This is a genomic window from Caldiplasma sukawensis, from assembly GCF_052315375.1.
In the GTDB taxonomy this organism is placed as follows: Archaea; Thermoplasmatota; Thermoplasmata; order Thermoplasmatales; family Thermoplasmataceae; genus Cuniculiplasma.
On sequence record NZ_JBLSDG010000007.1, the window covers coordinates 1 to 57,480 of the forward strand.

Annotated in this window: 62 protein-coding genes and 1 tRNA gene (1 of these 63 only partly in view); 34 read left to right on the top strand and 29 right to left on the bottom strand. The window is 36.2% G+C overall.

Annotation, left to right across the window (positions count from 1 at the left end; genetic code table 11):
- Positions 1–574 precede the first annotated feature (574 nt).
- On the top strand, positions 575–760 hold the full coding sequence (locus tag ACNF4Z_RS04805; protein ID WP_458328109.1) for a hypothetical protein: 186 nt from the start codon (positions 575–577) through the stop codon (positions 758–760).
- Between the two features lie 11 nt (positions 761–771).
- A complete protein-coding gene (locus ACNF4Z_RS04810) occupies positions 772–1,182 on the top strand; it encodes a hypothetical protein (protein WP_458328110.1) in 411 nt (136 codons plus the stop codon).
- 128 nt (positions 1,183–1,310) lie between these two features.
- Here the strand turns inward: ACNF4Z_RS04810 and ACNF4Z_RS04815 are convergent.
- Positions 1,311–1,384 (bottom strand) — tRNA-Arg (locus ACNF4Z_RS04815).
- Between the two features lie 31 nt (positions 1,385–1,415).
- Positions 1,416–1,754: a hypothetical protein gene (locus ACNF4Z_RS04820; protein ID WP_458328111.1), complete on the bottom strand. Its 339-nt coding sequence runs from the start codon at positions 1,752–1,754 to the stop codon at positions 1,416–1,418.
- 79 nt (positions 1,755–1,833) lie between these two features.
- On the opposite strand from ACNF4Z_RS04820, the gene ACNF4Z_RS04825 reads away from it, so the two are divergent.
- Positions 1,834–2,094, top strand: coding sequence for a hypothetical protein (locus ACNF4Z_RS04825; RefSeq protein WP_458328112.1), 261 nt, complete (start codon positions 1,834–1,836; stop codon positions 2,092–2,094).
- 75 nt (positions 2,095–2,169) lie between these two features.
- A complete protein-coding gene (locus tag ACNF4Z_RS04830) occupies positions 2,170–3,579 on the top strand; it encodes a prolyl oligopeptidase family serine peptidase (protein ID WP_458328113.1) in 1,410 nt (469 codons plus the stop codon).
- 4 nt (positions 3,580–3,583) lie between these two features.
- On the opposite strand, the gene ACNF4Z_RS04835 is transcribed toward ACNF4Z_RS04830, so the two are convergent.
- Both ACNF4Z_RS04835 and ACNF4Z_RS04840 read right to left on the bottom strand, forming a co-directional pair.
- Positions 3,584–4,906 carry a hypothetical protein gene (locus ACNF4Z_RS04835; protein ID WP_458328114.1) on the bottom strand — a complete coding sequence of 441 codons (1,323 nt, stop codon included), beginning with the start codon at positions 4,904–4,906 and terminating at the stop codon, positions 3,584–3,586.
- 165 nt (positions 4,907–5,071) lie between these two features.
- Entirely contained in the window at positions 5,072–5,494 is a 423-nt protein-coding gene (locus ACNF4Z_RS04840) for a hypothetical protein (RefSeq protein ID WP_458328115.1), read from the bottom strand.
- Positions 5,495–5,658: 164 nt separating this feature from the next.
- Here ACNF4Z_RS04840 and ACNF4Z_RS04845 point away from each other — a divergent pair, with 164 nt between their 5' ends.
- Positions 5,659–6,024, top strand: a complete 366-nt coding sequence (locus ACNF4Z_RS04845) for a hypothetical protein (RefSeq protein ID WP_458328116.1) — start codon at positions 5,659–5,661, stop codon at positions 6,022–6,024.
- Positions 6,025–6,037: 13 nt separating this feature from the next.
- Here ACNF4Z_RS04845 and ACNF4Z_RS04850 read toward each other — a convergent pair whose 3' ends face one another.
- The 4 genes from ACNF4Z_RS04850 to ACNF4Z_RS04865 are packed head-to-tail and all read right to left on the bottom strand — an operon-like array spanning position 6,038 to position 8,762.
- The gene (locus ACNF4Z_RS04850) at positions 6,038–7,108 is read right to left on the bottom strand and encodes a hypothetical protein (protein ID WP_458328117.1); all 1,071 of its coding nucleotides are present in this window, start codon (positions 7,106–7,108) and stop codon (positions 6,038–6,040) included.
- Complete coding sequence (locus ACNF4Z_RS04855) at positions 7,105–7,701, bottom strand: AAA family ATPase (protein ID WP_458328118.1); 597 nt, start codon at positions 7,699–7,701, stop codon at positions 7,105–7,107. Before ACNF4Z_RS04855 ends, ACNF4Z_RS04850 begins: the two co-directional genes overlap by 4 nt.
- A 12-nt stretch (positions 7,702–7,713) precedes the next feature.
- Positions 7,714–8,310, bottom strand: coding sequence for an isochorismatase family protein (locus ACNF4Z_RS04860; protein ID WP_458328119.1), 597 nt, complete (start codon positions 8,308–8,310; stop codon positions 7,714–7,716).
- A 5-nt stretch (positions 8,311–8,315) separates the two neighbouring features.
- Positions 8,316–8,762 carry a hypothetical protein gene (locus tag ACNF4Z_RS04865; protein WP_458328120.1) on the bottom strand — a complete coding sequence of 149 codons (447 nt, stop codon included), beginning with the start codon at positions 8,760–8,762 and terminating at the stop codon, positions 8,316–8,318.
- A gap of 212 nt (positions 8,763–8,974) precedes the next feature.
- Here ACNF4Z_RS04865 and ACNF4Z_RS04870 point away from each other — a divergent pair, with 212 nt between their 5' ends.
- Complete coding sequence (locus tag ACNF4Z_RS04870; protein WP_458328121.1) at positions 8,975–10,666, top strand: APC family permease; 1,692 nt, start codon at positions 8,975–8,977, stop codon at positions 10,664–10,666.
- A 37-nt stretch (positions 10,667–10,703) separates the two neighbouring features.
- Positions 10,704–11,477, top strand: a complete 774-nt coding sequence (locus ACNF4Z_RS04875) for an NAD-dependent epimerase/dehydratase family protein (protein WP_458328122.1) — start codon at positions 10,704–10,706, stop codon at positions 11,475–11,477.
- 5 nt (positions 11,478–11,482) lie between these two features.
- On the opposite strand, the gene ACNF4Z_RS04880 is transcribed toward ACNF4Z_RS04875, so the two are convergent.
- Complete coding sequence (locus tag ACNF4Z_RS04880; RefSeq protein ID WP_458328123.1) at positions 11,483–12,349, bottom strand: DUF929 family protein; 867 nt, start codon at positions 12,347–12,349, stop codon at positions 11,483–11,485.
- 61 nt (positions 12,350–12,410) lie between these two features.
- Between ACNF4Z_RS04880 and ACNF4Z_RS04885 the strand changes: the two genes are divergently transcribed.
- Positions 12,411–13,766: a glycerol-3-phosphate dehydrogenase/oxidase gene (locus ACNF4Z_RS04885; RefSeq protein WP_458328124.1), complete on the top strand. Its 1,356-nt coding sequence runs from the start codon at positions 12,411–12,413 to the stop codon at positions 13,764–13,766.
- 15 nt (positions 13,767–13,781) lie between these two features.
- Positions 13,782–14,711 (top strand): ribonuclease Z, encoded by a 930-nt coding sequence (rnz, locus tag ACNF4Z_RS04890; protein ID WP_458328125.1) that lies wholly within the window; start codon positions 13,782–13,784, stop codon positions 14,709–14,711.
- Here rnz and ACNF4Z_RS04895 read toward each other — a convergent pair.
- Together ACNF4Z_RS04895 and ACNF4Z_RS04900 are read right to left on the bottom strand one after the other, a co-directional pair.
- Positions 14,695–15,147 carry a dCTP deaminase gene (locus ACNF4Z_RS04895; protein WP_458328181.1) on the bottom strand — a complete coding sequence of 151 codons (453 nt, stop codon included), beginning with the start codon at positions 15,145–15,147 and terminating at the stop codon, positions 14,695–14,697. The two genes, rnz and ACNF4Z_RS04895, sit on opposite strands and share 17 nt — an antisense overlap.
- Positions 15,148–15,149: 2 nt before the next feature.
- On the bottom strand, positions 15,150–16,535 hold the full coding sequence (locus ACNF4Z_RS04900; protein ID WP_458328126.1) for a purine-cytosine permease family protein: 1,386 nt from the start codon (positions 16,533–16,535) through the stop codon (positions 15,150–15,152).
- 96 nt (positions 16,536–16,631) lie between these two features.
- Between ACNF4Z_RS04900 and ACNF4Z_RS04905 the strand changes: the two genes are divergently transcribed.
- Together ACNF4Z_RS04905 and purD are read left to right on the top strand one after the other, a co-directional pair.
- Positions 16,632–17,123 carry an SMC-Scp complex subunit ScpB gene (locus ACNF4Z_RS04905; RefSeq protein ID WP_458328127.1) on the top strand — a complete coding sequence of 164 codons (492 nt, stop codon included), beginning with the start codon at positions 16,632–16,634 and terminating at the stop codon, positions 17,121–17,123.
- Positions 17,113–18,426, top strand: a complete 1,314-nt coding sequence (gene purD / locus ACNF4Z_RS04910; RefSeq protein ID WP_458328128.1) for a phosphoribosylamine--glycine ligase — start codon at positions 17,113–17,115, stop codon at positions 18,424–18,426. Before ACNF4Z_RS04905 ends, purD begins: the two co-directional genes overlap by 11 nt.
- Here purD and ACNF4Z_RS04915 read toward each other — a convergent pair whose 3' ends face one another.
- Both ACNF4Z_RS04915 and ACNF4Z_RS04920 read right to left on the bottom strand, forming a co-directional pair.
- Complete coding sequence (locus ACNF4Z_RS04915) at positions 18,427–19,092, bottom strand: 16S rRNA methyltransferase (protein ID WP_458328129.1); 666 nt, start codon at positions 19,090–19,092, stop codon at positions 18,427–18,429.
- A 14-nt stretch (positions 19,093–19,106) separates the two neighbouring features.
- On the bottom strand, positions 19,107–21,482 hold the full coding sequence (locus tag ACNF4Z_RS04920; RefSeq protein WP_458328130.1) for a M1 family metallopeptidase: 2,376 nt from the start codon (positions 21,480–21,482) through the stop codon (positions 19,107–19,109).
- A 45-nt stretch (positions 21,483–21,527) separates the two neighbouring features.
- Here ACNF4Z_RS04920 and ACNF4Z_RS04925 point away from each other — a divergent pair, with 45 nt between their 5' ends.
- The 3 genes from ACNF4Z_RS04925 to ACNF4Z_RS04935 are packed head-to-tail and all read left to right on the top strand — an operon-like array spanning position 21,528 to position 24,108.
- Complete coding sequence (locus tag ACNF4Z_RS04925) at positions 21,528–22,526, top strand: L-threonylcarbamoyladenylate synthase (protein ID WP_458328131.1); 999 nt, start codon at positions 21,528–21,530, stop codon at positions 22,524–22,526.
- A 21-nt stretch (positions 22,527–22,547) separates the two neighbouring features.
- Entirely contained in the window at positions 22,548–23,021 is a 474-nt protein-coding gene (gene purE, locus ACNF4Z_RS04930; RefSeq protein WP_458328132.1) for a 5-(carboxyamino)imidazole ribonucleotide mutase, read from the top strand.
- Complete coding sequence (locus tag ACNF4Z_RS04935) at positions 22,999–24,108, top strand: 5-(carboxyamino)imidazole ribonucleotide synthase (RefSeq protein WP_458328133.1); 1,110 nt, start codon at positions 22,999–23,001, stop codon at positions 24,106–24,108. Before purE ends, ACNF4Z_RS04935 begins: the two co-directional genes overlap by 23 nt.
- On the opposite strand, the gene ACNF4Z_RS04940 is transcribed toward ACNF4Z_RS04935, so the two are convergent.
- From ACNF4Z_RS04940 to ACNF4Z_RS04975, 8 genes are all read right to left on the bottom strand, one after another.
- On the bottom strand, positions 24,099–25,424 hold the full coding sequence (locus ACNF4Z_RS04940; protein ID WP_458328134.1) for an MFS transporter: 1,326 nt from the start codon (positions 25,422–25,424) through the stop codon (positions 24,099–24,101). The genes ACNF4Z_RS04935 and ACNF4Z_RS04940 overlap by 10 nt on opposite strands.
- 61 nt (positions 25,425–25,485) lie before the next feature.
- Positions 25,486–26,535 (bottom strand): NAD(P)-dependent alcohol dehydrogenase, encoded by a 1,050-nt coding sequence (locus ACNF4Z_RS04945; RefSeq protein ID WP_458328135.1) that lies wholly within the window; start codon positions 26,533–26,535, stop codon positions 25,486–25,488.
- Positions 26,536–26,633: 98 nt separating this feature from the next.
- Positions 26,634–28,439, bottom strand: a complete 1,806-nt coding sequence (locus tag ACNF4Z_RS04950; RefSeq protein ID WP_458328136.1) for a hypothetical protein — start codon at positions 28,437–28,439, stop codon at positions 26,634–26,636.
- Entirely contained in the window at positions 28,436–29,071 is a 636-nt protein-coding gene (locus ACNF4Z_RS04955) for an NADH-quinone oxidoreductase subunit B family protein (RefSeq protein ID WP_458328137.1), read from the bottom strand. Before ACNF4Z_RS04955 ends, ACNF4Z_RS04950 begins: the two co-directional genes overlap by 4 nt.
- On the bottom strand, positions 29,068–30,228 hold the full coding sequence (locus ACNF4Z_RS04960; protein WP_458328138.1) for an NADH-quinone oxidoreductase subunit D-related protein: 1,161 nt from the start codon (positions 30,226–30,228) through the stop codon (positions 29,068–29,070). The genes ACNF4Z_RS04955 and ACNF4Z_RS04960 overlap by 4 nt, the downstream gene beginning before the upstream one ends.
- A complete protein-coding gene (locus ACNF4Z_RS04965) occupies positions 30,229–31,548 on the bottom strand; it encodes a proton-conducting transporter transmembrane domain-containing protein (RefSeq protein WP_458328139.1) in 1,320 nt (439 codons plus the stop codon). It abuts the gene before it with no gap.
- Positions 31,545–32,192 carry a hypothetical protein gene (locus tag ACNF4Z_RS04970; protein WP_458328140.1) on the bottom strand — a complete coding sequence of 216 codons (648 nt, stop codon included), beginning with the start codon at positions 32,190–32,192 and terminating at the stop codon, positions 31,545–31,547. Before ACNF4Z_RS04970 ends, ACNF4Z_RS04965 begins: the two co-directional genes overlap by 4 nt.
- The gene (locus ACNF4Z_RS04975) at positions 32,189–33,133 is read right to left on the bottom strand and encodes a respiratory chain complex I subunit 1 family protein (RefSeq protein ID WP_458328141.1); all 945 of its coding nucleotides are present in this window, start codon (positions 33,131–33,133) and stop codon (positions 32,189–32,191) included. The genes ACNF4Z_RS04970 and ACNF4Z_RS04975 overlap by 4 nt, the downstream gene beginning before the upstream one ends.
- A gap of 173 nt (positions 33,134–33,306) precedes the next feature.
- Between ACNF4Z_RS04975 and ACNF4Z_RS04980 the strand changes: the two genes are divergently transcribed.
- The 5 genes from ACNF4Z_RS04980 to ACNF4Z_RS05000 all read left to right on the top strand — a co-directional run bounded on the left by ACNF4Z_RS04980 (position 33,307) and on the right by ACNF4Z_RS05000 (position 39,177).
- Positions 33,307–34,506 carry an MFS transporter gene (locus tag ACNF4Z_RS04980; protein WP_458328142.1) on the top strand — a complete coding sequence of 400 codons (1,200 nt, stop codon included), beginning with the start codon at positions 33,307–33,309 and terminating at the stop codon, positions 34,504–34,506.
- A 44-nt stretch (positions 34,507–34,550) separates the two neighbouring features.
- Positions 34,551–35,306 carry a D-aminoacyl-tRNA deacylase gene (locus ACNF4Z_RS04985; protein ID WP_458328143.1) on the top strand — a complete coding sequence of 252 codons (756 nt, stop codon included), beginning with the start codon at positions 34,551–34,553 and terminating at the stop codon, positions 35,304–35,306.
- A gap of 478 nt (positions 35,307–35,784) precedes the next feature.
- Positions 35,785–36,738 (top strand): pyridoxal-phosphate dependent enzyme, encoded by a 954-nt coding sequence (locus ACNF4Z_RS04990; RefSeq protein WP_458328144.1) that lies wholly within the window; start codon positions 35,785–35,787, stop codon positions 36,736–36,738.
- On the top strand, positions 36,735–37,766 hold the full coding sequence (locus tag ACNF4Z_RS04995) for a DUF1611 domain-containing protein (RefSeq protein WP_458328145.1): 1,032 nt from the start codon (positions 36,735–36,737) through the stop codon (positions 37,764–37,766). The genes ACNF4Z_RS04990 and ACNF4Z_RS04995 overlap by 4 nt, the downstream gene beginning before the upstream one ends.
- The gene (locus ACNF4Z_RS05000) at positions 37,750–39,177 is read left to right on the top strand and encodes a metal-binding protein (protein ID WP_458328146.1); all 1,428 of its coding nucleotides are present in this window, start codon (positions 37,750–37,752) and stop codon (positions 39,175–39,177) included. The genes ACNF4Z_RS04995 and ACNF4Z_RS05000 overlap by 17 nt, the downstream gene beginning before the upstream one ends.
- Here ACNF4Z_RS05000 and ACNF4Z_RS05005 read toward each other — a convergent pair.
- Positions 39,143–39,652, bottom strand: a complete 510-nt coding sequence (locus tag ACNF4Z_RS05005) for a DUF367 family protein (RefSeq protein WP_458328147.1) — start codon at positions 39,650–39,652, stop codon at positions 39,143–39,145. The two genes, ACNF4Z_RS05000 and ACNF4Z_RS05005, sit on opposite strands and share 35 nt — an antisense overlap.
- Positions 39,653–39,770: 118 nt before the next feature.
- Between ACNF4Z_RS05005 and ACNF4Z_RS05010 the strand changes: the two genes are divergently transcribed.
- From ACNF4Z_RS05010 to ACNF4Z_RS05020, 3 genes are read left to right on the top strand one after another with little or no spacing between them, the layout of a single operon-like run.
- Complete coding sequence (locus ACNF4Z_RS05010) at positions 39,771–40,220, top strand: hypothetical protein (protein WP_458328148.1); 450 nt, start codon at positions 39,771–39,773, stop codon at positions 40,218–40,220.
- Positions 40,196–40,444 (top strand): hypothetical protein, encoded by a 249-nt coding sequence (locus ACNF4Z_RS05015; RefSeq protein WP_458328149.1) that lies wholly within the window; start codon positions 40,196–40,198, stop codon positions 40,442–40,444. Before ACNF4Z_RS05010 ends, ACNF4Z_RS05015 begins: the two co-directional genes overlap by 25 nt.
- Complete coding sequence (locus ACNF4Z_RS05020; RefSeq protein ID WP_458328150.1) at positions 40,413–42,422, top strand: type B DNA-directed DNA polymerase; 2,010 nt, start codon at positions 40,413–40,415, stop codon at positions 42,420–42,422. Before ACNF4Z_RS05015 ends, ACNF4Z_RS05020 begins: the two co-directional genes overlap by 32 nt.
- Here the strand turns inward: ACNF4Z_RS05020 and ACNF4Z_RS05025 are convergent.
- Complete coding sequence (locus ACNF4Z_RS05025) at positions 42,419–43,528, bottom strand: Cdc6/Cdc18 family protein (protein ID WP_458328151.1); 1,110 nt, start codon at positions 43,526–43,528, stop codon at positions 42,419–42,421. The two genes, ACNF4Z_RS05020 and ACNF4Z_RS05025, sit on opposite strands and share 4 nt — an antisense overlap.
- Positions 43,528–44,481: a hypothetical protein gene (locus ACNF4Z_RS05030; RefSeq protein WP_458328152.1), complete on the bottom strand. Its 954-nt coding sequence runs from the start codon at positions 44,479–44,481 to the stop codon at positions 43,528–43,530. The genes ACNF4Z_RS05025 and ACNF4Z_RS05030 overlap by 1 nt, the downstream gene beginning before the upstream one ends.
- Positions 44,482–44,619: 138 nt before the next feature.
- Here ACNF4Z_RS05030 and ACNF4Z_RS05035 point away from each other — a divergent pair, with 138 nt between their 5' ends.
- Positions 44,620–45,465, top strand: coding sequence for an NAD-dependent epimerase/dehydratase family protein (locus tag ACNF4Z_RS05035; protein ID WP_458328153.1), 846 nt, complete (start codon positions 44,620–44,622; stop codon positions 45,463–45,465).
- On the opposite strand, the gene ACNF4Z_RS05040 is transcribed toward ACNF4Z_RS05035, so the two are convergent.
- Positions 45,462–45,914 carry a hypothetical protein gene (locus ACNF4Z_RS05040; RefSeq protein WP_458328154.1) on the bottom strand — a complete coding sequence of 151 codons (453 nt, stop codon included), beginning with the start codon at positions 45,912–45,914 and terminating at the stop codon, positions 45,462–45,464. The genes ACNF4Z_RS05035 and ACNF4Z_RS05040 overlap by 4 nt on opposite strands.
- Before the next feature lie 100 nt (positions 45,915–46,014).
- On the opposite strand from ACNF4Z_RS05040, the gene ACNF4Z_RS05045 reads away from it, so the two are divergent.
- The 3 genes from ACNF4Z_RS05045 to ACNF4Z_RS05055 all read left to right on the top strand — a co-directional run bounded on the left by ACNF4Z_RS05045 (position 46,015) and on the right by ACNF4Z_RS05055 (position 48,225).
- Positions 46,015–47,031: a zinc-binding dehydrogenase gene (locus tag ACNF4Z_RS05045; RefSeq protein ID WP_458328155.1), complete on the top strand. Its 1,017-nt coding sequence runs from the start codon at positions 46,015–46,017 to the stop codon at positions 47,029–47,031.
- Positions 47,032–47,093: 62 nt separating this feature from the next.
- Entirely contained in the window at positions 47,094–47,255 is a 162-nt protein-coding gene (locus ACNF4Z_RS05050) for a hypothetical protein (RefSeq protein ID WP_458328156.1), read from the top strand.
- 46 nt (positions 47,256–47,301) lie between these two features.
- Positions 47,302–48,225: a hypothetical protein gene (locus tag ACNF4Z_RS05055; protein ID WP_458328157.1), complete on the top strand. Its 924-nt coding sequence runs from the start codon at positions 47,302–47,304 to the stop codon at positions 48,223–48,225.
- Here the strand turns inward: ACNF4Z_RS05055 and ACNF4Z_RS05060 are convergent.
- Together ACNF4Z_RS05060 and ACNF4Z_RS05065 are read right to left on the bottom strand one after the other, a co-directional pair.
- Positions 48,222–48,716, bottom strand: coding sequence for a winged helix-turn-helix transcriptional regulator (locus ACNF4Z_RS05060; RefSeq protein WP_458328158.1), 495 nt, complete (start codon positions 48,714–48,716; stop codon positions 48,222–48,224). The genes ACNF4Z_RS05055 and ACNF4Z_RS05060 overlap by 4 nt on opposite strands.
- Positions 48,713–48,988 carry a hypothetical protein gene (locus ACNF4Z_RS05065; protein ID WP_458328159.1) on the bottom strand — a complete coding sequence of 92 codons (276 nt, stop codon included), beginning with the start codon at positions 48,986–48,988 and terminating at the stop codon, positions 48,713–48,715. The genes ACNF4Z_RS05060 and ACNF4Z_RS05065 overlap by 4 nt, the downstream gene beginning before the upstream one ends.
- Before the next feature lie 262 nt (positions 48,989–49,250).
- On the opposite strand from ACNF4Z_RS05065, the gene ACNF4Z_RS05070 reads away from it, so the two are divergent.
- The 8 genes from ACNF4Z_RS05070 (at position 49,251) to ACNF4Z_RS05105 (ending at position 54,580) form a co-directional block, all read left to right on the top strand.
- Positions 49,251–49,460 carry a hypothetical protein gene (locus ACNF4Z_RS05070; protein WP_458328160.1) on the top strand — a complete coding sequence of 70 codons (210 nt, stop codon included), beginning with the start codon at positions 49,251–49,253 and terminating at the stop codon, positions 49,458–49,460.
- Between the two features lie 405 nt (positions 49,461–49,865).
- Positions 49,866–50,018 carry a hypothetical protein gene (locus ACNF4Z_RS05075; protein ID WP_458328161.1) on the top strand — a complete coding sequence of 51 codons (153 nt, stop codon included), beginning with the start codon at positions 49,866–49,868 and terminating at the stop codon, positions 50,016–50,018.
- A gap of 612 nt (positions 50,019–50,630) precedes the next feature.
- Positions 50,631–51,371 (top strand): hypothetical protein, encoded by a 741-nt coding sequence (locus ACNF4Z_RS05080; protein ID WP_458328162.1) that lies wholly within the window; start codon positions 50,631–50,633, stop codon positions 51,369–51,371.
- Between the two features lie 3 nt (positions 51,372–51,374).
- Positions 51,375–52,235 (top strand): hypothetical protein, encoded by an 861-nt coding sequence (locus ACNF4Z_RS05085; protein ID WP_458328163.1) that lies wholly within the window; start codon positions 51,375–51,377, stop codon positions 52,233–52,235.
- 42 nt (positions 52,236–52,277) lie between these two features.
- Positions 52,278–52,505: a hypothetical protein gene (locus tag ACNF4Z_RS05090; RefSeq protein WP_458328164.1), complete on the top strand. Its 228-nt coding sequence runs from the start codon at positions 52,278–52,280 to the stop codon at positions 52,503–52,505.
- 120 nt (positions 52,506–52,625) lie between these two features.
- Complete coding sequence (locus ACNF4Z_RS05095; protein WP_458328165.1) at positions 52,626–52,730, top strand: DNA adenine methylase; 105 nt, start codon at positions 52,626–52,628, stop codon at positions 52,728–52,730.
- A gap of 251 nt (positions 52,731–52,981) precedes the next feature.
- Positions 52,982–53,902, top strand: coding sequence for a DNA cytosine methyltransferase (locus ACNF4Z_RS05100; RefSeq protein WP_458328166.1), 921 nt, complete (start codon positions 52,982–52,984; stop codon positions 53,900–53,902).
- A 48-nt stretch (positions 53,903–53,950) separates the two neighbouring features.
- Positions 53,951–54,580: a DNA-binding protein gene (locus ACNF4Z_RS05105; RefSeq protein WP_458328167.1), complete on the top strand. Its 630-nt coding sequence runs from the start codon at positions 53,951–53,953 to the stop codon at positions 54,578–54,580.
- Here the strand turns inward: ACNF4Z_RS05105 and ACNF4Z_RS05110 are convergent.
- Together ACNF4Z_RS05110 and ACNF4Z_RS05115 are read right to left on the bottom strand one after the other, a co-directional pair.
- Positions 54,558–55,589, bottom strand: coding sequence for a PD-(D/E)XK motif protein (locus tag ACNF4Z_RS05110; RefSeq protein ID WP_458328168.1), 1,032 nt, complete (start codon positions 55,587–55,589; stop codon positions 54,558–54,560). The two genes, ACNF4Z_RS05105 and ACNF4Z_RS05110, sit on opposite strands and share 23 nt — an antisense overlap.
- Positions 55,573–57,480, bottom strand: partial view of a Z1 domain-containing protein gene (locus tag ACNF4Z_RS05115; RefSeq protein ID WP_458328169.1) — the 3' portion only. 759 nt of this gene lie beyond the right edge of the window; only the last 1,908 of its 2,667 coding nucleotides appear in the window; the start codon falls outside the window, past its right edge; it ends in the stop codon at positions 55,573–55,575. The genes ACNF4Z_RS05110 and ACNF4Z_RS05115 overlap by 17 nt, the downstream gene beginning before the upstream one ends.

The following is a 57,480-nucleotide window of genomic DNA, read 5'->3' on the forward strand; positions in this document are numbered from 1 at the left end:
ATTTATCTGAGAGCAGCAGAGATAAATGACAAATGGTCAATGAGATCATTGAGGGGATATTATAAATGCATTGATGAGATTAAGGAAATGTTCCAAAGGAGGTATCCTTTATAAATACACAACATTTGGGACACTATGAGATTATCCCTTCACAAACTTTGAGAATAATCATATTAGTACATAACAATATAATTTCAGTGTAACAAAGTATAATAATTAAATGAACACATCAATTTGAATATTCTTAGAAATTCGTATCCCTAAAAATCGTATAACTATTATTATACGGCATTTTTGTAAACAGCTTAACCCTATAGAATATAACATGCTCTATGTTAATATGATTCCTAACTAATGTTTATTATAGATGACTAATTTATAAATCGCTCATCAAACGAAAAAATATTTTTAATGATTCTGTCCCTCATTTTGTATACTTTAGTATTATTTCAATGATTGAATTGTATTACTAGTTGTTTTACAATTTATATTATCTTATTGTTTTTCTATAGGTTTTATTATTTGTATTATTAAAAATAAAAATATTTATAATATAATTTGTTATACTATTAGTATGACAAAAATGATATGCATAAGAGTAGATGATGAATTATATGAATCCCTTATAAAATCAACAGATTCCATTTCAGAATTCTGCAGAAATGCTATCCAGGATCAAATTAAAAAATTGAGCCGGGAAAAGAAGGTTGAGGCTGTTCTGGAGGATGCATCTTCTGTTAAAAATATTATAAAAATTTAGGGGAAATATACATGAGATATTTATTTGATCCCTGGACGCTTCTTAAAGTTCTAATGAACAAAAGTGAAATGATCGAAAGTTACACAGAAGATTTTGTTATTCCAGAAAATTACTCTGTTGAAATTTCATCAATTATCTCAAATCTTTCGGCAGGAGTTGAAGATATAAGGGATAAAGAGAAACTTCTATCATTCTATGTAAAGCTTTTATCTTTCCTGGAAGAATACGATGAAATTAAATTGAACAAAGAACTTAAAGAAACTGCTCTGAATTTAGCCGTAACCTATTCAGCAAAATTTTATGATGCAGTATTGTGTGTTTTCTGTAGAGAAAACGGATGCACACTAATCACCATCAGAGAAGATCTTGAAAAACTTGCAAAAATTATATCTGTAAAAGTTTCAAGAATAACAATGGAATGAGAAAAATTTCTGAGATATACATCAATTTTTTATCACACTGTAATTTTGAGCCACAAAAAATAATTTGCATATTCAGATAATGTAAACACATTTTATATACAATTTAAATGCAATGTTCTGACGCCCCACGCCCAAGCCGGGATTTGAACCCGGATCTAAGGCTCCGCAGGCCTTCAGGATATCCAAATTACCCCACTTGGGCATTTCAGTATAGATGATCATTATAAAATCTATTACTGTTTATGAAACATTAATCTGTTTAGCAATCTAAATAAATTTTCAATTAAGAAATTTCTCCTTTTCAATGCAATGATGGAGTACAATCTATCTCCCAATCCAATTTTTTTCAGGTATAACATGTATGGCATTAGAAATTTTGTAAACTCATAACTGGAAATTAGACTGAGAACAGCATCATATCCAGATAAAATTGAATCATCTTGCTGAATATATATTGAATCTTTTGGAATATGAGGATTAACTGACATGGGCAGATACTCATGGGATGATTTTGAATCCAAATTTTTTATAAATTTACACATTTCACAGTGATCATCATAGTATACTTTCATATTTCCATTCTTTGTACTAAATATTAAAATGACTATTTCAATTTAATAGTATTTAAATAAAAAAACTCACTCAAGTTAAGTGGAGAATTTAGATTTTCAAAAAATTGATGAAAACATAATCAAATATATGAGAGAAAATAGGGAAAAGACAATTGAATTTTTCAACCCCGAACAAATTGAAAATTACAGGATCAGATACAGAAAATTTTTTGAAGCAAGAAATTGCAAAAACATTTTTCTTGGAAAGAAAGAGGAACTGTACATCATGACAGAGAAGGGAATGAACTTTGTTTTGAAAGGTAAAAAGCTGATATATAAAACGGAGAATGTAATAATTTGAGCAAAGATTGATGATGATTCCGGTTTAACTCTGATATTTGAATCCTCAGGGTCAGATTATGGAACCCTGAGGGTAATGAATGAAGATAAAATCATTATGATAAAAAATGGATGGATAACAGATGCATTTTTAAAAGATAATGATCTCATTTATGTTGAAATAATCGCTCCTGAAAACACCAAGGATGTGAAAGCTGGATCATATATTTTTCTAAATAACGAGATAATATTTGGAAAAACCCTCAGTCCTGAGTGGGGAATTGAAGTGAGAAAGAATGAGGGGGATCTTTACATTTTATGCAGTAATGGTGTTAGGTCTTCCCTGTACCTTGCGAAAATGGATAAACCTACTGAAGTTTTTCATGTAAAGGATTTCGAAAAACAGAGGACAATGATCGGTTTCAGGAACAACACTCCAGTATTTCTAATTGAGGAGGGAAACGGAATAATAGAATGGGAATCAACCAGAATAGTGTTGGATTTTCCAGTAACTGATGCTGTGAAGGTGAATGGAGGATTTCTCATATCATATCTGTCTGATGCAAAGTCAATTATTGAGGTGATTGATGAAACAGGGAAATCTATCTGTAAAATGGAAAACGATGAAAAATTCGGACTTTTGAAATTGAGTTCAAACGGCATTGAATCACTGATACTTATCTCATCCTTTGACACACCATTTTCCATTTTAAAATATTCTGATTGCAAATTCATCAGTATTGATAAACAGAAGTACGGGAATGTTAGGTGTGATGAAGGATTTTTTGATTATGAAAATATGAAAATACACTATTTTCATATGAATGCAGGATCAAAAAATGCACTTGTTTATGGATATGGAGGATTTAACATATCCATCGAACCATTTTTCAGCCCATTTTTCTATTCACTTTACAATGAGGGTGTAGACATATTCATAGTGAACCTTCCAGGTGGAGGGGAATATGGTGAAAAATGGCATGAGCTTGAAATGAGGGAAAATAAGAAGAACGTTTATGGGGCGTTCCGTGAGATCCTCAGAATACTGAAAAATAGAATTTACAAAACAATCTGCTATGGAGTTAGCAATGGAGGTCTTCTCTCTTCATATACACTTGTAACAAGCCCTGAATTATTGAGCGGTGCCATAATTGGAAATCCTGTTACAGACCTTTTAAATTTTCATCAGTTCTTAGCGGGAAATTTCTGGAAGTATGAATATGGTGATCCAGAAAATCCAGAGGATGCAAAATTTTTAAAAAAATATTCCACAATCCACAATATTGAGGATAAAAAATACCATCCATCCCTTACTTATACGGGAGAAAATGACGATAGGGTGCATCCATATCATGCTCTGCAATTTTTCCAAAATATGAAAAAGTTCAAACCTGAAACATTTCTTTACGTTACAAAGGGAGGGCATATTGGACCTGATAATTATGAAACAGAGTTACTTTATTCAGTGCTTATTTGTTTCTGTGAATACATATTTAAAAAATCTTAATTTTTTAATAATCAGAAAGACTTTTCACATTTACCCTCAATATTATACTTGAATCAATTGTATTAGATTTTAAAACTAGAAATCCTGTACTGAAAAACCTCTTTAACCCTATTATGAGAGTGAAATTATTTGAATTTTTTTGAAATTCAGTATCATTAGTGATATTGTAACAAAAGCTTGAGGTTCTGTAAAACACCTGTGAAAATGTTATATTTTCTTTACTGTTTTGTGGATTGCCAACCACAACTGAATAATTTCCTGGAATAAGTATGCTGAATGGTATGCTTGTCTCATATGAACCTGACAATTTATATGTGGAGGAGAATATTGAAAGGTTTGTTTCCTGGAAATAAACTGGTTTGCCAGAATAATTCCTTGCCAGTAAAATAAAATCATCGTAAAATGCTTCTATACCGTATTTTCCAGTTAGATATAATCTGTTCATTGCACTACATATTGACAGTTCTCCATTTCTGTCAAAACACTCATAATAACCCAGAGCATAGTCAACCCTGTTTGTTGTACTTAAATTTTGAAGAACATACGAAAAATTAAGAGGATATCCAAATAAGGTATCAAAAGCTTCAAGGCAGGACAAAGCATAATCATGTACGTCAACGTAAGGAAGATTGTTTTGATATATAACATATGGATTGTTTGATGGTATTAGATCAACTATGTTAACATAGGCCTCATATGTAGAAATATCGGGATGATAGATATCATTTCTGAATGGGTCATTTGTGTATCTGTTCAATGGTCCCCATGGCTGAAATACAAGAGCCATAAGCAAAAATACAGAAAACATGGCAATCAGTCCTTTTTTTAACTTTAATTTGTTGAAAAAACTGTCTATTTTTTTATTTTTCTTTTTTTCTGAAACATTTATTACACCAGGATCTTCCCTGTATTTCAATTCCAGAGACTCTATTATTGCCAGAAAAACAAATGGAGCGATGGTTACCGTGTACTGAAAATGAAGAAAGAGGGGATAATCGTATACATTGCCGTTGCTCAAAAAAGAAAATGAGATAAAGGGCAGGAGAAAAATTAACCAGCTGAATTTCTTCAGAGTAATAAAAGTAAATGGTAAAAATATTAACAGTAGAGTTATTATCTTGTTACTTAAATCGGAAAAAACAGTGCTGTAAAAATTTGACAAGCTAACATGAAAATAGCCAGACAATTTTCCAGATTGATAGAGATAGTATTTAGAAGTGAATAGGACAAAATAGGAATATACTAAATATATAATGAATATTGAAATATTCAAAATTATGTACTTTTCCTCTTTACTGAGATTCTTCAGATGGAATTTTTTCTGCATAACATTTTTTATCAAAATGATTGAAAAAAATAAAAGAGGGAATATGAGATATGGAAACCTTACAATTCCGGAAAGAAAAAATAATAATGTGGCAGTTTTCCAGTTATTCCTTAAGTAGAATAAATAACCGAGAAGGAATAATAAAATAAAAAATGCCTGAAAGTGTTAATCATAATGATTTACACCTGCTAGAATAAAGTATATCAGATAAGAGAGTGAAATCAGCAATGAATCAGATCCATCGAGCCCTTTTAAGCGAGATATTTTAAATAAAACCCAGGCGGGCAATCCCAGAAATATTTCCTGGATAACAAGCATTCCCGGTATGCCATCTATGAGAATCAGTGGACTGAAAATAATTCTTAAAAGGGAAAATCCAGACATATAGAGAATGTATGCTGGGTAATGTTCATGAATAATTGAGTTAAGTGTCAGTGAAATTATACCTGCGTCAAAGACGGAATCCATTAAACTGAGCATCCTCAAAATATCCAAGAGTGACCAGAAAAAAATATACAGTATTACACCTAAAATAACTGTAAATTCATAATAATCCAGATTGAATTTAAAATTCTTATTTACATTCATATTCAAATCAAGTCATTATGAAAAAAGCTGATAAATTTTTTTTTAAAAATGAAAACTTTACGAAAAAAAAGATAAAAATTAATTTGTGTAATATATTTGGAATATTTGCCAGCCATTTACAATGTTTTTAAAAATATATTTATATTAGGATAAAATATATCTCGATGTCAAACAGAGAAGTTTCCAGAATTTTAATCCTGCTGGGTGCAATAATTTCAGCTCTGTCAGGACTGTTTCTCATTTTAGTCGCCTTTGTAAGTGGAGTTGGTGCAGCCTTTTCATTTTCAAAGGGATTCACTCAGGCAGGGGTTGTTCTTGCTGCCGGTACAATTGTTACCGTTATTGTTGGAATTGTCATAATTCTGCTTTCAGTAGCAATGGAGAGAATTTCCAAAGGGAGAGGAAAAAACATTCATGTCAGAAATGGCATAATAGTTCTGATACTGAGTGTGGTTCTTTTTGTCCTTGGAGCAGGATTTGTAATAGGCCCAATAATTTCAGGAATTGGCGGAATTCTTCTCATGTTATAATTAGAAGAATATTTTATTTTACAGTTGCTTGAAAATATTCTTCACACTCTTTAACAAATGAAATATCAATATCTGGTTTTTCATATGTTATTTTTCCTTTCAATATTTTCAGGTTAAATTTATCCTGCATTTCTTCAATGTCATCCAGGTTTGTGTAGAAAATGATTATGGATGGCCCTGTGTCCTCTGTGAAGAACATGTTCATATTTTCTGAATCCCTGTGTTCCATAATTTTGAATATTTTTTCATTCATCAAATTCTTTCCTTTTGAAATAAGAAGTGAATGCATGAGCAGCATATCTTGCTCCGCTGCTCTCACAAGTTGCTCTTCGTTAATAGAATTCAAAAGATCAAAAATCTTTAAGAATTTATTTTTACCCCATTCTCTGTAGAATGGAGAGGATGATGCAAGACCGTGAACACCCTCAGTTTTTACACTGTGTGGAAATGGGATCATTCCTATTTCATATTTACTGAAAATGAATGGAATTTTAACTCCATGGGATTTTTTCTGTTCGATTCCCGGATAAGAGTTCCACAAGCTTAGACCTCCAGTTGCAGCCCTGGTCCCAGAACCAGAAGCCAGTCTTGCAATTGCTGATATAAGTGATTTATCAGGATTTTCAAAACATAGGTTTGCAAGAGCTTCCGCTGCTGATGCTGCCACCATTGATGACTCACCCACACCCTTTGCATTGCCATATCTTCTGTATCTTTTAATGTAAAAGTTAAAATGTTCTTTTATCCCGTATATTTTCCTGAAACTTTCAATTGCCTTTTTCCATCTTTTTGAATTTTCAAGATCGGGTTTTCCGTCAATATACACCATATCTTTTTCCGATTTTATTGCGGCCGAATAACATCTTGCAAAGTCTGTTGTTATTGAGAGTGATGGAAAATTTGCGATATTAATATCATTTCTGTAATAACCAAGAAACTTCTCTATTCCCGTTATTGGAAATGAAGAGCCGAATCCAATACCTTCAGTCTTTTTTCTTTCATAATCGTATTCACCGAAAACAATATTTATCTTATTCATGTTTTCACTGAATTTTCTGGCTTCACCACTATATATATGTGTCATCTCATCATCTCTCCAACGTATTCCATAATTTTTATTTTTGTATTTTCATAATTCATATTGTCAAAAACCATTATGCCTGATTTAATGCATTCAGACACTGAATAATCCATCATATATCTGTATGTATCAAGCTGTGCTGAAAGCCTCTCACCCGGAGAGTTAAAATGCGTGTAATTCTGCCTATTATTCAGCCTATTCACATGCTCTTCCCTGTCGGATATTTTTATATAAAAAGGAATCACATTTTCATTTTTTAATATCAGCTGTTCAGGTATGAAATAAAGAGTTTCGATTATCATTGGTTCCCCATTATTAATAGCCCGCTTAATTATTCTGTTTGTTGCTCTGTTTACAAGTTCACCCTGTGAAACAAAACCTCTGACTATGTTCTCTGCATTCTTTTCCCCGTAAACTTTCCAAGCTTCGTAGACACTTAATGAGATTATTTCTTCAGTAACAAATTCCCTTATTGATTCCCGGATATAATCTCCAGACATCATAATATTGAAGCCATATCTTCTTGCAAGTTCTCCAGAAAGACTTGTTTTTCCAACCCCTGGAATCCCACCAATAAGAATTATTTTGAAATTCATTATATACACACCCTATTTCAATTGGTTTTCAATTGACTGCATATCTCTAGTATCAAAAACATATGCAAATTTTGACATTATTTCAAGAGAGTTAAAATGCAGCCTCTCAGATCTGCTGCTGACACAATCTGAAATAATACCAACATTTGCTCCCTCATCAACTGAAAAGATAGCGTTCATAAGAACCTCTCTCTCAGTATTTATACCAATTATAATTATATTGTATTCACTCAGATCACCAAGTTTTTCCTTTATAATTTTTGTACCATTGACACCATCTGTTAAAAAATGCTTACCATTCAATTCAATTTCATGGAATTTCCCAATATATTCCATTTCATAACTGCTCTTAAATTTGTATTTAACTTCATTATCAAATTGTCTCAAAACACCTTCATCATTCTCTACGATTCTATTCTTTTTCAGATTGGTCGTTTCCACATTGTAGCATTCAATATTTTTCCCTGAACAAAAATCTTTAAAATATTCCATTGCGGTAAAATATTCCATTTTACCATAAATTGTCTCAAAGTTTCTCAAATTGTTATTAAGAGCGATAGTCACAATATTATTAACATTCAGAAAATCCAATATATAATTTGAATCCATTATTATCACAGTTCAATTTTTATACTGAAATTGTTTTTATCATTAACCACCTGACATTCAAACCCAAGATTTCTAATTGACTCTGCATCTTTCTCTGCTTCTGACTCACTTCCATAATTCAGGTATATTGAATTGAAACCTATAATCGGTACATTGCTTTGCTTTAATATATAGGATCTGAGCCTGCTTAGGTCGTCCATGAATTCCTCTTCTGAAACCTTCAGTTCTCCCTTTTTTATTTTTTCTATACCCTTCTCTTCCAGTCCCTTATAAATTACATTACCGACCTTCCTGTGAAGCTGGGACTGTGTTTGTATCCTGATGCCTTCAAAAGTCAGATATATACCTATTATCAGTGAGATTAGAAAAAGTATCAAAGAAATATTTCTGATATAAATTAAAATTGAAACAATTATTAGAACAATCCCTCCTGTAAGTTCCAGAGGTTTCATTGATTGCCTTATTTATTCATTGAATTAAAACTTAATCTTAAAATTTTTAAATATTATTAATAGGTTGCTTGATATTCATATTCAGAGTGCTATTTTTAATTTGCCAAAGTAACGTTAATGGAATAAGCGTGATTTTAATATTCGTATAAAAAAAAGTAAGTTTAACTTTTATTTTTTAGTAACATTTATAAGATATCCTGTGTTTATAAAATATGAATCCTACGGAAGATGTTGACGTCGAACAGGGCTCAACCCTAAGAAGAGCTTTCTCGTTACAGGATGCAGCGCTTTTTGGTATAGGGGGGGCAGTGGGTTCAGGTATTTTATTTGCCGCTGCAGGTGGGACTGCCTTTGCAGGGCCTGCGGTTATATTATCCTGGATCATTGCTGCCATCATGATAGTTGTGGTGACCATACCTTATGCAGAATTCTCTTCCATGGCACCAAGAGGAGGTATAAGTGCAAGAGTTGGATATTACTCCTATGGAAATTTTGGAGGTTTCATGTCTGGATGGTCACTGTTTCTGTGGGCAGTGCTTATACCTCCAATCGAGGCTGTGGCTGTTTCACAATATGCTTCTTTTTACATACCGCAACTTTATGACAGTTCCACAGGTTTTCTCACACCTTATGGTATCTTGCTGTCCATAGGTCTTACAGTTCTTTTTGTTATTCTGAACGTCCTTGGAATTAAGTCCTTTGGTCGGTTTAACACCGGTCTCACCTGGTTAAAGGTGGCATCTGTCATAGCAATAATAGTGATCGTTCCCCTGATAGTATTTCATCCATCCAATTTTAACACACCCAGCTTCATTCCATCTGTGACAAATTACACCCCTTACGGAGCCGCAGGAATAGTTATAGCCATACCTGCATCTGGAATTCTTTTTTCATTTGGTGGATACAGACAGGTTGCAGATATGGCTGGAGAAATCAAAAATCCAAAGAAAAATCTTCCACTTGCAATAGGCATAACACTTGCAGTGCAAAGCATTTTTTACATTTTGATGTCAGTGATAACAGTAGCAGCTATAAACTGGGCTGGACTTGGCCAACCTGTAGGTGACTGGTCATACGTATCAGGTCTTTCATCACCTCTGGCAAAGATACTGGACGGATCACTTCCATATGTAACTGGAAGTTCCCACGTTATATTGGAAGCCATAATCCTACTCATATTGCTTTTTGCAATTTTCGCTCCACTTGGAACTTTTGGAGTTTATTTGACAGGAAGTTCAAGAATCATTTTCGGTTTCACAAGGGAAAAATCACTGCCAAATAAACTTGGGGAAACAAACAGTAAAGGAGTACCTCTCTATGCAATTATACTGGTAGCTGTTATTGGAGATCTGTTTCTTATTCCAATTCCTAATTGGTATTCACTTGCAGATTTTGTGGTTTCAGCAGCTACAGTTAACTTCGCAATAGTCGCGGCTTCAGTTCCGGTTATGCGTAAACTTTACTCTGATCTTGAGAGACCTTACAAGACACCGGCACATATTCCATGGTCAATTCTTGCATTCATTTTCGCAACACTTCTTATTTACTGGTCAGAGTGGCCAACAGTCCTGTATGCAATGGGTGCAGAACTTGTGGGCATAATAGTGTTTCTGATTTTCAATGTGGGTCTCAATAAGGAAAGAGAAGGTTTGAAATTCCACTTTAAAAACGGAATATGGATTCCATTCTATGTAATAGGCCTTATTATTCTTTCATATCTTGGATCTTCAGACACAGGCGGTATAAACGTGATTCCATATCCATATGACTTCATTTTAGTAATAGTGTATGCAGCAATTTTCTTCGTTATTTCACAGTTGGTTGCACCAAAGACAGAAGTCAATGATTTCAAAGGACTCATAGAAAGGGCACCAAAGGAATTAAAGGAAGGAGAGGAGGCCTGAATATAAAAATTTTTAACTACTTTTTTTATTCTATGATGTGAAAATACTTGTTACTGGACACAAGGGTTTTATTGGTGGGAATATTTTCAATTACCTGAAAAATACTCAAAATGAAGTGTACGGTTATGATCTGGAGGATACGATCCCAGACGTTAAATTTGATTTTATAATACATATGGCCGCAAGGGGTCTAATTCGTAAGTCAGTTGAGCACCCATATGAATATTTTGATGATGGCCTCAATCTGACGGTTAAAATGCTTGAACTTGCCAGAAAAAGCAAGGCATCTTTTATTTTTCCTTCATCTGGATCAACTGCAAAACCCACAAATCCATATTCACTTGCGAAAAAAAATGCCGTAGAATGGATAGATCTTTACGGAGAACTCTATGGCATTGAATCATATATACTGAAATTTTTTAACATTTATGGAGAAAATGCAAGAAAAGGTGCAGTTTATCTTTTTACCAGAGCTGCCATTACAGGGGAAACCGCAACTGTTTATGGAGATGGTAAACATGTTAGGGATTTTGTGTATGTGGGTGACGTGGTAAAATTCATTGATGACATTTTGAAAGGAAGAGTTAGACCTGGGGATTATGAAATTGGTACTGGAAAAGGAACATCGGTAATTGAACTTATTGATAAAATTGAAAAAATAACAGGTAATAAAATAAAATACAAAAATGAAGATTACATTGTGAATGAAGCAGACAATCTTGTGGCTAGAAATCCCGCCATAAAAAATATCACTCCACTTGAAGATGGGATTAAAAGAGTTTTGAATTTCATAAAAAATGATAAAATATAGTTTTTTTACATATATGACTGAATTGTTGATATTTCATAAGATATTTCAGACACACTTGCATAATGATGATCAAGGTAGTAAAGGGTATAAGATTGCAGATCTGTCGGATTTATGAGTGGCCCATTAAGTATGAATGTGCCAGATGGTCCTGTAATTATGAGCATTGTGGTCAAATGCTGTGTACCGGTCATATTTGCAGATGTTTTGGTCCCGTTATCAAGATTTACTATCTTATACTTCAATTCATAATTTTTGAAAATTGTGAATATGGGTGTTGGTACCTGACTCTGTACCACTGAAAGTCCGTAACTAACCACCTGATCAGGAGCAAGGGCGATGCCATTTCCATTTTGCAATGAATAATCACTCCCTTCCTCCCCAAAAAGTGTCTCATTGTACATGTAAATAGGCTTGAATGAAGCATGCATTCCGTTAATATTCATTGTTGCAGAGCTTGTGAATATGACACCTGGTATGTTTGCAAGAGATCCTTCGTTTGGATCTGATAAGTGTGAATATACTATATTGCTTATTGAACTGTTATAATCGGCCATTGCACCATAGAGACCCCATGATAATGATGCTCCTATAGGGCATCCTATCCAGGATATGAAATATATGTTCATCTGTCCACTGGGAGAATAGTTATTGTCACTTACCTTTAAGAATGTTCCCCATTCAGCATAATCTGGAGGTGTAAAACTTTCACTTCCAGAAAATATTGGAATGTTAATTATTCCGCTGAATGAAATCACAGCAACTATAAGAATAATGCCTACAATTACGATTAATATTTTTCCCATCATCTTGTTTTGAGGTCCCTTAAAATTCCCATGTTTTTTATTGTTATTTTTATTATTTTTGGAAGCCATTAAAACTATATGCTAAATTTTTAATTTAAAGTTTATCTATGCCCTCTTAATCTTCAAACAGATGCCTTTAAAGTTCAATGAAAAAGTGAGAGATGACTGGATTAAAAAAGAGAAAAAATTTGACGTTGCCATAATCGGAGGAGGGATAATGGGTGCAGGCATGGCAAACCTTCTGTCTCAAAATGGCATCTCTACGGTATTGTTCGAGAAAAATGATTTTGCTTCGGGAACAAGTTCAGGTTCAACCAAGCTTGTTCATGGTGGCATAAGATATCTTGAAAATTTTCAATTTCTGGAAGTTCTGGATCTGATCAGGGAAAGGGATTATCTTACAGAAAATACAGAAATTGTAAAAAAAATGGAATTTGAAATTTTGCTTGACAAATATTCTTGGAAAAAATCTACAATTCGTATTGCCATATTTTTGTACAATCTTTTCTCAGGAAAATTTTCAATTCCAAAATTTCAAAAAAACGGAGGAAATTATTCAAAAGAAGTTAAGGGATATTTTACATATCCTGATTCATACACTGATGATTCAAAACTTGTCATATACAATGTTGTGAATGCGGTGAACAATGGATCCATATGTTTAAATTATTGCGAGGTTAAAGAAATAGAAAGGGGAATGGATAATATTAACATAACAGCTCACGATCACATCGGTAATAAGGATTTCAAAATTAATTCGCAATATGTGATAAACTGTGCTGGGCCATGGGCGGGAAAAATAGCGGATAATTATGAAGAAAATAAAAAATACAATTTAAAACTGAGCAAGGGAGTCCATATAGTTGTGCCATCTGAGCTCATTGGAATTAAGAATTCTGTTGTTTTTAGATCGCATATTGACAAAAGGCAAATGTTCGCAGTTAACAGAGGTGAGGTGACAATAATAGGGACAACAGATCATTTTGTAGAGGATCCAAATGACTTTAGTGTGGATGAAAATGATATAGAATACATAATTGAAAGCTCACAAAGATTATTCACAAGGGTGGAGAAAGAGAATATCATTTTTTCATATGCAGGCATAAGACCACTATATGGGAAATCAAATAATCCTGGAAAGATTTCAAGAGGTATTCATATTGAACATGATTCCAGGTTCATTAATGTATTCGGTGGAAAACTGACAAATTACAGATCTGCAGTGAGAAAGGTTGGGAAGATACTTAACAGGATGAGCAGGATGGGTATAAATACAGCGGGGCTTCCAAAAATAGATTACGTAAGGCCAAAACTTGGATATCCTGATATTTTTAATTATGAAAGGGATTTTGAGTGTGCAATATATCCGGACGATATAATATTGAGAAGAGAGTGTTTTCCATTCAATACCCTTACTGGAGGAAAGGAATATTACCAATACATCAAAGGGGCACTTGGAAGAGATGGAAAAATAATTGAAACCTAATCCAATAGTGTTCTTATGTCTGGACAGATTAAGGTTACTTTTATTGGTACAGGTGGATCCTGGCCATATCTTGGAAGAGGCCTTCCCGCCATAATTCTTCAGATTGACGATATCACAATACTGTTTGATTGTGCAGAGGGAACACAGAGAAAGATAATGAAGTATGGAATATCATTTATGAAGATAGATCACATATTTCTAACACATTTACACGGTGATCATTTTCTGGGACTTCCAGGTCTTATCCAGAGCATGTCATTCAATGGAAGAACTAAGGATTTGAATATTTATGTTCCTGAAAATGGTGCATCAATGATTATAAATTCCCTCTCTCTTGGATATTATTCATTAAATTTCAATATAAAAATACATGAACTTAAAGATGAGACGGAGATTATTTTTCCAGATTTCACAGTAAAGTCAATAAGGGCTGATCACCCAGTTCCTGCTCTCTCCTACAAAATAGTTGAAAATGATCTTATAAAAATAGATCCTGAAAAGGCCAGAACTTTGCTTTTGGATCATTCACTGATTGAAACAATAAGAAATAAAGGTTATGCTGAACATAATGGTAGAAAAATATACCTGAATGAAATTTCTGCAGGTATCAGGCCTGGCAGAACATTTGTATACACCGGCGATACAAGACCAAATCCAAAAATGGTGGATTTTGCAAAAAATGCAAGTTTGCTGGTTCACGAGAGTTCCACGGACTCATCTTTTGAACCTACTGTTAACCAGTATGGCCATACCTCTGCGAGACAGGCTGCTGAGATTGCAAGGGATGCTGGGGTAAAGAAACTCTTTCTCTTTCATTACAGTCCAAGAATAGATGACACATCAATCCTTCTTGAAGATGCGAAAAAAATTTTTGAGAACTCATTTTTAAGTGAGGATGGTCTAAGTGTTGAGATAAAAAAGGAGGAAACTATTTTAAATCAGTGAAACTGTTTATGTTATTGAAATTACCAGATCTTTCAGCATAATTTTTTTCAGGCTTTTCCGTCCTGATAAATATTATCTGAACTATCCTATCACCTTTTTTCAGATGTATTCCTTCATGGGATGAGTAGAAAAATAGTTCAAGTACTCCTGAAAATCCAGCATCAACATAACCAAAAGAGCCTATCAATCCTTTCCTTGCAAATCTTGATTTTATCTGAATCAGGCCAGTGAGAAATTCAGGTATTAACAGCTTCTCCGCAGTTAATATCTTTACCCATCCCCCAGTCAATACATCTATTTCATCAACAATCCCTCTCTCTCCATAAATAGATCCAATGGTAAGATCATAACCATTGGGCGTCAGATTTTCCTCTTTGAACTCTTTTATAAGACCAGCTTCTTCACTGAGTCTTTTTATGTTCCCATCACTTATCACCGTCAATTCTTCACCTTTTTTGTCAATTCCATTAGTTTATTCTCCCTGTTAAACCTTGATCTGAATGTAGTTTCAAAAACTATTGTGAGAATTATTGAAACAACAAATGAAATCCCATAGCTGATGTCTGCCCCACCTGTTAAATTATAGAATGGTATTGTTATACCAAAAGATGATTCCACTGTGTCCATAAACGGAATTGAAATGAGAATTGATATTATATACGCAATGAGTGGTGGCCAGTTAACATTGATCCCTGAATAATCCTTATTTTTGAGTATGAAAAACTCACAGATCATAACTCCAAGCCAGGGTGTTATCCAGTAATCCAGAACGTAAAGAAAACCTTCAAAATATGTGTCAAAATTGTAGAAGAAAATATAAGATAGAATGAGAACTATGACACTCACTGCAGACATAATTCCATATTTTGAAAACCTAATTCCCATTGACCTTATTGACATAAGATTTGAATATAGGTTAAGTGAGTTTGCAGCGGCTCCACCCAGGAAGAGAGCCATGGAACCAACAAACCAAAGCGGTCCCAAAAGACTAAGGAAAGCGGAATTTTCAAAATTTCCCCCCAGATTGAGTCTGTAACCTATAAGAAATCCGATCACCTCAACTATAAAAGATGCCACAGATGATCCTGCGAATGTCCAGATAAAAGAACCCATCTGGTTCTTTCTACCGTCAGGTATGTACCTTGAGTAATCTGCTGCATATGGACCCCAGGACATTATGTATGAGAATGATAACATAATTGCGGCTGCAAATACCGGAGTGGAGAATGTACCTCCCATTGAACTGTAAGGCTGACCTTTGACATAAAATGATGAGACAAGAAGATAAAGAAATAGGATTCCAAGAAGCACAGACATGATCTTTTCAAACTTCTTTATTGAATTATGACCATATGCAACTATAAGGATCAAAAAAAGCATAGTTAGCATAATCGATGTTATTTCAACCGCCTCTGAAATTCCGTGTGTTAATGAAATTATATATGCAAGTGAAGTTGCCGAAATGATCAGATTAACTGTTAACCATCCACCAGTATTGAGAAGTTGTAGCAAAGAAAAGGCAATTCCTCCCTTCTTACCCATTGCATTTCTTGTTAAATACATCTGACCTCTGCCATACTTAGGTCCCAGATAACTCATGAATCCAACGAGCACGCCACCTAAAACATTCGCTATCAAAAATGCAATTAAAGTGTAATTAAACCCAAGACCAAGGCTCTGTACGTAAACTCCCAGGAAAAGATCCGCCACCGTGAGGTTCGATCCAAACCAAAGATAGAACTGAGAGGATGGCAAAAGCTTTCTTCCATCAGCATTTATCTCATTGAAAAGAGTTTCATCTGATCCTGAATTTATTTCAGTCATCGCTGGGAAATTAAATCCAATAATTTAATATTCTTTTTGCTTATATATTAGTGGATCATTAGAAAAAAATTAAGTTTAGTATCCATTAAAGGTTTGATGGATGAAGTTGAGAAAAAGGTCGAGGCAATACTCTTTGCTTCAGGCTATCTGATGCAAGTAAATGAGATAGCTTCTATTTGTGGAGAAGATTCAGAGGATGTGGGGAAGGCAATAAAAAAACTCACAAAGGAATATGCAAAGAGAGATACAAGCATTGAGATAAAAAAGGTGGGAAAAAAATATAGAATGGAACTTAAGGACGAATACAAGAATATTGCAATGCAAGTTGCAAGGCCCGAAATTGATCATGATGGACTTAAACTGCTCTCAGTGATAAATTCAGGAATAGATACTGTTGGAAGAGTAAAGGATGCAGTTGGAAAAAATTTTGAACTTGCACTTATGAAGGTAAGAGAGATGGGTTTTATCAAATTGGAAAAGTACAGGAATACTGAGAAGATAATACTCACAAGAAAGTTCTACAGTTATTTCAATATTCAACCACCGAAACAACCTAAAATGGAAAAAGGTGGTGAAGATGAGCAATAAAATAGTACTTATAGGAAGTGGCGCCAGGGAAGATGCATTGGGGAGAAGAATAAAGGAGTCTGGTGCCTCACTCTTCACTGTAATGAGTAATCAGAACCCTTCCCTGAATAAAATTTCAGAGAAGGTTGCATATGCAGAAGCGGATAACTATGAAAAGATCCTTAATTTCATTGAGGAGGTTGATCCTGATCTTGTATATGTTAGTCCAGATGGATACCTTGCAACCCCTCTTGTTGACAGACTTGAGGTGAGAAAATACAGAGTGGCATCCCCAAACTCAAAGGCGTTTCAAATTGAATCGTCAAAAATATATATGAGACAGCTGATAAAAAGATTCGGAATTCCTGGAAATATTAAATTCCAAACTTTTAATGATGTTTATGAATTGCAGAAATTTTTAAATGAGAATTCAAAAATGATGTTTGCAATAAAGCCATCAGGATTGACGGGTGGAAAGGGAGTAAAGGTGATGGGTGATCAGATAAATTCAATTGAAGATGCAATTGAATACGGATCAACCTTAATAGAGAAGGATAAACTTGTACTGGTTGAGGAAAAAATTCAGGGTATTGAATTTTCAATTCAGGCTTTTACAGATGGACAGAACTTTATATTTGGCCCTGTGGCTCAGGATAATAAAAGACTTTTGGAAAACGATATTGGGCCAAATACAGGTGGAATGGGTTCTATAACAGATTGGGACGGAAATCTTCCATTTTTGGATAAGGAAACCATAGAAAAGGCAAAGGACATAACAAAAAAGATAGTCAGTTCAATTTACTCAGACGGTTCAATATTCAGGGGTGTAATATATCCACAATTCATGTTCACAGGAAATGATGTAAAGATAATTGAGGTCAATGGCAGGATAGCAGACCCTGAGGGCATAAACATGATATCACTACTTGAGGGAAATGTTGTAGATATTCTCTTCGCCATTTCTGAAGGTAGCTTGTCAGAAAATATGGGAAAGTTTAGAAAAAAGGCCTCTGTGGTAAAATACTTGGTCCCCCCTGGTTACGGTACTTCGCCTCAAAAGACTAAACTGAAGGTAAATTCAAACGATCTGAAAAGCAACTTCCGCATATACTATGCATCAGTTAATGGTGAAATAGAGGAATTCGAGACCACCTCTTCAAGGTCTCTTGCACTATATGCGGAGGCAGACTCCATTTTTGAGGCCTCAGAAATTATAGAAAGAAATCTTTGGAGAATTGAGGGGGACTATTTCATGAGACATGATATAGGAACCGGGAAAAACATATCATCAAAGATGAATTTTATACATGGAAAGGAAAAATAATTACAAATTTTTTTTAAAAAATCCATAACCGGCTATTGAGTGAGCAGCTACTGTCCAAATTGTTAATTCCTTATGGAAAATTGAATACATCTTTCCTTTTATATCTGACTGGTAGTCTCCCTCTGAGAAACCTCCTATAATTAAATTATAATGTTCATTTTCATCACTGAATATTTGAGAAACCCTAGTTTTTTCACCATCTGGATGCATTATTATAGTTTTATAATTTGGATTTACTGCATCTCGCCATCCACCTTTTTTTGTCTTCATCAAAATTTCACCGTCAGGAGCGTCGATATACCCTTTTTCAAATAATTTTTCAAAAAGTCCTGTGAACCTGTTATAAGATTTTGGAGGTCTCATCTCCCTGTTCACTTCTATTATAATGTCCTGTTTTGTATGAATGTAAAATTCTATCTCACCAAGTCTGTTCTCAATACTGTCCTGAACAACGTTGATTAAAATGTGAAATATGTCAGGTCTTCCCATTCTATTACCCATTCCTGGAAAATAAGTTTCCACTGCAGAATGAAGGTAATTTGAATCCAAAAGAATCTTTGAGGGGTGTTTTCCCCTCTCCTTTGAATATTTTCTAACTCTGTGGTCTTCCCACATTTTTTCCGGAATCAGTTCGAGTTCAGCATCTACCACTGTGACCCTTAGCATATTATGATGCACCATTACTTTCCTGACATTCTCTTAAAGATTGTAAGATACTCCAGACCCTTTTCTATACCCTTAGAGTTTTCTGGGTTGTAAAACTTTGAGCTGAATTCCCTGACCGCGCTTTCATTTTCCAGACCACAATATGGAATTACTACCTCCAACATCCTTGAACTATACCCTGTGCCCTTAAAGAACTGATCCACTGTCTTGTATATCATCTCCATGTTTGTGATTATGAATTTCCTGTTTTCCCTGTTAAGCGAGCAACTTATTATAAATCTTATACTATCCTGTTTTTTTATTCTGCCCTCAAGGATCATTTCAAGTATTCTGTTCAACTTCTGGTCACCCTTAAGATAAGAAAGTGCAGAAACAACATTTACTCTGTCCTCGTCTGAATCTGACTTCTCAAGTATTTCAAGCAATTTATTCTCATCATTGCTGCTTATTGAATATGATATTAAAACTGAAGGCCTTGAATCCGCATCTAATTTGAAATACTCATTGATGTGTTGTGAATTTTCCTTTGAAAATTCAGTATCAATTATTGAAAGTGATGTTTTAAGCCTGCCTCTGAGAACCTTCCTGTTTATCCCCTCCTCTGCTGAAATTTCCCCCATTTTATTGAGTTGATTTCTCATATAATTTGTTGCAAACTCAAGGAAATTGTTTGTTGGCTCCAGTATTCTATAAATGTTCATGATTACGGATATCATCACATCCACCACAATATATTCTTGATCCTCAGTAAATACTGAAAGCAAGGACATTAATTCATTCAGCTTAATCTCACCAGCCTGGAAAAAGGCATAGTAGTCCGAGATGAGTCCAAATCTTGCAAACTTATCCATTTCATTCTTATGTTTCAAAACCTCTTCAAGCAATTCATTACTGTATCTTACCCTGTAAAATCCTGATCTTTCGTTGTTAAGGTACTTGAAATCCTTCAATGGAATACTGATCTCCTGATTCTCCATTAGTACACTCTCAGTGCTACCATTTCTCACAACTGTTATTGGAATTGGCCAGATCTCACTGTCTTTTGTACCATCAAGTAGAAATCTTGACTGTCTTATACTAATCTTATCACCAATAATTTCGCAGTAAAGAACTGGATAACCTTTTTTGTTTATCCATGCAGACATGATTTTGTCCACCGGCATTTTTGAAACTTTTCCTATTGAATTCCAGAGATCGCTTGCAACAGCGTTTCCAAATTCATGCTCCCTTAAATATTCAGATACTCCTTTTCTAAAATTCTCCTTTCCCACAAAATATTCCATCATCCTCAGAATGCTACCGCCCTTTCCGTATGATATTTCATCAAAAATCTGGGATATTTCTTCTGGAGATTTTACTTCAACATGTATTGGATGGGTATTTCTCAAACTGTCTCCTGTCATTGCTCCTGAAGTTTCAGAACCAACCATCTCTGCAAAGATATCCCATTCAGGATGCTTATGATCAACTGCCTTATAGCTCATGAATGTTGCGAAAGATTCATTAAGCCACAGGTCATCCCACCATTTCATTGTCACAAGATCCCCAAACCACTGATGTGCAAGTTCATGGGATATGACCTCATCTATTCTCTTCAATATCATTGAGCTTGTTGTATCCGTTACTATAAGTTCTATTTCCCTGAATGTTATTGCACCCCAGTTTTCCATTGCTCCAAAGGCAAATTCGGGAACTGCAATGAGATCCTCCTTTGGAAGTTTATACTCTATACCAAAATAATTCTCGAAGAAGTTGATAGTATCAATTGCCATATCAACTGGCTTCTCGTTCAGTTTAAATTTATTTTTTGCTGCCACAAGACCGACCGATTTTGAACCGTATTTTTTCTCAAGCCTGTCAAATTTAGAAACACCTATGTAAAGAAGATATGTGGACATTCTTGGAGTCTTTTCAAACTCTATAATTTTTCTCTTATCCCTGACCTCCTGTTTCTTTGTTGGCATGTTTGAAATACCATCATAGTCTTCAGGAATATCCAAGGTTATGGAAAATTCTGCCTTGAAGGATGGATCATCCATACATGGGAATGCGTATCTTGCCCCTGTTGCTTCAAATTGAGTTGTTATAAAAACAAAATCCTTTTCTTTGGAGTAATAAATTCCGTTTAACCCATCTGAAATCTTCCCTTTGAATTTAATATCGATCTCCACTTCCCCCTTGATATCAGAAACTATCTTTAGAGACTGATTTTTTTCATCAACCTCATACATGATCTGCCTGTTGTTTATTGCGACATCCTCGATTTCCATATCCGCACAGTTAAGTTCAAAATCACCCTTTACTGTACAGTATATCTTTTCTGTACCCTGGAATTGCAATTTATCAGTATCTATTTTATAATATATTTTATATTCTTTGATTTTTTCCATATTCTTGAAAAGTGATTAAGTATAAAATTGTATTCCTGAATGTGAATGGTAAATATACTGGAGCCCAATAAAAACAATTTTCAACAATGTGTGGAAATGTGTAAAAATACATTGATTAATGAAGGCCTTGTTATATTTCCAACAGAGACTGTTTATGGATTGGGAGCCGATGCACGGAACCATACTGCCTGTAAAAGAATCTTTGAGGCAAAGGGGAGACCTCAAGACAATCCACTAATAATTCATCTTGGAAATTTTACACAAATAGAAAAATATGCCTTTGTAGAGGAAGTTGCCCATATTGAAGAACTTAAAAAATTCTGGCCTGGTCCCCTGACTGTAATAATGAATAAAAAAGAAACCATAAGCAATGTTGCAAGCGCAGGTCTCAGCACCATAGGTATAAGAATACCCGACCATTCATTTACAACCAGGATGCTCGAGTATACCAATATTCCTGTGGCAGCACCAAGTGCAAATATTTCAGGTAGACCAAGCGCTACCAGAATTTCTCACATATTGGATGAACTGGGCAATAAGGTTGATCTGATAGTTGATGGTGGTAATTGCAAATATGGAATTGAATCCACAGTGATACTACCGGAAGATGACAAATGCACAATTTTAAGACCCGGTGCAATAACGGAAGATGATCTAAAGAATATATTTGAACATGTTGAGTATGCTAAGGAAGGGGCAAAGGTTATGTCTCCAGGAATGAAATACAGGCACTATTCACCTGAGAAATCATTATATTACTGTAAATCTGAAAAAATAGAAGAACTATATTTTGATGATAATGGTAAATCGCTGTTCATAGTTACAAATGAATTATATCAAAAATTGAAAAAAAATGGTGTAGGGGAAAACATAATTTTGATTGGAAACAGGGAAAATCCATACGAAATATCATCACATCTTTATGAATCCTTCAGAAAACTGGACAACTCACCATACAGATCAGGGTACATAGAATCTTTTGAAGAGAAGGGATATTACATTTCAATCATGAACAGATTGAAAAAGGCGGCAATACAGTTATAATGAATAAAATTATTAACAGATATGCCGAAAGTATCTGTTATAATGGGCAGCATTTCAGACTATGAAGTTATGAAAGATGCTGTTTCAATTTTAAAAGAGTTCGGAATATATGTAGAGACAAAGGTTGTGTCCGCTCACAGGACTCCAAAAATGATGTTTGATTATGCTGAGAAGGCAAGTTCAGCTGGGATAGAGGTCATAATTGCAGGGGCCGGGGGAGCAGCTCACCTTCCAGGAATGGTTGCATCAATCACAAATTTACCAGTTATAGGCGTCCCTGTTCAGACAAAAGCACTTAACGGTCTAGACTCACTTCTTTCAATAGTACAGATGCCGGGAGGGATACCTGTTGCAACAGTTGCAATAAATAATTCAAAAAATGCAGGACTCCTGGCCGTGAGAATACTTTCAATAAAATATCCGGAACTGATGTATGCCATGAGGAACTACATGGAAAAGGAGAGGGAAAAAGTTGAAAACATCAAGTTACAGTGAATCGGTTGGAATAGTTGGAGCAGGTCAGTTAGGGCTTATGATGATACTGGAGAGCAGGAACCTTCCACTTTCATTCAATGTTTATGGTGGTGAAAAGGATCCTGCCATGGAGATAGCCAGCAGGAAATATAAAGGAGAAGATTGGGAAAAATTCGTTGATCAAAGTGATACCGTCACATATGAATTTGAACATGTTGACAGAAGGATACTGGAATACGCAAACAAGCAGGGAAAACTTTTTCCGTCCATTAAATCAGTTGACCTAAAGATGAAGAGGCACAGGGAAAAAATATTTCTCAGAGACAATGGTTTTCCAGTTGGAGAATTTGTAGTTGAGAAAAATGCCGAAAAAGCCCTTGAAAGCAGTAAGAAATTTGAGAAATTTGTCATAAAGAGATCGGAGGGTGGCTATGACGGAAAAGGGCAGTTTTATCATAACAGGATGGATGATTACCCAATAGATGAAGAGGGTGAATTTGTTGTTGAAAAATTTGTCGATTATGACTATGAGGCATCAATAATTGCAGGTAGATCAGTAGATGGTGAGAAATTTTATTATGAACCTTCAGAAAATCTAAATAAAAATGGCATACTGATAAGGAACAATACCACATTAAAGGATGAAAAAATAAAAGAGGAAATGAGGGACATTGCCAGCAGACTTATGGAAAAACTGGATTATTATGGTGTTATTGGGATAGAATTTTTTGTGGTAGATGACAGATTACTCATAAATGAATATGCGCCAAGAGTCCACAATACAGGACATCATACTTTGATGGGAAGCAACGTTTCACAGTTTCAGAACCACATTAGAGCTATTACAGGCCTTCCCATAGCCCATCCTGAAACATACCTGCCCTCAGGTATAGTGAATATTCTTGGAAAAAAACTCACCCTAAAAGAAAGCAAAAGCATCCTCAAACTTGGGGATACAGACATTTATGATTACAGGAAAGAGGAAGTGAGAAGGAAGAGAAAGATGGGTCACGTAAACGTTGTTGGAAGAAATGAAAGGGAACTTATGAACAAAATTGGTGAAATTCAGAGAATCATGTATGGAGAAAGTCTTTATGATTATATCTGAGGCATTGCATTCATAATTTTTTTATCTCTTTTATTAAAAATGGCTATCAGTGAAAGCCCCACAAGTACTAATGCTGATGCAAGTATAAATGTGTAAGAGAATCCGTAATAATCAACAATAAAACCGGAAAGAAAAGCCCCAAGTATCTGGCCAACACCAATAATGGAATTGTAATAACCAATTGCCTTCCCCCTGTTCTGAGGTGTTGATGATCTGTTTATCAATGATATCTGCCCGATACTTATAAAACTCCATACAAATCCCATTGCACCATATATCAGTATGACAAGTACGTGAAATACCGACGAGTACAGATCCATCATTGGTATGATTGATGTTCCTCCAAAAACAACTATTCTTATAAAAAGAGGAATGTATAGTGATTTTTCAAGTGAGGCTTTCTTTATATATTTTCCAGCATATAGAAATGAAATGGCTGATAGCCCGCTGTTGAGAATATACATTACATATACTTCCCATTCTTGAGAATTATATTTGTCTATCAAAAATACAGGGTATGGTGTGAAAAAAACCTGAAATGCAAACATCAGAAAACCTGATATAAAGAGATAACGAAGCAGCCTTCCTGACATTTTGGCCTCTTTTTTTGAACCAAAAAGCTTGATCACGTGAATAACGTATGAAGGGGCGTATCTTCCCCTTTCGAATGCTCTTATAGAGAAAAGATTTGAAAGTGAACTCCTCCTGATCTTTCTGTCACTTTCCCTCAGTGTGAATATGGCAAGGCAAAATGACAGAAGGTATATTATTGATGAGGTCACGTATATGATCTTGAGTATGAAGGTTGAACTTGGGAAGAGATATACAAAGAGAAAACCTCCCATTAGGCCAAGAACTGTGCCTATTGTGGATATGGAACTGAATGCCGAAATTGTGTTAGACCATTCGCTTTCTATTTCATTTTCAATTATAAGAAGGGTTGAAACTGGGACAGATGCCATTGCAAAAAACTGGTAAATAATCAACACTGATATGTACTGAGTTACTGTAGAAATAAATAGTATTGAAAAGAGTGATATAAAAGAGCCAAAAAAACCTATCAACACAAAAATCTTTCTCTTTCTCACGTTGTCAGAAATATTTCCCCACAAAATCAGTGCAATTACAGATGATAATGAAGATAGTGAGGATGCAATACCAACATAAATTACAGACTGAGAGAAATAAAAAGATATGAAAATTGGTATCATTGGATTTAGTACGCCAGATCCCATATTTGAGAATATGTAGGAGGTATACCATAAACGAAATCTTTTACTATAGCTCTGCGGGAGTTCTGAACTGTATTGAACCAATAGTATGGTATTTAAAAGATATTTATAATTTTACCCAGAATGAACTCAAAAAAAGAAAAAATTAATTGTTTCCAAGTTTTATGACAAATCTGTATTTTACATCTGATTTTACAGTTCTCTCGTATGCCTCGTCAATCCTGTCAGGTGTAATCAATTCAATGTCTGATACAATGTTGTGTTTCCCACAAAAATCAAGCATCTCCTGAGTTTCAGGTATTCCGCCAATATTTGATCCTGCAACAGATCTTCTTAAATGAACCAGATTGTTTGCACTCAGAGTATATGTCTGACCCTTCTCTGGAAGTCCCACGAACACAAGAACGCCCTCAAGCGCCAATAGTTGAAGGTAAGAAGAAAGATCATGGACAGCTGGTATTGTATCAATCATTATGTCAATGGTACTGCCGTATTTTTTCATTGCATCCTTGTCCTTCACAAGAACAGCATCGTCTGCTCCAAGTTTTTTTGCATCCTCAACTTTTTTTTCTGATGTTGTAAATACCACGACCCTGGAGCCCATGGCCTTTCCTATTTTTACGGCCATGTGACCAAGTCCACCCAAACCTGCTACGCCTACAGTCATTCCAGGTCCTGCTTTCCAGAATTTAAGCGGTGAATAGGTTGTTATTCCTGCACACAGCAGAGGTGCGCTGGCTGCAAAATCCAGATTTTCTGGCATTTTCAATACAAAATCTTCTGTGACAACTATTTTATCTGAGTATCCACCATATGTGATACCTTTTGTTTTCTTATCCCTTGAATTGTAAGTAAATGTTGCACCCTGTCTGCAGTATTGCTCATAACCTTTTTTACAGGAATCACATTCACCGCAAGAGTCAACCATGCAACCTACACCGACCCTGTCTCCAGGTTTAAATTTCTTCACAGACGACCCTACTTTTTCAACTATTCCCACTATCTCATGTCCTGGAATTACAGGATATCTTGTTCCTCCCCACTCATCCCTTGCAGTATGAATGTCGGAATGGCATATGCCACAGTATTCAATTCTTATTAAAACGTCCTTCTCATCCAGATCTCTTCTTTCAAACTCAATTCTCTCAAATTTTTGTCCTTTCTCCTTTACTGCGTATCCTGTTGCCTTTAACATATATTATAATTGATAGAAAGTTATTAACTTTTTATTAAAATTCTTCATTGTAAATCTGTTTTAAAAAATATAATTGTATGTGCTTTTATGAATACATTTTATTTTACGTACAATAAAATTGTGATTATGAGAACTGTTAGGAATGCAATAATCATATAAATGATATACCAGCTTATTGAACTGTTCATTATTGTTCTGTTTATTTTTCTTGAAATTCTTGTGTAAAGTATTCCAGTATATTCAGAAAACTTGACTAAATAATCCATGATTGTTACATAGTTACCATCCGTCTGTTCATTTGTTCTTAGAATTTTTTTAAGCATCAACCTTATGTTTGTTGAATAATTATATGAGGTATATCTGTCAGTGAGAACTGTTCCTGTATTCCACTGTGATACCCTTCTTGTCTTCAAAGGTCTTTTCATAAAAAGGATTGCCATTATGAAAAAAAATGAGATTATGGTTAAAATGTAGACAGGTGATATGAGACCAAAATCGGCAGATGAAAACTTAGATTCTATGGAAAATCCTGTTAAAACCAGTGTTGATGGTAATCCCCCAATGAACACCGGCGGTAATATGAATTGTACTGAAATGAAAAGTAAAATCAATAATATTCCAGTTGCCATTATGATGTAATGCTCAAAATTTGGTTTTTCCCTAGTATTTTTTGAAAATATTCCAAGAAAAGAAATTAACTTAATCATTGCACCAGATATCATCCCCTCTGACATTGCCACGATTGAGCCACTGATAATACAAACAATGCCTGAAAATGTAGCAATCCCAGTGCTGTTCTGCAAAGAAAGATATGCATTCATGAACATTGACTCAAGGAACATCCATGTACCAATACCTCCCAAAGTTGGAAAAAGGCCGCTCAATGATACGGCTGAAAGAATTGTCCCAGCTGTTTTGACTCCTGACCCACCATTTCCATTATGGGAAAATTCCTGACCGCCTGTAGACCCAATTGAAAGAAAAACTCCCATTTTTGCTATTGAATGTGCAAATGAAAATATTATAACACCATACTCCGCAAAATAAAAAATATAATTATTCAGGCTTATTCCCATGAGACCAAGAAATATTGCCAGAATTGATTGGTTTTCAATTGTGCTGAAACTTGCCAGAGCTTTGAAGTTTTCAGATATATATGAATACATTGAGGCAAAAATCACAGTTAATGTGCCCATGAATATCAGGAGGAAACCGGCGTACGGGTAATATGGATTCCCCTGGGAAATTATGATAAATCGAAATATTGTAAAAACCCCCATCAGGGTCATTGTGCTACTCATTATTGCTGCAAAGTTGGAAGGTATGTCCCCCCTTGAAATTGGAAACCATTCCCCAAGCATGAATGGTGAGATTCCCATTTTCACTGTGGAACCTATTATTATGAGAAGAAAACCAATGGACTCTGTTTGTGGTAAAATTGGCTGGGTAAAAAAATTTGAAACATAGGTAACAGAAGATATGGATCCAAGAATTATTAATATAAGGCTGATCTCGCTGAAAAATATGAATACAAATGCAGGGTGATTTTTTTTCCTTTCAACACCTATTATGCCATAAGCGGGAAGCGACATCAGTTCCCAACCTATTATTAGTTCAGCATAAGTGGAAGAAAGAAGGATCATGGTCATCCCGGAAAGCAGGAGACCCAACATTGCCGGAACAAATCTTCCAAAATTTTTTCCATATCTAATTGAGTATAATGATGTTATTGCCCATACAGTTGATGAAATCAATATGAAATACCAGTAGATCGAATTGCTGTATGTGAATATGGGAAAAAATATTGAAAAAATAAAGATCAGTATGTAGCCAACATTCTTTTTCCATAATGATATAATTGAAATTAAAAGGAAAATTGATAGAAAAATGACAATTTGACTCATTTCTCCCCTCCCTTTAATTCAATTAAAGCTTCAATTATATTTGCCGGCGTGGGCGGGCATCCAAATATTTTCACAATATTTTCAAATTTACCTGAAAAACCTTCCCCCATTATTCCTCCAGATATGGCACAAGTTCCTGAAAGAACCAGAGTTTTTGGTTCAGGAGTAGCCTCAATCACCCTTTCCAGCACTTCCCGCATTCTTTCGTTGATCACACCCATCACAAATATTACATCAGCATGCCTAGGAGTTGCGGCCATAAATATTCCAAATCTGTTTGCATCGTATTGAGGAGAAAAGATGAGATGAAGTTCCTCATTACATGAACCACATGAACCTGTGTCAAGAGGGAAAATGTACAGGGATTTTTTAAAAAATGGATTTATTGACGTAATTTCATAACCAGCACCTTTTTCTGTTGGAGAAAACAATCCATCACATCTTCTACAAAAAATACACCTTTCACCAAACCATTTTTCATCAATTATTGCATTTGTGGGGCATTCAACATTACCATTGGAAGTACGCTCCAGAAGTGAGGGCCACATAACTCTGGATTCTCTCTTCATTTCATCCCTTGTTTCCACTACCCTACCTTTTTTTAAAACCCTCGAAGGCCAGAAGCCCGTCATTGGAAATTCACCGCCATTTCAGATACCCATATTCCAAAACTCTCCCAATTGAAGTGAAAATCTGTGAAAATATTCCCTGACATGGATGATTTGAATGACAGTGTATTGATATATGATGCTGAGGAATATTCTACGTTTTTCAATTTACCATTTTCCAATTCAGTGAAAAAGAATATATCTCCTGCTGGCCCCTCTATCCTTGCAGCTCCCTGTCCTTTAATATTTTTTGGATTTAATTCCATTCTATTCAACTGAATTGATCTAATATGCAGATTTCTTATGATTTCCATTGATTCCATCACTTCCCTTGATCTTACAAGAAATCTTGCAAAGGCATCCCCAAAGTTTTCCTTAACAATTCTGATGTGTTCATATTTAAGTGACATTGAATCAAACCTTGCATCAGCAGGTATTCCTGCCCCTCTGGCAGCTGGCCCTATGAGTATTCCTTTTTTGATTATGCCATTTCTGACAAGCCTGTTGATGAATATTTTTGATTCCAGTAGAATTGAATATATTTCAACAAATTCATCAACAACTTCCTCAATTTCATTCACAAGCACTTCTGTTTCTACCATCTTTCCTGAAAATATATAGGAGAAAAAATAGCGGTGGCCAAAATGTTTTCCTATTATCCGGGATATTTTTTCTATAAGAGAGGATAATTCATACATGGGTACAGAAAGGGATGCGGATTCACATAACCTCTTTATAACAATGAGGTTACTTCTTATCCTCTCAATCTCGATCATCATGATGAATGATTCTTTTGTTTCTTCTTTTATTTCAATGTCCGCTGCATCCAAGCATGATATGATAAATGCAATAGAATTGGATATTGCATGTACACCATTCATCCTCTCAATATACATTATTGCGTCAGATACATTTTTTCCCTTGATATTCAGTGTTCGCTCCTTCCATTTGTAATCTATCGACGTATCCTTTATCTTTTCCCCAGGAGTTAAAAAACGAAAACCTATTGATTCCATCAATCCGGCGGTGGATGGGCCATATGAAAACAGTATATCCCTTTCACCTTTTACCTCATTTTCCCATTTCAAAGTATTTCTGGATATTTTTTTCTTTCCCACAATGAAAGATTCAGTTATACCCCTTATTTCATCCACTTCTTCCGAAAATTCAAAATAATTCATTTATGTCACCATTATTATATATATGATACCAATCAAAAGTGATATGGAGGCCGATATTACACCTATGATGCCCATATTTACGTTTTCAGAAATTTTTGCATCTTTTTGCTCAAAAACCATCCCAGAGACCTTCCTGTTTACTGAAATGAAACTCAATGCAAGCAGGAGACCTACAATTGCCAATTGAACATACATTTTAAGGAAATTAAGCTGAGACATTATGAGAATTTCACCAACAAATATACCAAATGGTGGAGAGCCAGTAACCGCAAATGAAGACATAATAAGAGCTATTGATGTAATTGGCATCTTTCTGTATAACCCCCCTATCTCATCCATTTTCTTGGTTCCGTATGATCTCATTATGCTTCCTGAGGAAAAGAAAGCGCCAGATTTTCCGAAGCTGTGTGCCAGAATAAGAACAAAGGCACCAATGATACCATAACCACCAATTGAAATACCAAGTAGGGCAAGGGACATGTTCTCCATGGTTGAATAGGCAAACATTCTCTTGTAATATATCTGTGAACCGAGAAAGATTGTTGCTGCTGCAAGTGAAATGATGGCAACTGTTGAATAAAGTTCCACCAGAGGATGTATTTCATAGAACCTGTAAAGGACATAGAGAGCCACAGGTAAAAGAACTCCAGAAAACATTGCACTGACTGGTGAGGGAGCTTCACTGTGTGCATCAGGAAGCCATGTGTGAACTGGAAATACTCCAACTTTCGTCCCGAATCCAAGCAGAGCAATCCCAATTGCAATTATTACTATGGGACTGGAGGAGCCTCTTGAAATATCCTGAGTGATTATGAGGGAATTCATAGAATAATTTATTAGAATGACTGAAAAAAAGGCAAAGGTAACTCCTGCAGATACAATAATTATGTATCTCCATGTAGCCTCAATTGAATTTTCTGACTTCTCCTGCATAATTAGTAGTGCAGATGTTACTGTTGTGGCTTCAATTCCTACCCATTCAAGTCCATAGTTGTTGATTTCAAGGGAAAAAATCATGGCTGAAACAAAAAATCCCATGAGTGTATAGAAGATAGTAGTATCCTGATTATCTTTCATATAATAAAAGGAATAAAGAAGTGAAAGAACATAGATGGAATTCACCATGAAAAGGAAAATTATGGTTGTATGATCAATGAAAAATAAATTCTTATATGGAAGATTCAGGAAAATTAGAAATGTGATAAAAATGTTAAGGATACCAGCAATTAAAGAGTGCTCTTTTATTTTCCACCTGTATGAAATAACGGGGGTAGCAGGAAGCAATATCAAAAAATATGGAAGAATATATGAGTAGTTCATCCTATTAACTCCTCCACCTTTTCGTGTTTGAATTTTTCCTTAACAACCACTGACGATATTATAACAAGAACGATGATGTCAAGAAATACACTCAGCTCAATCACAAGGGGTACGGAGAAAAGGAATATTCCGAAAAGAACAAGGGAGTTTTCCTCCTCTATATACCCTATTATTTGTGTGTATGTAACATTCCTTGAGATTATTAGAAACAGACCCTGGAAAAAAAGGAGAAAAGGAAAAATCAAAATGTATACTGGACCCACGTTGATATTCTGAATTTTTATACTGTCAAAAACAACAAAGAATACAATTAAAGATGAAAAAGTTATGAATATTAAATCTACCAGGAACAGATATGAGAGGTTAACATTTTCTTCATAGATATATTTTGTATTCTTGGGTATTTTGCTGACAAGTATTTCTGAAATAAGAACCCCCCTTAAAAGTATGATGAGAATGCCAAGTATGAGAAAATCTGGGTTTGAGAATACATATGACAGAATTATTGAAATTATACCTATGATTATTGATTGTATTGTCTGTCCCCTTATCATTGGTATTATGAATTCCTGTCCCTGAATATAAAAGGCACTAACTGCCACTGCACTGCTCAGAAGGAATATTACATTTTCAAAACTATTCATTTAATAACCTCCGCAAATATAAGGAAAAGAAGTGAAAATGTGAATGCTGTTGCAAGAAAATCCACTATTCTGAAAAGCCTTAACTTTGCAAAAGCAGTTTCTATAATTGCGATTATTATTACAAGTATTACAAATTTTATAAAAATTATTGCAGGATCAATCAGAATAAATGGAAAATTGTAAAAATTGAAATAAGGGAAGAGAAAAACATTGATGAGAACTGCCCCAAGAAGATATGCCTTGATTGATGATGACCATTTGTTTATGGCAAGAAGCTTTCCACTGTATTCATAATTTATTCCTGAATCTATCATTCCAAGCTCCATGGTTCCCTCTGACTCCACTGGGATCTTTCCTGTTTCATATATGTATAACATGAAAAAAGCAACCAGAGAAAATATGTGGGTTAAATTAAGGTAGGACTCTGGTGAATTGAATAGGATATTATTCTCAACATAAGGATTGTTTGTACCTGAAAGAAGTGATACGGAAAAAAATACAGTTATGAGCGTGGCTTCAGAGAGGAATCCAAATGAAGATATCCTTGCAACACTCATTGCAGAATAGTTATTTTTAGAGTCCATGGCACCAATTGCCTTTATAAAACCTGCGAGTGTAAAGAGAATCGCTCCTCCGAGAAAATCTGCTGAAGCCGTGAAATAAATTGGAACAGGAATCACCACAGGTATTATGAGTGAAATAAGAAGATAGACTGCAAAGGCCATATATGGAGAATAGAGAAATATTATGGAAGAGTTATCTGGAATAAGCGTCTCCTTTCTGAAAAGTTTGATTATATCGTAATAGGGCTGAAATATAGGTGGACCTTTCCTGAATTCTAATTTACCCTTAATATTGTTTAACAACCCTGTGAAAAGCGGGGATAACAAAATTACAAATATGAATTGCTCGAGAGTCTCCACGATCTTTGAATACCACATATCAGCACCCTATGAAACAGACGTCATCATCCTTTCGGCAATTATCGTGGAGACGTCATTCCACAAGGGGCAGATTGAAATTCGGTATTTAATTTTATCTGGAACCAAATGTTTAAAGAAATCTCTACCATATTAGAATTATCCTTTTTATAATACATTATGATATTCGTACCTTGAATTCCAGAAAATCCCTAAGTGCAGGGGTTGCTTTTCAAACTCTTGCAATCATAACATTTGGAAATTTCATAGAGAGTTCATACTCCCCTTTATCCAGGGATATAAAGGTTCATTTTCTTATAAATTCAACACTCCTTGGTCTTCTTACAAGCTCCATTTTCCTTGGGCTTTCAATAATGTCAATCTTTGTGAGCTATTTTGTTGACAATCTAGGAGGATACAGAGCATCAGTGATAGCATTTGCCCTCATGCTTACTGGTTCAGCAATAGCCTTTTTCTCATATGTATACTCAACATTTGTTATTGGTTACTTTGTTATAGGATTGGGTTATGGCATCATCACCCCCGCCACAAATAAGATTGTAATGGATACATATTTTCCAAACCACACAAATCCAATGGGTCTAAAGCAATCTGGTGTTCCTGTGGGAGCGGCGATGGGAGCAATTGCAATACCTGTGGTAGCTTCAAAAATTGGTTTTTCCTACCCTTTCATATTTTTCATTGCAGTTTCAATAATATTTATGTTAATAATACCAAAAAACAGGGAAAATCCAATAAGGGAAAAATTTGAATTTAAAAAATATTTCAGAAATATATTTGAAACTTTTAAAAACAGAAATTTTCTGGTATTTTCTGTTCTAAGTCTTTTTATGTCATGGTGCCAGCAATCAATCCTGACCTACAATATTCTCTATGCTGTAAGCAGGGGTTTCAGCCAGTTGGATGCAGAGATCATGTTAAGTTTCATTTTCATTGGTTCCTTTGTGGGAAGAATAGCATGGTCCTGGATTTCAATAAGGTTTTTCAGAAATAAAATAAATGCCATGTCCGCTGTTATCTTCTTTTCCTCAATTTCACTTTACTTATATTTTCTTGTTCCATATAACTTCTATCTTTTCACCTTTATATCATTTTTATTGGGAATGAATGGTATTGGATGGAATGGAATTTTTGTTTCTGTTGTTTCTGAAATGGCACCAAAAAAGAAGATTGGTATGTACTCTGGTCTTAGCTTAATGATAATTTCATCAGGAACCATAATTGGAACACCCATCTCTGGATATATCGAGACAGAGACACTAAATTATGGCTATATTTGGATTGCAATAGGCACTGTTGTACTTATTATTTCCTTAATCATGTTTATTTTATCGAAATACGAAAAACTTAAACTAAAAGTGTCTTTAAATTGAATTTAGGGTAAAAAATAAGAAATATGGAATTATGAAGAATTGAGATGGAAAAAATTTTATTCATAGGATCGAAAAATGATGAGGCAAGCTTTACCTTATTCAATTATTTCAAAAATAACAGAAATGAGAATTTTGAATTCTTTGAAATGGATCAAAGACCCATATTCTTTGATTTCCCTGAGAAAAAGATTGACAGAAAATTTGATAATATTGTGTTATTAAGCAGGCATTCATCAGAGGCTAAGATAAATTCAATAACTGTTCATCCTGTGGGGAATTTTTCTGCTGCAGATCTTGGAGGAGTGCCTGGAGAACTTGCGCCCTCAAATCCTTCTCTTCAAACCTCAGTTTTGAGAAATATAATAAATAATTATAAGGGAAACAGATATGAAATAACATTTGAAGCCACACACCATGGACCAAGAAGCCATGTGCCTTTGGTATTTGCAGAAATTGGAACTGGACCAGAAAACTGGAATGACCCTGAAGCTCTTGAAGCCCTCCTAAGTGGCTTCAAAAACACTATAAAGAAAAATACGGAAAATTTTATAGGTGCAGGAGGGGGTCATTATGCAACAAAATTTACTAAATATATTATGGAAAATGAGAATGCTTCAATTGGACATATTATTTCAAAATTCAGGTTGCAGGAAATATCTCACGATAAAATAATTCAGGCATTTAACAAGACAGAAAAATGCAAAGGCATATTAGTGGATAAAAAGGGAACAAATTCAGAGGGTTTTAAAAAGATAGCACTTGCGGCAGATAATGTTGGAACAGAAGTCATAAAAATATAAAAATATCATTTTTCAACATAATATATTAAGAAAAAATAATATTATAAAAAATCATAAATTGATTCTAAAGAATCAACAAAATTAAGGAAAAAATAACAACACTTAATTCCTCTATATGATAAAAGTATTAAATTATATATCTAAATAAATGATAATTAATATATAAAAAATATTTATTTTAAAAAGTTCTTTTTTTCCCTTATTGTGTGTATTTTTCAATTTTTTATATTTCAATTTAAGTGTTTACCAAAAAATCTTTTGTTTTACAATATTTGTAAATGTTTTCACCTGATTTTATTTATGAAAATTTTACATATATTATTTATTATAAATTATTTTTAATTTTAGATTTTAAAATTTTATAAACTATTGAAAACACATAGTCCCTAATTTTTATTTTTTTTTTAAATTTTAATTAAAACTTATATACTGTTTGATCATATCTCATCTAAGCTTTAACGCTTGGTGAAAATAAGAGATGGAATTGACTTTGGAAGAGGAAAAACCTCCTGGAGCTACGCCCTTTTTTAGAGCTCTCAACGTGGAAAAGTCACTGAAGCTGAGAAATGTTTTTTTTAAATTTGAGGGTGCTAACGTTACAGGAACACAAAAGGATAGGATTGCTGAACTGCATGTTAAACGTGCAATAGAACAGGGTTATGATACGATTTCTGTAGCCACATGCGGAAATTATGGTGCATCAATATCATATTATGCATCAATTTATGGCATAAAGGCTATTGTTGCAATACCATCATTCTATTCCAATGAAAGATCACTGGAAATAATGGGAAACGGGGCCGATGTGATCATAAAACCAATGAAATATGAAGACCTTGTTGAATACGTAAGGGATCTGAGCAAAGATAACGGTTGGTACGACAGTTCTCCTGGTTCAGAAAACTCTTACATAGATTTTATGGGTTATGAAAATATAGCCTATGAAATTGTGGACGAACTCAACAGGTCACCAAACTATGTAGCAGTTCCTGTTGGAAATGGAACCACACTTGCAGGTATATTCAATGGTTTCAAAAAACTATACAGAACAGGTAAAATAAAGGCACTTCCAAAGATGATTGGCTCCACAACCTCTCTGGGAAACGCCATTCTTTATTCGTGGAAACATGGGTACAAAAGGATACAGGACCTGGAGCCGTCAAGAATAGTTGAAACCACAACAAATGAGCCTCTTGTTGCCTTTAGATCCCTTGATGGTCAGAGAGCCCTCAATGCAATATATGAATCCAGGGGGGCAGTTATTGGCATCAAAGACATGCAGATGATAAAATTTGCAAGATTGATAGAAAGCAGAGAGGGTATAAAACCGCTCCCCGCTTCAGCATCTGCGCTTGCTGCCATACATAAGATTGGATTCAGAAAGCCTTCTAACTCAGACTCAGTTGTAGTACTTACAGGTAGATCAAAATGAGCAACGCAGTGATTCTTGCAGAAGGTGTCCTTGGAAACACATATGGAAAGACTGCAAACGGTCTGTGCAGATACTCAAACAGATATGTGATCAAATGTGTCATTGACAGTACAAAAAAGGGACAGAAAATAGAAAGCATAATTAAGAAGGCAAAACCTGAAATTAAAATAATTTCAACTGTGGATGAGGCCATTAAAACAGGAGTGGATACATTAATAGTTGGAGTTGCTACAGACGGCGGTATTCTGCCTGAAAAATACAGGATCTACATTTCTGAAGCAATTGAAAAAGGAATAAATATTGTAAGCGGGTTGCATGAATTTCTTTCAGATGATGGTGAATTCTCTTCACTTGCCAGAGAACATAATGTGAAAATAATAGACGTTAGAAAGATGTTCATGATGAGAAGGGATTTCTTCACCGGTGAAATATTCAATGTTAAATCTAAAAAGATCGCAGTTCTAGGAACAGATTCAGCAATAGGAAAAAGAACAACCGCAGTTTATCTTAATAATCAGATGATTTCAAGGGGTAGAAAATCCCTGATGATAGGAACTGGCCAGACAGCTTGGATGCAGGGTTTTGAACACACTGTTGTGATTGATGCAATGATAAACGATTTTATTGCAGGTGGAATTGAGAAGACAATTGTTGATGCTTATAAGAGTGAAAAGCCTGAATTTATGTTCCTTGAAGGTCAGGGTTCTGTACTGCATCCTGCATATCCTGGAAGCTTTGAAATAATTGCCGCCGGAAAACCGGATGCAATAATAATACAGCACGCCCCAAAAAGAAAATATTTTGATGGTTTTGAACCAATCGAAATTCCACCACTTGAAAAATATATAAGAATACTTGAGTTGCTTTCCGACAGAAAGGTCATTGGCATATCAATCAATCAGGAAAATATGACAGAGGAGGAAGTGGAAGAGGCTATGGAAAAAATCGAAAGAGATACGGGAATACCTGCATTCAACCCTCTTGGTGATCTTGGAAGAATAGGGGATATAATTGAATCAGTACAATGATTATATTGAAAAAATCAGATGCTTTAATACTATTACCATAAAACCTCTCTATTTTGATGAATATTCAGCAAGAATTCAAATCCAGGTGGATGATAATCAGTACATTATACGATACAGATATAACAGGCCTGTTTATTTTGATGAGAATCTGGCAGGGTTAATGGGACTTTTTCCAGTGATAAATTATGGCATTTTTACTGAAAAAATAGTTATGAATTTTCCTGTTAATAAGAATCAGATTGAATACATACAAAAATTCTTGAAAATAAACAACAGGGAGGTTTTTGTAAACAGACTGTGCAGCAAGAGATGGAGTTTCTTCAAGGATGAATTTGTTCCAGATCATAATGATATAACAGAGGAAAACAGCTATGGAAAAACTAAGCTGGAATTCAAAATAATAAGCGATGACACATATGAAATGAAAGGGATGGGAAAATCAGTGGTCATGCTCTCAGGCGGAAAGGAGAGCCTTATGACATTTGGACTTCTTTCAGAAATAAAGGAAAACACGGAGGCATTTTTTTTCAATGAGTCAGGCGGACACTGGAAAATTGCCAAACCTTCGTACGACAGGATAAATGAAACTGGAATGGCTGTTAAGGTCTGGTCAGATCTGGACAGATTTTATAACAGAATGAACAGATCCATGAGGATTCTGAACGAAAAGGTCGCATTTTCCTGGGCAGATGATTATCCTGTTCAGCTGTTTATTTTTCCAGTATATCTGGTGAGCCTCATACCTGCCATAATAAAGTACAGTTATTCACATATTTGGATGGGCAATGAAATGGATGATCCATTTGAAATTTCAACATTTAAAGGCCTGAAACATTATGCCGGTGTTTATGATCAATCTGTGGACTTTCAGCAGGATTTTTCAAATTTCCTGAAAGCAATGGGCATAGAATGTGATCTTAACTCTGCAGTTTATAATATTTACGGGTGCCTGATTGAAAAGATACTGGTAAAAAGGTATCATCATCTTTATCTTCTGCAGAGGTCCTGTCATTCATGCCATTATGAGAATGGAAAGGTTGTTCCGTGTGGGAAATGCTCTAAATGTGTGGGTGTAAGACTCTTTCTTAACTATGCTGGGGCTGATGAGTCTGAAATTTACTATTCACCACCTTCTGAGATCAGATCCTTAATAGGGAATTCAAAAATAAGATTGGATCCTGATGAAGTCTCATTTCTTCTCTCAGTTCTTGATGGAAATGTACCCAAGGATTCTCATGTTGATGGTATTCACATACTTCCTGATGAAACGGTTCCTTTTCAAAGGATTCCAGAAGAGTTCAGAGAAAGAATATTCAATATAATATCATCATATGCAAGCGGGATTTACATTCACAATGATAATTACTGGAAAAAGTTCACAGAAGGCCATACTCCTCTGCAACTTCAGTAATCTCACTATCATCCCTGCATTTTTCATAATCTTTTATTAAATTTTCATTTGTTTCAATGAATGTGTGGCCCCAGCTAAATTTTTCCATTATCTCAATACCTTCTCTGTAAAATCCTGTGATCATAAGTGAAGCTGTAATTGCCTCCACCGAGGATAATTTTGAAACTTTCCCATAATTTACTGGATTTGATGCCACAAGTGGAGGTATTTTTCTCTCATTTTTCCACCTTCTTTCATCCATCAGCTTACCAAGATTCCATGACCCGTCGATCACACATATACCGTGTTTTTCAATTATTTCCCTGTCCTTAAAAGTGAGATAATGCTCTGCGGAGAATTTCAGTATCAATTTGTTTTTTACTCTGTCTGGAAGTATTCTTTTTGCAAGTGAAAATTTTTCAATCTTTCGCATTGTGGATTTTTTTGGATCGTCCTGTCTCAGGTCTATGTAAAATATCTTCAATTTTCCCCACATATACATTTAATATTGATTTAAGTTTTTCCGGTAAATTCAGGCAAAGGTATCATTTATTCATTTTGCCAGGCACACAGTCTTGATTATAAGAGCATAATATCTTGAAAGCTTGATGTCAATGTTCAGGATAATAAGAACAAAAGCCGTACAGTACGAAATTCTGCGTGATATGATAGAGAATGCCTTAAATAAATTTGACCATGTAAAGATACTGGTCTCGGAGGGCTTTCAAATTGATCCACAGAGTGTGTTTTATGGCCTTGATCTGTCCAGAATTAGAATACAGAGAATTCTCACGAGCTATCAGCTCTCCAGGATTCTTATGGAAAGCAACAATATGGCCTACTTCATAATGCTGAGGTCTGAGGTCATGGATGAGTGGGAATATGAGACAGTAGATTCCATTCAATGGATCATTAGGATGAAATCACTTTATTCCGGTAACATTATTTTTCTCAATGTTGTTGGTTCTCCAAGTGTGATGGAGAAGTTCTTCGATTCCAGAATACCAACCAGATTCATAAAGGGAGGGAGTGGTCTCATATGGGAAGAACTGTTCCCAGCATGAGGCAGATATTCGATCAGATGCTCAGCGAAATAAATGATAACAGGGATCTGCTTGGAAACCACATGTCAGAGAAGCTTGAGAAATACATATCATACCTGAGAAAAAATGTTCAGATAATACAGTTCTTTCACACGAGGCCTGAACTTATCATGATGCTAATGTGTCTGGCATTTGATGAGGATGGTGAAATCAGTGGAACAGATAATAAATGCACGAGGGACTGACGAAATAACTCTCTGGATTTTCGATGGCAAAAATATAAGGAAGAGGAAGAAAAAATACAGAACATGGATTTTTGTGACAGGTGACACATATGATCTTGAATTTCTGGGCAGACAGCTGGATGAAAGCTCCTTTGAATTTCAATGGGAAAAAATGAATGATATATATGGGGAAAAAATCGGCATAAAAATCCATGGTTCCCCATCCTTTCTTAAAAAAACAAGCAATGCGGTTGAATTCATAGGTGAAAACAGAAAGTTCAGGATTTACAACGCTGATGTAGATCCTGTGCTAAGATACATGTGCGAAAATGATCTGACATTCTTTAATAACGAATCCCTACTGGATGATGACTACCATTATCCTTCAGTTTACATATCCGGGAAGTCAATAAATGGGATACCGCAGACAATAAGAATAAACGATTCAGATCATATGAAAATTGATTACGATTCCATAATGCAGATTCTTGATGAGATAGATAGAAACATATTCATCTTTTACAACAACAGAAATAATTTTTTCAGAAATCTCGTAAAAATTGCCGAGACAATTTTTCACATGGATATTGCAAGAACACTCAACAGAGGGGAGAGCTACAGATCATACGGAAGGGTATACAGCAGAAACGGCAAGGTATTCATAAAAGACAGGATTGCAATAGACATGGATTCATTCGTTCTGAGGGAATCCGGTATTTCAGGACTAATTGAAACAAGCAGGGTTTCATTTCTTCCACCTGAAAAAATTGCCTCAATCACAAGCGGCAGTGCAGTATCTGCCCTTGAGGAGGCATACGCAATAAGGCATGGAATTCTCATACCATGGCACAAGGACGATCATGAAATGGAGAAAACTGCTCAATTTCTGAGCTTATGGGATGCAGGAGGATCAGTGCTTGAACCTGAACCTGGAATATATTCAGACGTTTATGAGATAGATTTTTCTTCTATGTACCCAAGTATAATTGTCAATTATAATATTTCCCCTGAAACACTGGAAATCTCTGATCATATAACTGAAAATGGTACCATGTATAAAATTAACAGAAAAAAAAGGGGGTTCCTTTCAGCTGCACTTGAAACTCTTCTGGAGAGAAGACTACTCTATAAATCAATGAGGGCCATCTCAGAAGTTTACATGATGAGGGATAAAGCACTTAAATGGATGCTTCTGACCTCATTCGGTTATACCGGATATAAAAATGCGAAATTTGGTAGAATTGAGGCCCATGAAGCAATAACAGGTATAGGAAGGGAAATATTGAGAAAAACCATGAAACTGGCCCTGAAATTCGGTTTTGAGACCATACATGGTATAGTGGATTCTCTCTGGCTCAAGGGCTCAGGAGACATTGATTCATTACTGAAAGCAATAAAAAATGAGACCGGCATAGATATAGTGGTTGATGGTAAATATTTCTGGATATGTTTTTTCAGGAGCAAAAACGGTACAGGGGCCCTTAACAGGTATGCAGGATTGTCATATGATGGAAAGATCAAAGTAAGGGGTATAGAACTGAGGAGGCATGATTCTCCCCCAATTGTAAAAAAATTTCAGAGTGATGCGTTTGCAATACTTTCAGAATGCAGGACTGTTGATGAAATATGGAATAAAAGAAACAGAATAGAGGAATTGAAAAGATATTACATGAAAAAACTTAATTCACTACCTGTTGACGATTACAAAATAAATTTCAGGATATCAAGACATCCGGAGGAATATGCCGTGAACAATATTCAGAAAACGTTTGGAAACAGGATCAGGGAACTTCACATGGATATTCAGCCTGGAGATGTTCAGGGTGGAGTTGTAATTGACAAGAAAAATAGGATCGTAGACCTTCCAGAAAATGCACACAAGATAGATACTGTTTATTACAGAAATCTTCTTTTAAGGGCCTTTGAACCTGTAGATCAGATAGTTGAATTTTCAAGTCCATATAAAAATAAAAAAATGACCCTTTATGATTTTACCTAATATTTTGAAAGAATTGATTCTATTTTTTCTGCAAGTACAGATGTGGGCACATCGTTTATTGCCAGTACCTTTTCAACACCTTTTCTGTAGCCCTTACCCATTACCCTGCTTTCTAATATTCCAAGATTCTCAAGTTTCGATACTATGCGGTAAACTGTTCTTTCACTCACTTCTTTAATTCCATATAGTTCTGCAAATGATCTGTAACTGGAAACAACCTTCATAAATTCTACATAGGAGGAGTTTTCAAGTGATCTGGCAACAGTCAAAAGTATCACAAGTTCCTCAAAGGATAAACCAGCAAGCTTGCTTTCTGTTATGTATGGGCTGATAGTTGACTGGGCTGTTCTGACATCCTCTGTTTCAATGAAATCTGAACCGCGTCCACGTGCAATGAATGCTGATTTCTGGAGTAGTTCAATTGCAACACGTGCACTCCCAAAGGTTGAAGAAACCTCACTTATATAATGGAGGGTGTCGTCATCATATGATCTTTCTGAAAGGCAAAGGGATGCCCGGTCCTTTAGAATCTCAAATATCTCATCTGTGGTGTATTTTGGAAAATTAAGAATGGAGAATAGCCCAAGTGAATTTCTCTCCCGCTGGGTGAGAAAGAGGGCAGGATCTTCCATTGTTATACATATTACTGAAATGTGAGCTCCGTACATTTCGTGAGACCTTAGAAGATTGTATATCCCATCCCTGTCGAATTTCATTAGATTGGTTGCCTCGTCAATTATTATGGTCTGAGGTTTTCTTGTTTTTTCCTCCAGTCTGATTAGGCCGTTGAATATCTCTGGAAATTGACTTGACTTGTAAATAACCATGCCGTTTTTTTCAAGCAAGTGTATAAGAAGTGATTTTATGGTGGAAAATGATGCTCCATTTTCATATAGAAAAAACATGTTCTGATGAAAATTCTTCATTAAATATCTTGCAGTCACAGTTTTTCCAGTACCAGAAATACCGTAAAATGATATATTGTTGTCAATACCTGAAAGCGCTGGCTGAATTAAAAGATTCTCTACCATGTTTATCTGTGTTTCCCTGAATTTTAATTTTTCAGGGACGTAACTGAAATCCAGACCTTCCCTGTATCTTATCATTACTGTGTTGGTATTATTTTCATGAGATTGTTCTTTGCGTTTTTTGAATATGATGTGTAAATTCTGTCAAATATGGCGAAATCATTGAAATTATCTTTTATTTCCTCTACTATTAAGTCAAATGTTTTAAAATTTTCATAATAGAACATGACTTCGAAGAAAATATTGTCAAGGCTGTAAGTAAGATAGTGTTCCTTAAGTTTTTGAGACCCATTTATCTTAAACATGATTTCATGCATATCTTCTATTGATTCACAATGAAATATTGCAGATACAATGAACCATCCAGAAATATCTTCCTGATTAAAATTTGGGGCTAACTTAATGTAACCAAGTGAAAGAAAATCGTCAAGTGATCTCTTTACTGTTTTCTGACTTTTATTAACCTCCTTGGATATCCCTTTTAAACTCTTTTTATAAATATCTTCAAAAAGAACTGATGCCAGAATGTTTCTCTTGCTTCCCTTTATCTCAGGTATCTTATAGATTTGGAAGAACTCATACATTTTCTTCCATCCCTCAGGAACCATTGATAATATATCTCTTTCCCTTACCTCTGAAAATTCTTTTTTGTGATTAATTAATCTGAATATGGTGTACCAGGTATTTTGTTTTAAAATACTGAATTTTCCCTTTGAAAAGTAAGTTTTCATCACACTTATTCTGTCAACGTAGTCGAGATTTTCCATAATGTTTTCCATCTCTTGAATTGAAAGCCTGGGATCTGATTCCATTGCTATCAGACCATCTCCGGAAAGCTTTGAGGTTGGAACTATGTGAAGACTTAACACATATTTTATTTTGAAAAGATTATCCCACTCATTCTTAATCTTGATGTAGTTAACTTTTATCCTTTTGGATATCAGATATGGAGTTGGTATATCAGAAGAGTCAAAATCTGACGGACCAGGCCAGTTCCATGACCTTATTATGGCCTTAACTATCTCTTCCATAATTAGTTATGTAGGATCGAGATATTAAACTTTTCATTTATATTTTTAATAGTTTATTAATGAATTATTTTATAAGTTTTTTTAAAATAAATCTCCCTATTGTGAAAATTTAATTATGGATAAAAATATAGGTATGAAATGAAAGCTCTGTTTATTGGTGGAAGCGGATACATTGGAAGACATCTTATGAAAAAACTGAATTATGAGGAAAAGGTCTATTACTCAAGGACTAAAATCAAGCAGAACGGATATGATGATTTTCAGTGGATTGAAGGTGACGTATCAGAGAAAGATAAATTGAAGGACCTTATCAAAAATTATGATGCAATTTTCTATCTAAGCAATTCCTACTCAGATAATGAAAATGAGGCAAAAATAGTGAATGTGGAGGGAATAAAAACTGTTGGAACTGAGGTAAAACGTATCGACAAAAATCAGAGACTTGTTTTCTTTTCTTCAATTAATGTTCACTACGGTACAAACACATATTTCAGAACAAGGAGAACTGGTGAGGATAATGCTGCACTTGCAAAAAATCATCTCATAGTAAGATTGTCCCCAGTTTATGGTGGAGAGAACCCACCGTTTCTCAATGTTATAAAGGATGTTCTTAATAAAAACATAGAAAAGTTTCCTGAAGGAGGTTATCTTTGCCCTGCTCACATAGATGATGTTGCATACACTGTTGAAAAGAGTGAAAAAATTATAGGTTCCATTTATGTTAATTCTGGTGAGAAGATTAAATTTGTGGATTGCCTGAATATGATTGCAAAAAAAACAGGAAAGAGAGAAATCAAGGAGGGGTCAGGTTTTCTTGACAGAAATCTTTCGAGAAAAATTTTGGAAGATAGGATCATGGATCCAATAACCCTGGACAGGATGCTCAAGGATTATTACAGGGAAACCAGTTCCCTGCTAAGATTTGTAAAAGAACCAAAACTATTTTCCTCATATGTTGATGAATTAGTAGGAAAAATATCTTAAATTTTTTTGTTTAGATAGAGAGTAAAAAGTGTTACAGAAAAACCATAAACCACAGATATTAAAAGGCCAGAAATCAGAATTAATATGGATGTGGATTTTGAAATTTCCATTTTTTCAACAAGATTTAAATAATAAAAAGGTATGAAAAGTAAAAAATAGAAAATAACAGATAGAGCAGAGGCATCGAGAATAGTTTTAAATTTTGTTGTTGGATTGAAAAATTTTATACCGTATACAATAAGTGAGAATAACACTGATCCCAGTATTGAAACAATTAAATGCTCGGGAATGCCTGTAAATAATGAACTTATCGACGATCCATTGTAGATGACATCGATGAGGTAGACAAATGTTCCATCAATTTTCCATAATATGACTGTAACAATTATTATCAGTATTCCAGAAAATAACCCAGTTAGAATTGAATTTGAAATTATTTTTTTATTCATGGGAAGATAATAGTTGAATAGATAATAAAAAATGTATAAATTTTTTTAATCCAGTGGATAATTGCAAAATTAAAATATACTGGACTAATTTATCAAAATTATGGTCAAAGCGGGATTACTTGAAAAAATAAATGAAGATATAAAAATAGAAGATGTTGAATATCCTGTTCCGGGTTATGGAGAAGTAATAATTAAACAGAAGATGACAGGTATATGTTACAGGGACATTTTAACAAGAGATGGTTTTTTTGGCAGAGCTCAACTTCCAATAATTCCTGGTCATGAAGTTTCCGGTATTATTGAGGAAGTTGGAGATGGGGTTGAAAATTTCAAAAAGGGGGACAGGGTGTCTTCATTAATTTACATTCCATGCGGTGTGTGTAAACACTGTGTATCAGGAAAGGAGAATCTTTGCAGATTTAAAAAAACACTTGGAGAGAATTTAAACGGTGCATATTCAGAAATGGTAAAACTGAATGCAAGGACGTTGGTAAAAGTCCCTAATAATGTTTCTGAAGAACTTTCTACAGTTGCTGCCTGTGTTACTGGAATGATAATACAGGCAATACAGGTGAGGGGGAGAATGAAACCTGGAGAAAAACTTCTGATCACAGGTGCCGGAGGTGGAGTGGGTTCTCATGCAATACAGATTGGAAAAGCTCTTGGTGCAGAGGTTATTGCAGCTTCCAGTTCTCCTGAAAAATTCGAAAAACTATACAAACTTGGTGCTGATCACGTTATAGATTCAAGGGAACAGTTCAGCAAAAAGGTTAAAGAAATATTTCCAGATGGTGTTGATGTTGTTCTTGAGGCAACGGGAAAGAGCACATTTCAGGAGGCATTCAAATCTTTGGACTTTGGGGGGAGAATGATTGTTGTTGGAAATCTGAATCCAGATGCTCCACAGGTTCCAATAGGTACAATGATTCTTAAAGGGGTGGAAATTGCGGGAAGCATTTCCTCAACCAGGGCAGATGTTGCTGAAGCCCTCTATCTAAGTTCCAAGGGAATGATACATGAAGTGGTGGACAGTGAGATAAAACTTGAAGAAGTGAACGCTGCCTTTGACAAAATGAAGAATAAAGGGAATACAGGAAAAATTTTTATAAAATTCTGATTTGAATTTAACAAAATGAGTAATTATTAATATCAATATTAATTTACCATCGAGGTAATCAGATGCAGGAAACAATTTGTAATTTTGAAATTTTTCAGGAGGACGACGGATCCTTCAGTGCAATACTGAGGACTGAGATAGGCGGCTCAATTGAATACACTGGTCTTACCATCGATGAGATAATTAATCAGGTTGTTAGGGAACTGGAAGATGAATTTTCCTGATCAAATGTACCAAAAAATGTATTAATTAACACGCATTAATTTGACTATGAAGATTGCCGTGGCCACTGTCACCCTGTTACTCCTTCTCTCAATGGGAGTGATGGGGGAGGGCAATCATTTTGGTCCAAAATTAGATTTTGAACTATCTCCACAGATAAACATAGAAAACTCATCTATGAATGTTTCACTAAACCTTTTGTCATCAATAAATATTCTTCCCTGTTATTATAAAATAGATAATATTTCTGTATACAACCCAGGATTAATGTTTTTTGCTCACTTTTATAAAGGATGGAAGTTGAAAAAAAGTGGTGAAAACGTCTCATATTACAATACGTTCACGTTTGGAAACAGAAGAGTAGGCTACACCATGAATGATATTCAGAGTATTGGTAACGGAAGTGCATTGATTATTATAAGTGAGATTAACAAAAATATAACTTTAAATGCAAGGAACAAAATAATTTTACAACCCAATGACACTTACAACATAACTTATGAATTGAGGCTTAAATTGAACGATACAATTAATGGCTTTGTTGTAATTAATCAGGGTTTCTTTTGGAAAAACATTAACAAGATAATTTTCTCAAACTATTCTCAGAATAAAACAAACATTTTCTCCTATCACTTCAGATTCCAACATCTTGTGGATCTAAATTATTTCTTAAACAATAACTCAACTGTGAATGGTAGAAATGAACATATAGGAATTAAATGGAAAAATTTCTTGAATTACGATAGATTTTCATATATCATTCCGGTTAGGGGTCAGAACTATATCAACATAACATATGATCCACTTCTGAATCTACCAAATTTTACCATTTCCTCCCACACAGTTCTTCTAATAGGTAATGATATTTTCGCATTAATTATATCAAATGCCATTTCCTTGGGTTACGGACTAATTGCAGGGGTAATGGTGATAACAGTTTCGTATGCATTTTACAGGAAAAAGAGATATTAGTCTTCATCGCCGAGAAGATCAATAAAACTATCAGCAAGTTCTGAAGTGAATGAGGATTTTGAACTCTGAATCGCCTTGTATACTTTTTCACGTCTGGCGATTTCAACAACCCCATTTTCCATTATCAAAAGGTTATCAGAATACATTGAATTCACTATTTCAATTCCTTTCTGTCCGAATTTTTCCCTCAACTTTTTTAGTTCCACAGATTTTTTTCTGTATATATAAAAAAGAAGGGAACGACTCTCTTTATTTTTTAGATAAAAAAATATGGAATTCAATATCTGATCATCCGATTCAGCAGGAAAATATCTTTTGAATTTACCGTCCTTCCTCACGGAGATCTGGAGATTTTTTTCCATTTTGTACAGGTGATACTCCAACTGGCCTACAGAAAGACCAGAAACCCTAACCATTTCCCTGAAGTGTATGCCAGGATTTTCCTTAATTAATTTGAGAATGTAACTTCTTGTGTCATCTTTTTCACTCACTTTACCGATCTCCTTATGAGTCCAAAGTAGAGAGCTATGAGACCTACAAAGTCAGTAATTTCCACCACATAATAGTTATATGATTCCAATTGATTTATCTGAAAATAAGGGAGGATTAAAAAAACGCTTTCAATCAAAATAAGAATGAAAAAAATCAAAAGATATGAAACTATTCTTAAACCCTTTCCTACAAGTTTTAATGTTAGGAAAATAAAAAAAAGTGAGAATACAATGTTCAACCCGGTGAGTATAAGAAGGGGATCAATAGTCATTAAAATGTTATTTAACTGATATATATAAGAGTATAGAGAGAGATCATCAATGGATAATATTTTTCAATAATATGAAAGATTTAAAATTATTTTTTAACCTTGATAAAATTAAGATTTAAAAATTTTAAATAAAATAATATGGTTGTATCATTGAATAAATTCAATGAAAAATTTGATTTTCCTGAATTGAGTTGTTAAAATTATCTTGTAAATGTATATGTGAAATACAAAATAATTTTAATCACTTTTTATATTTAGTTATGTGGAGAGAGAGGAAGTTAAAGAAAGATTCAAAAAAACACTTATTTTGGCCTGGGTTTCATACATTATCCTATTTACACTTCTGGAAATTTTTGTTTTTGGAAGAGATATAGTTTTTTCTATTCTTGCATCATTAGGTGTGGCATCCCTAATAGTTGCAATTATGGGCGGAGTTTATTTTATAGTTTATAACAGGATAACTAAGAGATGATTTTTCCATTTTTGACGTTTTTACTTTTGAATAAAAAATGCAAATTCTTTGGGCATTTTTGCTCTTAAATTTAATTAAATTATGAATTTTTTTAATTTTGCCAATCATATTTAAAATATCTTACTATCTTTCAAAGACTAATGAAAGAGTATATAATTTTTTAAGGGTAATTTCTGGCATTTGAAGAACTTGAAATGTCAGTTTTCTCATATATTAATGAAATATTTCTATAATCTACAAATAATCATCAATAATTTGAAACTGCAAATGTGATAAAGAACTTAGTAATATTTGTAGAAATCCAGTAATAAATAATTAAAATAAATGACGTTTACTGTTTTTTAGAGGTTTTGTTAAACATAGAATTAATTCATTGAGAGAAAAAGGATTCCGGATTGTATTAACATGACCGCAGCACCTGGCATTGCTATTTCTGCTTTAACATTTTCTCCCATCAAACATAGATTCCAACTTGTATTTTATAAAAAAAATGAAAACACATCTCCAATAGATATTTCAAAATCCAAATATATTTCAGGAAAGCTAAAAGGAATTTAAATGTTTTAAAAATTTTTAAGAACGGACAAATGTACTTATAAAATTTGGCGAAGGAATTAGAAGTCTAAAGACCCACCGCCTTTAGAAGAGTGTTTTTATTTCTTGTGACAATTTTGGTTACCAGTAATAAAAAAATAGGAGTCTAATTGCGAGACTAAATGAATTTTCCGAGAATGTTATGAAGAAAAATATTTTATATAATTTTATTTAAGATTTTAATTTAATCTAAAATAATCTATTAGTGATTGATCAATAAAGTTAGAAATGATAATTAAAACAGATTGGTTTTACTATAAAGTTATTGAAAGAGTGTTTCAATATAAATAGCAAATAATCAAGAATACTAAAATGAAGTGTAAATTAAATTTGATCTTATATAATATTTATATTGTTAAACTTAGAGTTCATAAGTTATACTTTATTTGATTATAGAATAAAATCATGCCAGTAATAAAAGATAAAAATTAATTTGAAATGTTTTAGGTTATAATTAGAATAAAAGAATTTATAGGTAAATGTTAATTTTTTTCACTAAAATATTTTAAATTCCAAAAATTATATTAAAAAGATATTTGACTAATAAATAAATCAAAGGATGAGAAATATTTTTATATGCCAGACAATGGCGCGGATTTCCACATCTATTTCTGGTATTACCTGCTTCCGTTCCTCAGGGAAAGATCCAGAGTCGGCTTCCCCACATCAGATACCTGGCTGAACATGGAATACGGTCAGGGGTTCAAGAAGTACCTTAACAGATACTTCAGGATAATGTACGTGGTAGATTCATCGGTTGAGAGGTGGTTCGAGGACGCGATGGTGAACACAGTAATAACCATCCTAGAGAGGACGGAAGACGAAGATACGAGGGAGAACAACAGAATAAAGTTTGTGAGGATAAACAGGAGGATATCGGACATCGTAAAGGATATAGAAGACGCCCTGAAGATCGCGGGAAGCCTGGAGAGAGGAATATCCGTGGAGGGCATAACGGTCATGCGCGAAGTCAGGCAGGGCAATATCGACCTCGACGACGTCATGAAGAGCAGGTTCTTCCCATACCTTAGACCCCCTGATGAATTCTTCGAGATAGTTAACAACAGGAACATGGTGCCACTGGAGAAGGTTATGGATGTCCAACGTGGATTCACAACCGGAGCAAACAATTTCTTCTACGTGGAGGATATCACATATGACTATTCAGATGAGGAACTCAAAGATCTGTTCGGACTGCGCAGGGGAGAAAAGGAGAGGATAAGGGTCATAAAGGACGGATTAGGAGCGGTGCATCTCATGGAGAAGGAATACCTTATGCCCATACTGAAGAGCCCGAAGGGATTCACCCAGATTTGAAAGATGGTGTTCAATGAACCCACGAAAAAATATGTTGTTCTGATAGGAGAGACGGACAGAAGCAAGATAAAAAGGCATGCCCTTGAATACATCGATTATGGTGAGAAGAATCCTCTAGGTGAACCGTACCCGGAAAGACCTACCTGCAAAGCCCGTAACCAATGGTGGAAGCTGTCGCCGATAGTATACCCAGACATGGCCTTTACGATGTACTTTTCCTCAAATTTCATGTTTCCCAAGACCGGCCATTTACTGGATCATACTTTATACTTCAGTAAAATGCTTGAAAAATATTCCAGTGATATTACAGCAATTTACTCTTTTCTGAATTCCACCCTCAGCTATCTTTATCCTGATCTGTACGGCAGGAACTATAGCGGGGGCGCAGCAGGATTCATGGTTTATGAGGTCAAGAAGCTTCTTGTCCCAAATCCAGAGATAATGAGCCCATATTATTCGAAGCTTGAGAGCATAATGGGAATTATGGAAAAAAGGAAGATCGGTTCGGTCTTCGATGAAATATGGAATATGACCGGTGAGTTCGATCTAAGCAGGGTTATGCCTGATCGTCTGGATCTTGATAGGACATTACTTAGGGCTATTGGCTTTAAGGATCCTGACAGATTCCTCTTATCTTACTATCCGAGAGTTGTTCGACTTGTCAGAGAGAGGCTGGACAGAGCCAAGAGCGAAAAAACCACAAACGAGAAGGGAACAGTATCGCTGTCAAAGGTCGCTGATGAAGTAATACATAAGATAAACGTCAAGGACTTTCCGTATGATTACGTGCCAAGCTCGGTATCGACCATAAAGTTGGGGAAAGGAACAAAGGTGTCACATGGAATGGACCTAAAAGGCCCGTAGGTTTCCATTGACGGAAAGAAGCAATACTTTGATAGTAAGGAAATGGCTCGGTACGTCTATTACTGTGCAGCCAGAGGGCTTGATACCATACCTGTACCGAAAGATCCTAGATCTGTACTTTTAGAATTCGAGGCGGATCTTGAGGGCTGGTGGAAGCTCATAATAGAGGAAATTAACAGCATATCGGACAACGAGAAATACAGAAAGAAGCTCATAAGCATCTGTGCTAGGAAGGCCAGGTATCCCATGCTGGACAGCGGCTATAAATGAATGTTGATGGTCTGTATGGATCTTGTGGGCTATTTTCTATTATCCAGTCAGGAGGAATAAGAGTGCAACGCTTGCAAATATAGGGAAGGCGATAGATGCCTGTTATGACCACTTAAAGATGTGGACAATCAAAAATTGGATTTCCGCGAAGCAATAAGAAGGCACGATTCTGAAGGTTCCTTCTTTTATCTGGATCCGCCCTACCATAATATTAAGGAATTATAAAACTATGAGTTGAAAGAGGGCGATCACGAAGACATGAAAAACCTTATGTACAATGTCAGGGGAAAATATCTTCTGAACATAAACTAAGACGAATTCGTCCTTTGGACGTTCGGAGAGCCTCGGGTGGGAAAGGACATTGCGATGCGCTTAGAGATCTCATAAGGAATTTCGCCAATCTAGGCGTCTGACATCCATCGATGTGCGACGGGTCTGGCTTCAATCTTTTATAAATGGAATGCATAATGTCTAAGATGGGTAAGTTCAAGGTTCTGGATCTGTTCTCTGGGATGGGTGGATTGTCGTCCGGTTTTGCACCCGCCAGATTTGATGTTACCGGTGTTGATATCGATCCCCGTGTCGGACTTGTCTACAGTGCCCTGAACAAAAACAATTTCATTTTGAAGGATCTGTTCAGGGAGATCGTGTCCGGAGACTTTGATGTGGTCGTCGGTGGTCCTCCTTGCAGGCCTTGGTCTGCCGTGAACCGATCTAGGAGAGGGTCGGCACACCGGGATTTTGCCCTCCTCAGCAGGTTCTTCGACCACGTTCTTACAATAAGGCCAGCCGTGTTCGTGCTCGAGAACGTGCCCCTGCTGCAGAGGGATCCTGAGTTCAGTGTCCAACTGGACAGGGCCATGGAGGCGGGCTATTCGGTATCATACAGGATATTAAGGTACTCAGACTTCGGTGCTGCAACCTCAAGAAAGAGGCTCGTAGCGATCGGCGTATCATACGGTTCCGCAGAAGAGATTCTACAGAGCATTGATGAGTACAGAAAATCTCCCACCAGCGTTAGCGGGGTGATATATGACCTCAGGGAGAAGCAGAGGGACGAGATCGCGGACCATGTCTGGCCCTATCTGAGAACCATAGCGAAATACAGGGATAAGTATCTGTCCGGTAAGTTCGGGTGGAAGGTGCTTGACTGGGACATGCCAGCCCCTTCATTCGGCAATGTTATGAAAACCTACATACTCCATCCGGATCACGGGGTGGACAGCAAAGATCCGAGAACCGTCTCCGTTCTTGAGGTTTCGCGGATTTTGGGTTTCAACCATGAGTTCTCCTTCCCTGCCGGCTTGGGAATGGGCCTCCGCTATCAGATGCTGGTTGATTCGGTCAGTCCAGTGTTCTCCAAGGCTATGGCATCGGCAATTGAAAAGTGGCTCTGAGGTGAGAGGCTGTCGGATTTCTCGCAGAGGCTCATTGACTGGTGGAGGGTGAACGGACGCAGGTTTCCGTGGAGGGGAGTCGATGATCCGTACAGGATCTTCATAGCGGAAGTCATGCTGCACAGAACGAGGGCTGAGAACGTCGTCCCCGTGTATGAAAGATTTCTGGAGAGGTTCCCGGACGCTGAATCTCTTGTCGGGGCAGACATGATGGAGGTGGCAGATATAATGGATTCCCTCGGACTGAGATGGAGATCTAAACTGCTGAAAGAGTCATTCATCGATATTGTAGAGAGATTTCATGGTAAAATTCCGGTGAACAAGAGCGACCTGCTCTCGCTACCAGGAGTGGGTGATTACATATCATCGGCCGTCAGCCTGTTTGCTGGTGGATCACGTGAGGTGCTGATAGACACGAACACCCTCCGGGTCATATGCAGGATCAACGGCGAGACAGTCACAGATAGTAGGAGGAAGGACAGGAGAATCAGAGAGGTCTATTCCAGGCTCTTGAACAACTCAGATCCTGTGACATTTGCCTATTCCATGATCGATCTTGCCTCTCTGATCTGTACGCCAAAGAATCCTAGATGCTTGGACTGCCCTGTGCACGTGCACTGCACAACATATGCCACTAGGACCGCCGGATCGCCACTCAGAGCGGATCGGCATCGTTGAACAGGCCCTCAGCTGGTTTCCTCGCAACGATGAGATCCTCGAATCCATCGAGATTGATCTGATATCTCACTTTTTCAACGCCATGTGGAGGGCCTCCCCCCTGGAATGATGAGGATGTTATCCTCGGGAAACGCCCTTCGACCCTGTACAGAACCTCGTCAACGATGGTGAACCTGTGCGCCTCATAAACATCGTCGTGCGCCGGCGAGTATCCAAAGGTGGCGAGAGAATCCTCCATGAAAGCAAAAAGATCAGGCTCTCCCTCAAGACTGCTCATGCATGAGCCAACAAGTTCAGGCAGTGTTAGTCCGGCTCCAGTTTCCTCACGCATCTTCAGACTGAAGAGGTACAGCTTCCCGTTATACACCGGTGAGAGCTGATCAAGTCCGTTGACCCAGTGTCTTGTTCCATCCGCAATGATCGTACCCTTCACTTCCACTGACATGTTCCTCCATTCGAAATCGTGTCGGCCGCCACGTGGCCCCTTCCAGCCATAGATCAGATTTCTGGATGAGACGGGCATTATCCACCGGGATATGAACCAGATCTCGGCGAAGAGGCCTATCTCCTCATCCTTTGATAAAGGACCTGAGGGTGGGCTGCTCCAGAAATACCTCCATCTTGAAAGAACCTCCCGCACGCAGTCCGATCCGCGACGAGCAGGATCCCTCAGGGAAACCGCGATCTGTCCACCGATCACGTCGAAGATCTGCTTTCCGGAATCGTCCATGAGCTGCAGGTCTACGTACCTTCTCTCCCGGCCGCCCCAGCTTCCTCCGGTTGTCCTGAGCTCTCTGACGTTGGCAGTGATACCTCTGCTCTTGGTGTAACCGGCGAATCTCTCGTGTTCGTCAATGGGTATGAGGAAGTGCCTCGAACCGAAGGAATCTATGGCTATCAGCAGCCTCTCAGTTATCTGTGGGAAACCCATCCTAGCAACATACGAGTCACCCCGTGGCTCATCTCCTTCCAGCCTTTCCCATTCTGGATCCTCATTCCCCCTCATCATATGATCTCCATCCCAAAATGTTTGTGACATACTGCACCGGAACGCCATCTTCTACCTCTGAATTGGGGAATGATATGGCAAGGGCAATCAGATCCCTTCTGTGCGGGTCATTCTCCTCAAAGAGCTGGACTCTATTTTTTTTGGTATCTGCGGGTCTGGATCTACCGCTAATAGGATAGATCAGGAGCAGGCCCCTTTTCGGTGACCTCACATATCTGGAAGTCTCATTTCTAGATCTGCCCTCTCTATTTTCTGCAGCCTCATCAAACTTCTCCATCTCATCCTCATCAAGGCCCACAATCTCGTCACCCGGCGATGTCACCACACCCAGGGAATTGGTCTGCCTTATCCTGCTGCGGCTAATCATGTTTATGCCCCTTCCGTCCACCTTCCATGACGTTGTTCCGAGATCCGGATCCGGAGACACAAGCCCCATTATGGCAACCGTCCATCTGACGAGCTCGCCACTTCTCACACGGGCCCTGATGTAGGACAGAATCGGATCCTTACTGAATCCTGCCCTCTCGGGGAAGTCACTGATGCTGAAGCGATCGATGAAATCCAGTATGACGTCCGCATCAACGTTTTCCCAGATCGGTCTGGATTTAAACCATTTTGTGGGCGACCCAAGAGAGCCTATGAGATCCTTGAGGACTTTCTGGTTATTGTCCTGTTGCTGCGCGAGTTCGTCTGGTCGGTCAAATGGAAACTTGAATGTCTGGACGAGCTGACCGGAATAGCTCTGATTGATCAGTATATCCCTCGCATGGCGCCTCTTCATGGGTGCTGTGACCTGCATGGATGGATGCTTCAGTATTCTAATGCCCACCTGCTGTGGCGTGAGCTGCATGTCCTCATAGATGCGCAGATCCTGCCTGAGCTGGTGCTCCACAAGCGCCAGGAGTGCGAAGTGATCAGCCAGCGTCCGTGTGGTCCATATGCGGGTTAGATCGATGTATCCCTCTCGGAAACCGAACCACCTGCCCATCTGCATCAGTGTGTCGTAATAGGGCGTGTCCCTGACGAAATAGCTCGTGACCAGCCCCTCGAGTGTCAGACCCCTGGAAAGTCTGTCCCCTCCTATGCATATCGCCTTCAGATGAGGCTCACGCTTGAAGTCAAGTATCTGCCCTGTGGCGCTGTTTATTATCCTGATCTGCACGGACTCTATGAATCGTCTTATGTGGGGCTCCAAGGCATCGAATTCAACATCGTACTGTGGATAGTACTCTTTTATTTGGGGTCTGAAATCCGTGTTCCAGATCGATCTGAGGCTGGCTATTACCTCCGGCTCTGAGCTTTGCTCCGTATGGTAACGTATGTCACTTTTGAAATCTGATACGATGTTCCTGACAAGATCTGCCACATTGGAATGGGTCTCTATCCTGCGGTCCACATGGATCAGCATCGTGCTTGGGCCATCCTGTCCCCGCTGGAGCCTCGCTGCTCCTGCCAGAATGTATCCAAGTATGGCCTGTTCGAGGCTTTGTGCAGGCCTACCCTCCCTCAGATTCTGAACATCCTCATCCGGAACAGGACGCATAACATCAATTCCTCTGGTGATGTAGTTACCGTCTGCTTCTTCAATTTCGAACAGTTCCTCTGCCCCGAAATATCCGCTGGGTTTTGGAATGTCGATTATGAAGTCTTTTGGATAGAGATCGTTCTGCACATATGGGTCATAGACATCATAGGGGATGAGTATGTTTGCGAAGGGTGTGGCGGTGTACGCCACGTAGACCTTTCTGCTGAATCTCTTCAGAAGATCCCTTATATGTCCATTTATTACTGACGGCGGCTCATAGTCATCTGGGAGTGGATCGTCCTGCGTGATATAGGATCCCCTCGTGTCTATGCTTGCAAGATCCGCCTCGTCGTCTATCACAATCGC

Coding starts and splice junctions, on each gene's coding strand:
- ACNF4Z_RS04805 (WP_458328109.1), top strand. CDS start 575: ATGACAAAAATGATATGCATAAGAGTAGATGATGAATTATATGAATCC.
- ACNF4Z_RS04810 (WP_458328110.1), top strand. CDS start 772: ATGAGATATTTATTTGATCCCTGGACGCTTCTTAAAGTTCTAATGAAC.
- ACNF4Z_RS04820 (WP_458328111.1), bottom strand. CDS start 1,754: ATGAAAGTATACTATGATGATCACTGTGAAATGTGTAAATTTATAAAA.
- ACNF4Z_RS04830 (WP_458328113.1), top strand. CDS start 2,170: ATGAATGAAGATAAAATCATTATGATAAAAAATGGATGGATAACAGAT.
- ACNF4Z_RS04835 (WP_458328114.1), bottom strand. CDS start 4,906: ATGCAGAAAAAATTCCATCTGAAGAATCTCAGTAAAGAGGAAAAGTAC.
- ACNF4Z_RS04840 (WP_458328115.1), bottom strand. CDS start 5,494: ATGAATGTAAATAAGAATTTTAAATTCAATCTGGATTATTATGAATTT.
- ACNF4Z_RS04845 (WP_458328116.1), top strand. CDS start 5,659: ATGTCAAACAGAGAAGTTTCCAGAATTTTAATCCTGCTGGGTGCAATA.
- ACNF4Z_RS04850 (WP_458328117.1), bottom strand. CDS start 7,108: ATGACACATATATATAGTGGTGAAGCCAGAAAATTCAGTGAAAACATG.
- ACNF4Z_RS04855 (WP_458328118.1), bottom strand. CDS start 7,701: ATGAATTTCAAAATAATTCTTATTGGTGGGATTCCAGGGGTTGGAAAA.
- ACNF4Z_RS04860 (WP_458328119.1), bottom strand. CDS start 8,310: ATGGATTCAAATTATATATTGGATTTTCTGAATGTTAATAATATTGTG.
- ACNF4Z_RS04865 (WP_458328120.1), bottom strand. CDS start 8,762: ATGAAACCTCTGGAACTTACAGGAGGGATTGTTCTAATAATTGTTTCA.
- ACNF4Z_RS04870 (WP_458328121.1), top strand. CDS start 8,975: ATGAATCCTACGGAAGATGTTGACGTCGAACAGGGCTCAACCCTAAGA.
- ACNF4Z_RS04880 (WP_458328123.1), bottom strand. CDS start 12,349: ATGGCTTCCAAAAATAATAAAAATAACAATAAAAAACATGGGAATTTT.
- ACNF4Z_RS04885 (WP_458328124.1), top strand. CDS start 12,411: ATGCCTTTAAAGTTCAATGAAAAAGTGAGAGATGACTGGATTAAAAAA.
- rnz (WP_458328125.1), top strand. CDS start 13,782: ATGTCTGGACAGATTAAGGTTACTTTTATTGGTACAGGTGGATCCTGG.
- ACNF4Z_RS04900 (WP_458328126.1), bottom strand. CDS start 16,535: ATGACTGAAATAAATTCAGGATCAGATGAAACTCTTTTCAATGAGATA.
- ACNF4Z_RS04905 (WP_458328127.1), top strand. CDS start 16,632: ATGGATGAAGTTGAGAAAAAGGTCGAGGCAATACTCTTTGCTTCAGGC.
- purD (WP_458328128.1), top strand. CDS start 17,113: ATGAGCAATAAAATAGTACTTATAGGAAGTGGCGCCAGGGAAGATGCA.
- ACNF4Z_RS04915 (WP_458328129.1), bottom strand. CDS start 19,092: ATGCTAAGGGTCACAGTGGTAGATGCTGAACTCGAACTGATTCCGGAA.
- ACNF4Z_RS04920 (WP_458328130.1), bottom strand. CDS start 21,482: ATGGAAAAAATCAAAGAATATAAAATATATTATAAAATAGATACTGAT.
- ACNF4Z_RS04925 (WP_458328131.1), top strand. CDS start 21,528: ATGGTAAATATACTGGAGCCCAATAAAAACAATTTTCAACAATGTGTG.
- purE (WP_458328132.1), top strand. CDS start 22,548: ATGCCGAAAGTATCTGTTATAATGGGCAGCATTTCAGACTATGAAGTT.
- ACNF4Z_RS04945 (WP_458328135.1), bottom strand. CDS start 26,535: ATGTTAAAGGCAACAGGATACGCAGTAAAGGAGAAAGGACAAAAATTT.
- ACNF4Z_RS04950 (WP_458328136.1), bottom strand. CDS start 28,439: ATGAGTCAAATTGTCATTTTTCTATCAATTTTCCTTTTAATTTCAATT.
- ACNF4Z_RS04955 (WP_458328137.1), bottom strand. CDS start 29,071: ATGACGGGCTTCTGGCCTTCGAGGGTTTTAAAAAAAGGTAGGGTAGTG.
- ACNF4Z_RS04960 (WP_458328138.1), bottom strand. CDS start 30,228: ATGAATTATTTTGAATTTTCGGAAGAAGTGGATGAAATAAGGGGTATA.
- ACNF4Z_RS04965 (WP_458328139.1), bottom strand. CDS start 31,548: ATGAACTACTCATATATTCTTCCATATTTTTTGATATTGCTTCCTGCT.
- ACNF4Z_RS04970 (WP_458328140.1), bottom strand. CDS start 32,192: ATGAATAGTTTTGAAAATGTAATATTCCTTCTGAGCAGTGCAGTGGCA.
- ACNF4Z_RS04975 (WP_458328141.1), bottom strand. CDS start 33,133: ATGTGGTATTCAAAGATCGTGGAGACTCTCGAGCAATTCATATTTGTA.
- ACNF4Z_RS04985 (WP_458328143.1), top strand. CDS start 34,551: ATGGAAAAAATTTTATTCATAGGATCGAAAAATGATGAGGCAAGCTTT.
- ACNF4Z_RS04990 (WP_458328144.1), top strand. CDS start 35,785: ATGGAATTGACTTTGGAAGAGGAAAAACCTCCTGGAGCTACGCCCTTT.
- ACNF4Z_RS04995 (WP_458328145.1), top strand. CDS start 36,735: ATGAGCAACGCAGTGATTCTTGCAGAAGGTGTCCTTGGAAACACATAT.
- ACNF4Z_RS05005 (WP_458328147.1), bottom strand. CDS start 39,652: ATGTGGGGAAAATTGAAGATATTTTACATAGACCTGAGACAGGACGAT.
- ACNF4Z_RS05010 (WP_458328148.1), top strand. CDS start 39,771: ATGTTCAGGATAATAAGAACAAAAGCCGTACAGTACGAAATTCTGCGT.
- ACNF4Z_RS05015 (WP_458328149.1), top strand. CDS start 40,196: ATGGGAAGAACTGTTCCCAGCATGAGGCAGATATTCGATCAGATGCTC.
- ACNF4Z_RS05025 (WP_458328151.1), bottom strand. CDS start 43,528: ATGATAAGATACAGGGAAGGTCTGGATTTCAGTTACGTCCCTGAAAAA.
- ACNF4Z_RS05030 (WP_458328152.1), bottom strand. CDS start 44,481: ATGGAAGAGATAGTTAAGGCCATAATAAGGTCATGGAACTGGCCTGGT.
- ACNF4Z_RS05035 (WP_458328153.1), top strand. CDS start 44,620: ATGAAAGCTCTGTTTATTGGTGGAAGCGGATACATTGGAAGACATCTT.
- ACNF4Z_RS05040 (WP_458328154.1), bottom strand. CDS start 45,914: ATGAATAAAAAAATAATTTCAAATTCAATTCTAACTGGGTTATTTTCT.
- ACNF4Z_RS05045 (WP_458328155.1), top strand. CDS start 46,015: ATGGTCAAAGCGGGATTACTTGAAAAAATAAATGAAGATATAAAAATA.
- ACNF4Z_RS05050 (WP_458328156.1), top strand. CDS start 47,094: ATGCAGGAAACAATTTGTAATTTTGAAATTTTTCAGGAGGACGACGGA.
- ACNF4Z_RS05055 (WP_458328157.1), top strand. CDS start 47,302: ATGAAGATTGCCGTGGCCACTGTCACCCTGTTACTCCTTCTCTCAATG.
- ACNF4Z_RS05065 (WP_458328159.1), bottom strand. CDS start 48,988: ATGACTATTGATCCCCTTCTTATACTCACCGGGTTGAACATTGTATTC.
- ACNF4Z_RS05075 (WP_458328161.1), top strand. CDS start 49,866: ATGACCGCAGCACCTGGCATTGCTATTTCTGCTTTAACATTTTCTCCC.
- ACNF4Z_RS05080 (WP_458328162.1), top strand. CDS start 50,631: ATGCCAGACAATGGCGCGGATTTCCACATCTATTTCTGGTATTACCTG.
- ACNF4Z_RS05085 (WP_458328163.1), top strand. CDS start 51,375: ATGGTGTTCAATGAACCCACGAAAAAATATGTTGTTCTGATAGGAGAG.
- ACNF4Z_RS05090 (WP_458328164.1), top strand. CDS start 52,278: ATGGCTCGGTACGTCTATTACTGTGCAGCCAGAGGGCTTGATACCATA.
- ACNF4Z_RS05100 (WP_458328166.1), top strand. CDS start 52,982: ATGGGTAAGTTCAAGGTTCTGGATCTGTTCTCTGGGATGGGTGGATTG.
- ACNF4Z_RS05110 (WP_458328168.1), bottom strand. CDS start 55,589: ATGATGAGGGGGAATGAGGATCCAGAATGGGAAAGGCTGGAAGGAGAT.